Here is a 57,671-nt window from a genome sequence, read left to right on the forward strand (position 1 = left end):
ATCTCGGCGTCGTGCAGCTCTCGGCGAATCGTACATTCGTCGTCGCGGACCTTCCTGGAATCATCGAAGGCGCGCACGAAGGTCGCGGACTCGGCCTCCAGTTCCTCCGGCATATCGAGCGAACCCGCGCGTTGGCGTTTCTCATTCCGATCGACGCCATCGACTGGCAGACCGAATACGACCAACTCCGCGCAGAGATCGAAGCTTATTCGCCCGAACTCGGGCAGAAGCCGCACTGCGTGGTGTTCACCAAGATGGATCTGTTGGGTGACGACGACGCGCCACCGATCGAAGCTCCCGACGCGTTCGGTGTGTTCGCGATCAGTGCTGCTGGCCGCAGCGGGCTCGATCCGGTGTTGGCTGCGTGGTGGTCGCAACTGCTCGACATGAAGAAGGCGAGTGTCCGGACCGACGAGTCGATTCAGCTCCCCTGACGAGGCGCGCGCGATGCTCGCGCTCACCCTCGTCGCCGATGTCGGCAGCGTCACTCACTTACAACTCACCGAAACGTTTTGCTCCGCGGCGGAGGCGTTGGATACGGCATTCCCGCCGGAGATCGCACGCGCCGCCTACGCCGAAGCGGATATTCTGATGCGCCGCGGCAAGGCCGCGGGTTTGACTCTCGTCGCGCGGTCGAACGATCGATATCCGGAAGCACTGCGCGAATTGCGCGATCCGCCAGGCGCCCTCTGGTCCATTGGCGATTGGGACGTGCTGCAAGCGCCGATCGTCGCCATCGTCGGAACACGCCGGGCAACGAATTACGGTTTGCGCATGACGCGAGAGATCGCGATGGCACTCGCGCGCGCCGGAGCATGTGTGGTGAGCGGCATGGCACTCGGCATCGATGCGTGCGCGCATCGCGCGGCGCTTGATGCCGGTGGTCGTACCGTTGCCGTGCTGGGGACTGGGGCTGACGTCGCCTATCCGCGCGCGCATACCGCGCTGCATCGCGAAATCCAGCAGCGAGGACTGGTCCTCTCTGAGCTCGAGCCGGGCGCGCGTTCCGACAAAGGATCGTTCCCTCGCCGCAACCGAATCATTGCCGGCCTCGCTCGGCTGACGATCGTCATTGAGGCGCCCTTTCGAAGCGGCGCGCTCATCACGTCCAAAGATGCGACCGAGTTGGGTCGCGACGTGGCCGTCGTACCTGGGCCGATTGACTCGCCGCAGAGCCAGGGTTCCAACGAGCTGATTCGCGACGGAGCGCACCCGATCATGTCGGTTGCCGACGCGCTGTCGCTGGTCGGGCTCGCGCACGCTGGTCGATCGACTCCCGAGTTGCGCAACGATGACGAGACGCGAATCTGGAAGGCGCTCGCCGAACGCGCATCGTCGCTCGACGAACTGTGCGCTCGAACGGCACTGCCAGTCGCGCAGTGCCTCGTCGCGGTGACGTCGCTCGAACTGCGTGGCGCCGTCGAATGCGCCCTCACAGGAGAAATCCGGCGACGCTAAAGGGTGGCCACGCACGGGCCTATATTTCAAAGTGCTCCCGCGCCATGTGTACGTGCACGTTCCGTTCTGCGCCCGTCGGTGCGCGTACTGCGATTTCTCGATCGCCGTTCGACGCGTCGTGCCTCACGAGGAGTACAACGCGTCACTCGGCCGAGAGCTGGAGCTTCGGTTCGGCGGCGATGAAAAGTGGCCCGCAGACACGCTCTACTTCGGTGGTGGAACTCCGTCGCGGCTTGGCGCCGACGGCGTGTCGGAGATGCTATCGATGCTCCGGCGCAGAATCGATCTCGCACCCGACGCGGAAGTCACCCTCGAGGCGAATCCCGAAGACGTCACTCCAGACGCAGTCGCTGCATGGGTCGACGCAGGTGTCAATCGACTCTCGCTCGGCAGCCAGTCGTTCGACGATCGTGTGCTCACGTGGATGCATCGTTCGCACGACGCATCCGCCATTCCGCACGCCGTTGATGCTGCGCGCCGTGGAGGAATCGCAAATCTGTCGCTCGATCTGATCTTCGCCCTGCCCGAAGGCATCGATCGGGATTGGAAGACAGACGTGGCTCGAGCGCTCGAGCTCGAACCGTCGCACCTCTCGTTGTACGGCCTCACGATCGAACCGCACACCCCGATGAGTCGTTGGCAGGTGCGTGGCGAGCTCACCGAAGCTCCCGACGATCGATACGAATTCGAGTTCTTGCATGCTCACGACGCGCTGTCGGCAGCCGGGCTGGAGCACTACGAGGTCTCGAACTTTGGGCGCCCCGGTCAGCATTCGCGGCACAACTCGTCGTACTGGTCTGGCGCACCATACGCCGGGCTGGGCCCGTCGTCGCACGAGTTCGACGGTCGGCGGCGTCGCTGGAACGTTTCAGCGTACGTCGAATGGATGCACCGCCTGGCCGAGGGTCGAGATCCGATCGAGGAAAGCGAGGAACTGACGGCGGATAACCGCATTGCGGAGGAGGTGTACCTCTCGCTCCGCACTCTCGCTGGACTGACGGTGAACGGTCCAGAAATCGCTCGCGTCTCCGCGTGGGTCGATTCCGGGTGGGCTCGCTGGGTCGGCGACGGACGAGTGGTGTTGACTCCGCTGGGGTGGCTGCGTCTCGATGCGCTTGCCGCCGACTTGACACTCGTCCGAAGTCATTACTAGCTTTGAAGTTATGGCATCCGAGGAGCTCAGCAGGCGCGAACGCCGTGTTCTTGAAGCGGTGATTCGCAGCTACGTCGAAACTGCCGAGCCTGCCGGGTCGCGAACCCTGTCACGCCGGTTTGGGCTTGGCGTGTCGCCCGCGACCATCCGAAACACCATGAGCGATCTGGAAGAGAAGGGTTTTCTCTTTCATCCGCACACATCCGCTGGGCGCATCCCTACAAACAAAGCGTATCGGCTGTATGTCGACTCGCTGTTGAGCTTCGCGCCGATCAACGCGGCGGAAACGGATCGTCTGGCCGAGGAGCTGTCGCCTCGCAGTGCCGCGTCACCGATCGAGACCATTCTGCGCCGCGCTGCCCAGACACTCGGGGTTCTGACGCAGGAACTCGGCGTCGCCCTTGGACCTCGCCTGGACGTTTCGATCCTTCGTCGGCTCGAGCTCGTACGCGTGAGCAGCGACCGACTCCTCATGGTCCTGACGCTTGAAGGCGGCGTTATGCGCACGGTGTTCGTCGAAGTCCCTGGCGAAATTGCCGACTCGGCGCTGACGGTCGTCGCGAACGTCCTCAACGACCGCCTGGCAGGCCTGAGCCTCGCCGAGATTCGGCATTCGCTGGCCGCCCGTCTCCGCGATGCCACGGCCGACCGCAGTTCGTCTGAGCTCCTCAATATCTTTCTTCAGGAAGGGGAGCAGTTGTTCGACGCGGCACTGCCGCTAGCCGACGGCCAAGTCGTACTTGGCGCGGCCTCAGTGCTCGCCGAGCAACCCGAGTTTTCGGGCGCGGACCGAATGCGACGTTTGCTCGCCCTGACCGAGAAGCCCCAAGCGTTGGGGGAGGCGATTCGAAAGCGCGCCCACGCGCCGGGAATCTCGATTACGATTGGGGCAGAGCACGATGATCCCAATTTCGAGGATTTCACCGTAGTTACGGCGGAGTACCACGTCGGGTCATTGGCCGGAGTAATTGGCGTGATTGGCCCAACCCGAATGCCCTACGACAAAGTCATTTCGCTCGTGAGCCACACCTCACAGCTCCTGAGCGATCTGCTGGATTGATCTAACAACAATGGCGGATTTTTACGCAGTCCTCGGCGTGGCGCGCGGTGCGTCCGACGACGACATCAAGAAGGCATATCGCAAGCTTGCGATGACGAATCACCCTGACCGCAACAACGGCTCGAAGGAAGCCGAGGAGCGGTTCAAGGAGATCACCGAGGCGTACGACGTTCTGCGCGATCCACAGAAGCGCGCGGCGTTCGATCGCTATGGCGAGGCTGGTCTGCGCGGCGGCGGCAACGCCGGATTCCATCACGTCGACCTCTCCGAAGCACTCGGCATCTTCATGCGGGACATCGGCGGGTTCGGTGGCTTCGAGGAGATGTTCAGCGGCGGACGATCGGGCGGCGGCCCGAAGTCCGGCGAGGACATGAAGATCAGCGTGCCGCTGACCCTTCCCGAAGTCGCAACGGGCGTCGAGAAGAAGATCAACATCAAGGTGCTCGATCCGTGCGATCGTTGCGACGGCAGCGGCGCGGAGCCAGGCTCCAAGTCGAGCACGTGTCCCACGTGCTCTGGCTCGGGTGAAGTGCGACGTGCGCAGCGCTCGTTCTTTGGCCAATTCGTGACCGTCGCGCCATGCCCGACCTGTCACGGCGAAGGCCGCATCATCCAGTCGCCATGCAAGAAGTGTAAAGGCGAAGGACGTCTGCGCGGCGACAAGGAACTCGCCGTTCAGATTCCGGCTGGCGTTGCCACCGGTCAGTACATGACGTTGCGCGCCGTCGGCAACGCGGGCTCCAAGGGCGCGCCCCGCGGCGACGTTCACGTTCTCTTCGAAGTGGCGGACGACCCGCGCTTCGAGCGCGACGGCGAAGATCTGTATACCGAAGTGCTCGTTACATACTCTCAACTCGTGCTCGGTGCCGATCTGAGTGTGCCTGCGGTGTCTGGCCACACCGGCGTCGCGATGCCGCCGTCGACCCAGAGCGGACACGTGTTTCATTTGCGCGGACGCGGACTGCCCCGAGTGAACTCTGGCGGCAATGGCGATCTGCACGTCCGCGTGCAGCTTTGGACGCCGGAGCGCCTCACAGACGAAGAGCGCCAGCTGGTCTCTCGGCTTGGTGAAATCCAGCCCGGTGTCCCGGCCGACGGTCGCGGCAAGGGTTTCTGGGCGAAGATGAAAGAAGCGCTCGGCGCGTGACGAACTCCGACGACGCGGGCAACGGACAGTGGATCACCGTCAGAGTTTTCTCAAAGGACACTGCCGCAGTCAGTGCGGCTCTGTTCGATGCTGGAGCACAGGGCGTACAGGAAACCGCTGACGGCCTCGTAACGCATGTCCCCGATCAAACGACAGCCGATGCGCTGTTGTGCGCGGCGGTGGCAGCTGACCCACATGCTCGCGTGGAGACGGAGCCGCTTCCCGACATCGATTGGTCGGAGCAGTGGAAGCAGGGAATTCGTGCGCAGAGTGTTGGCCGGCTGACGATCGTGCCCCCATGGCTCGCCGACGGACGCGACGCTAATGTGACAATCGTCATCGAGCCGGGAATGGCGTTCGGAACCGGTGAGCACGCAACGACGCGTGGCGTCGTTCGATTGCTGCATGCAGTCATTCGCCCGGGTGATCGAGTAGCCGACCTTGGTGCAGGCAGTGCAGTGCTCGCGATTGCGGCCGCGAAGCTCGGTGCCGGTCAGGTTGCCGCCATCGAGATCGATCCAGACGCCATCGGCAACGCCGAAGAGAACGTCGCGCGAAATGGCGTGGGCGACCGCGTGAGCGTCATCGAAGGCGATGCAGCGCTGCTCCTACCGCTCGTCGCGCCTCTGCGTGTGATCACGGCGAACATCATCTCGTCCGTCTTGATCGGCCTCCTTCCGCAGTTCGCGGCGGCGCTATCCAAGAACGGTGAAGCAATTCTCAGTGGCATTCTTGCCGCCGAGCGCGAGCACATGCTTCGCTCGTTCGACGAAGGCGGTTGGGTCGTGCGTGCCGAAGACTTTGAGGACGCGTGGTGGAGCGCGACGATCGCCCGTCGGTAGCGACCTTCGTCGTCGAGTCCGCCCCGGTCGCCGGATCTATTTCGACTCTCGGTGAGGCCGCGGCGCATCACGCACGCGTGAAGCGACTCGAGCTCGGCGACAACGTTCGCGTTGTCGATGGTGCCGGACACGTGGGCCTGGGCGCGATCGCAGCGATTCGGCGCGGCGCCGTCGACATTTCGGTCGAGGATATCGAAGTGATTGCGCCTCCGTCGGCGATTCATCTTCGTGTGCCAATCGGCGATCGCGATCGCATGCTGTGGCTCGCGGAGAAGGCGACGGAGCTCGGCGTGACGACGTGGCAGGGCGTACGCTTTCGGCGCTCCGCGAGCGTGTCGCCGCGTGGCGAAGGGCCGGCGTTCGCCGAGAAGGTTCGTGCGCGGATGTTGAGTGCTCTCGAACAGTCGGGTGGCGCGTGGCTTCCGACCCTGCTGCCGGACGTTGCCGTTTCGGATGTGGCGCGAGCCGAAGGGCGGCTGAACATTCTGCTCGACGCCGCCGGCGAACCGCTCGCGTCATTGGCCGGACTGTCGACGAGCGCCGAACCGGTGATACTCTTTGGCCCAGAGGGTGGGTTGGAGGAAGGCGAGCGTGACGCGCTGATCGCTGCCGGTTGGCAGCCCGCTCGTCTCGCCGCAACGACGCTGCGTTTTGAAACGGCGGGAATCACCGCTGTCGCGGTCTGCCGCAACCTGCAAATGCTCGGGAGATCTGTCTAATGGCCGACGATTGTCTTTTTTGCCGCATCGTTCGACAGGAAATTCCGGTGCCGCACGTCTATTCGTCGACGGATTGTGTGGCCTTTCGCGATATCAATCCGCAAGCGCCAACGCATATTCTCGTCGTGCCGCGGGAGCATGTCGCGTCGCTCAACGAGGCGACGGACGCGGCGCTGATTGGCAAACTCTCGCTCGCGGCGGCGGAGATTGCCCGCTCGGAAGGCATCGCTGAATCAGGGTATCGAACGGTCATCAACACGAACCGCGATGCCGGGCAGACGGTGTTTCACATTCACCTACACCTGCTCGGTGGCCGGTCGATGGCGTGGCCGCCGGGTTGATCGCCGCTTTCTTACGCCCGTTCTAGCCGCCCGATAGGTTGGAGTGCTCGCTACACTTATCTGGCGCGGCAACGCCGAGCTCTTCCCGCCACTAGCCAGTCGGAATTCATCGCATGTCTCAACTCCTCGCGCGCCTGCAGGCCGACCTCAATACCGCGCGGAAGGCGCAGGATAAGGCTCGGGTGACGCTTCTCGGAACGATCATCTCGGATATCAAGAATCGCGAGATCGAGCTCAAGCGTGACGTCACCGACGAGGACGTGAACGACATCCTCCGCCGTGGTATCAAGCGACGCCGTGAGTCGATCGAGATGTTCGACAAGGGTGGTCGTGCCGATCTGGCGGCGACCGAGCGCTCGGAAGTCGAAGCGCTCAGTGCGTATCTTCCAGTGGGCGTGAGCGACGATGAAATCCGCGCAGCCGTCGTCGCGGCCATCGAGGGCGGCGCAGCGAATGTCGGTGCGGTGATGGGGAAGGTGATGTCCCAGTTCAAGGGACGCGCTGAGGGCGGAACGATCAACGCCATCGTCCGCGAAGAGTTGGCGGCGCGCACGTCGCGCCCGTCCTGAGGAGTTCGGCGACGACGCTATTGGAGCGGGAGGCTGAAGGATGAATTCGCACGCGCTGTCCGTTCTCGAGTTTCCGCGCGTGCTCGAGGTGGTCGCCGGGTTTGCCACGTCTGATCTCGGTGCTGTGCGCGTTCGCGCGTACGCGCCCACGACGGATGCTTCGTTCCTCGACCGCGAGCACACGCGCGTTGCCGCCGTTCGCGAAACGCTCGCCGGCGACGAACCGTGGCGTCCAGAACCCACGCCCGATCTCACGGCAGCTTTGGCGCGCCTGCGTGTGATCGGAAGCATTTGGAGTGGGCTGGAACTCGCTGCTGCGGCAACGCTGCTTCGCACGTCGCGCCGAACGCAGACATCGCTGCGCGATCCAAAACGCCCGGCGATCGTGCGCGCCGTGCTCGCTCCCTTGCTCGATGCGTTGATTTCCGCACAGACGCTCGAGACGCGCATCGAGAAGTCGATTCTCGAGGACGGAACGGTCAAGGACGACGCGTCGGCCGCGCTTCGACGCATTCGACGAGAGCTGCGGTCGTCTCAGGACGAGCTCATTCGCATTCTCGAACGCGAAATGGGAAAGCTCGAGGCGCACCACCGCGTGTCCGACATGTCCGTGACAATGCGCAACGGTCGATTCGTGATCCCCGTGCGGCGTGAAGCACGTGTCATTGCCGGGGGAATCGTCCACGACACATCGGCGTCGGGCGCTACGCTGTTCGTCGAACCACCTGCCGCAGTGGAATTCGGCAATCGCATGCGGGAGCTCGAGTCCCAGGAATTCGAGGAAGTCGAACGAATTCTTCTAGAGTTGACCGACGAGTTGCGCCCGCGTCGCGACGAGATCATCGCGACGCTCGATGCGCTCGTTGAACTCGACACCCTGCATGCGCGTGCACGCTTCGCCGTTCGATTCGCCTGCGCTCCGGCGACGCTCGTGCCGGCGCGCGAGGGTTTCGAGATCAGAAATGGCCGGCATCCGTTGTTGCTCGCGAAGGGCGGTGACGTCGTGCCCTTCGATCTGGCCATGCTGCCGTCAGAGCGCACGTTGCTCGTCTCTGGGCCAAACACCGGTGGAAAAACGGTGCTGCTCAAGGCGCTCGGCTTAATCTCCGCGCTCGCACAGTCGGGAATTCCCGCGCCGGTTGGAGCAGGCAGCCGCATTGCGATGTTCGACGACGCGTTCGCCGATGTCGGCGACGAACAGTCGATCGAAGCAAGCCTGTCGACGTTCAGTGCACACCTGAAGAATCTCGCCGAAATTCTTCGACTGGCCACGGGCGATTCACTCGTAGTGATCGACGAATTGGGCTCTGGCACCGATCCGATCGAGGGCGCGGCGCTCGGTTGGGCCATTCTCGAGAGTCTCACGTCGCGCGGCGCGATGACCGTCGCTACGACGCACCTCGGTACACTCAAGGAACTCGCGTCGCACGTTGGCGGGGTTGTGAACGCGTCACTTCAGTTCGACTCCGTGGCACTCGCGCCGACCTACCGTTTGATCAAAGGCATTCCCGGCCGATCGTACGGCATTGCGATCGCGCGTCGGCTACAGCTTCCGGAAGACGTTGTCGTCCGCGCCGAAGAACGCCTGCCGCAGCAGGAGCGCGACGTTGCCGCCTTGATTGAGCAACTCGAGAGCCGCGACGAACAACTCAACATTCGCGAGCGCGAAGCAACGGCGATCGCGGACGACGCGCGTCGACGGATTGCTGATGTCGCGAAGCGTGAACACAGCGTGCGTGAACGCGAGCGAACGGCCGAACGCGAAGCGCGTCAGGAAGCGCGACGTTATCTACTCGACGCCCGCGCCGAAATCGATCGGACGATCAAAGGTCTCAAATCGCAGGGCGCTGACGCCATCGATGCCGCCGGGCGTGAGGCACGGCATCGCGCGGAGCAACTTGCAGCGAAACAGAACGTGGAGCTCGAACGCCTCGAGCGCGAAGAGGCGAACGTTCAGCGTCGGACTGCGGCAGCGCCTGTTCGTCGCGACCAGCCGGTTGAAGTCGGCGATTCAGTTGCCGTCGCCACGCTCGGCGGGAAAGTCGGCCGGCTCATGGAGATTCGTGACGGCGATGCGGTTGTTGCCGTTGGCGCGATCAAGATGACGGTGCCGCGAAAGTCGCTGAGTCGCGTGGAACAGTCGGCGCAAGAGACGGTGAAGATCTGGACAGGCGATCTTCCCGACGAGTACGTGCCGACGGAGATCGATCTTCGCGGAATGCGCATCGACGAAGCTGAAGCCGTGATGCTTCACGCGATCGATGCCTCGGTCCGCGCCGATCTCCGACGTTTGCGGATCATTCACGGGAAGGGAACGGGCGCGCTTCGCGAGCGCGTCACTGAAATGTTGCAGAAGGACGTTCGCGTGAAGGAGTTCCGCCTCGGCGCGTGGAACGAGGGTGGTGCAGGTGTAACGTTGGTGGAGTTTGCGTGATTCCTGACGACGTCGTCGAGCGCGTACGGAACGAGGCGGATATCGTCTCGATCATTGGCGAGTTCGTCAAACTCAAACGCGTTGGCAACAGCTTTCGCGGACCGTGCCCCTTCCACCACGGCAAGAACGACAACTTTGCTGTGATGGCAGATGGCGGGTACAACTGCTTTCGCTGCGGCGAAAAAGGCGACGTCTTCACGTTCGCGCAGAAGCACCTCGGCCTCGATTTCGTTGAAGCTGTGAAGTGGGTCGGCGTTCGCGCAGGCGTCGAGGTGCATGAAGTCGCAAAGCGCTCGGAAGAGCGAGATACGCGCGAGCCGTTGTGGGAAGTCAACGCGTCGGTTCTCGAATTCTTTCGCCGACAGCTCTGGGATAGCCCGGGCGGCAAGATCGCACGCGACTATCTCGAGGCTCGCGGACTGTCCCGAGAGGACGCCGAACGCTTTTCGATTGGTTATGCGCCGCGCGATCTCAACGCCATGCGCGATGCGCTTGCCGCACTCGGATTCGACGAACAGCGTCAGCTCGCCGCCAAACTGCTCGTCACCCGCGAAGATCGCCCCGAGCCGCGTCCACGCTTTCGGGATCGGCTCATGTTCCCGATCTTCGATGTGAGCGGGCACCCTGTCGGCTTCGGTGGTCGTGTGCTCGGCGACGGCGAGCCGAAGTATCTCAACTCGGCCGAATCTGAGGTCTTCAACAAGGGAAGTCTGCTTTACGGGCTGAACTGGGCGAAGCAATCGATTCGAAAGGCCGACCGACTCATTGTCGTCGAGGGGTATTTCGACGCAATTCGCTTGGCGCTCGCCGGGATCACGGAAGTCGTCGCACCGCTCGGCACGGCACTCACCGAACCACAGGCGGCGCTAGTCGGGAAGTACACGAAGAATGTGTTTCTGCTCTACGACAGCGATCAGGCCGGGCTCAAGGCGACCTTTCGCTCCGGCGATATCCTTCTTGCGACGGGCATTTCCGTTCGCGTGATCTCGCTCCCCGACGGTGACGATCCGGACACGTTCGTCGCCAAGGCTGGCGCGGACGGATTCGAGAGAGCGGCCGCTGCATCTGTCGACGTATTCGACCGAAAGATTCAGATCCTCGAGCGCGGCGGTTGGTTTTCGGACCTTCGGCGAAAGCGCAAGGCGATCGACCACCTGTTGCCGACGATTCGAGCGACAGCGGACCGCGTGACCAAGGATCTGTACGTCTCACGCACGAGCGAGGTATCGGGTGTCTCCCGCGAGATGCTGACGGCCGAGCTCACTGCGGCGCCTCGGCAACGCCGCGGTGGGCCGCCTGAGCACCACGGTCCGCCGCCCGATGCCCCGGAATTCGACGAATCGGCGCCGGTTCGCACTGGCGAGCGACGTCGAAACTACACGACCAGCGGAACCCGAGCTGAACGCGAACTCGTCCGGATGCTGCTGCACCGCCGGCAATATGTCGAGCCCGTTGCCGAGCGCCTGGGGGCCGAGAGCTTTGGCGATTCGCCTTATCGTGCGATTTTCATTCAGCTGACAACGCACGATGCGGAGTCGATGCTCGACGAAATTGTCGCGCTGTTGGATGAAGAGGCGACGGCGGTGGTGCAGGATCTCATGAACGAAACCGGTGGTCTCGACCGGGCGCAAGAAACGGTCGACGCCAGCATCAACGCGTTGCTCGCGCGGGCGATCGCCGAACGCATGATGCAGATCGATCGAGAACTCCCCCTCGCGAGCGCGGACCAGAAGGACGACCTTATTCGGGAGAAGCAGCGCTTGCAATTGCAAATCCAGGGGCTTGGTCGTCCGCGTTGGAAGGGTTTCAGTTCCTAAATTGGGTCCTGAACGTTCAAATCTCTTTGGAGGGCTCGTGCACCCAGACGTCGCAGCGCTGTTGGCCGTGCAGGATGATGACGCGATCATCTACGATCTCGAGACTCGCCTTGCCGAACTGCGCCCACGGCTCGACGCCATGGTAGCGGAGCACGACAAGGCAGTCGCTGATCGGGATCAGGCGAAGAAAGCCGCCGACTCGGAGGAGAGGCGACGGCAGGAGGTCGCCGCCCGTGTCGCGCAGCATCGAGCATTGCAGGACAAGAATCAAACGGCCCTGAACAGCGTCACGTCGATGCGCGAAGCCACGGCCGCGACGGCACAGCTCGAGCAGGCGAAGCGGATGATCGACGAGGACGAGCGTGAACTGACGATGATCGGTCAGCGTTTGGTCGAGGCCAATCGCGTGGCGACTGAACGCGAGCGAATCGCGGCCGAGCTGGAAGTAGCGCAGGCTCAGGCTCGCGCATCGCTTTCGGCGGATCAGCAGCGAATCGAAGGAGAGTTGCGCGACGCTCATACGATTCGCGAGGACAAAGCGCGCAAGGTTCCGCGTTCGCTTCTGTCGCGATACGATCGAATTCGGTCGAAAAAGCGCGTGCACGCCATCTTTGCGCTGCGTGGCAATTCCTGCGGTAACTGCGACACGACGATTCCGATGCAGCGTCGGAGCATCATGAGCGCGAGCGGCGGAACTGAGATTTGCGAAGGTTGCGGCGTGATGCTGTACGCGACGGATTGATGGTTGTTGGTCGCTGAAGCGACCAATAGCTTTCCGGCGTGACCACAGCCGCGCCGCACGTTCGCCCAAAAGCCCGTTGGATTCTCCCAGCCGAACCCGATGGCGCGACAGTCGAGCGGCTGCAGCGTGAGCTTCAGCTGCCGTTCGCCATCTGTCGGTTACTAGCCATTCGAGGTTTCGGCGCGACGGACGACGCCAAGACCTTCCTGCGGCCGCGCCTCGACCATCTGCACGCTCCCGACAGCCTGCTCGATCTCGATCGAGCGGTTGCTCGTCTGGTACGCGCGCTGCGCGAGAATGAAACGATTCTCGTTCACGGCGACTACGATGTTGACGGCATCTGTTCGACCACGCTGATGGTGCGAACAATTCGGACGCTCGGCGGCAACGCGATTCCATTTATTCCGCGCCGGCTTCAAGACGGATATGACCTCACAGCGGCCGGAGTCAAAGCCGCAAAGGACGCAGGCGCCACGCTCGTTGTGACCTGTGACTGCGGAACGAGCGCACACGGGCCGATCGCCGACCTGCAGGCGCAGGGCATCGACGTCATTGTTAGCGACCACCACTTGCCGGGCGGCGCGCTTCCGCCCGCCTATGCGGTGCTCAATCCCAAGCGACCGGGGTGCCCGTCGCCGGACAAGGATCTCGCCGCCGTTGGCGTTGCGTTCAAGCTTGCGATGGCGCTGACGCAGGCTGTCGGCGGCAATGAGAACGCGATCTACTCGATGCTCGACCTCGTCGCGCTGGCAACGATCGCCGACGTCGCGCCGCTGCGTGGCGAGAATCGTGTGCTCGTGCGCTACGGCCTCAAACTGCTGAACGACACACAGCGTCCAGGCATTCGCGCCATGGTTCGCGCGGCGGGCCTGGAGCGAAAGGCGCTGACGGCTGGACGAATCGGGTTCATTCTCGCCCCGCGACTCAACGCCGCTGGCCGACTGGGCAGCGCGCTGCGTGGCGTAGAGCTGATGCTCGCCACGAGCGATCAGGAGGCTAATCCGATCGCGCGAGAGCTCGAAGAGCTGAATGCACGTCGCCAGGAGATCGATCGCGCTACGCTCGACCAGGCTCGCTCACTCGTGCTCGCGATGGATCTTCCGTCGACGTACGGTATCGTGTTGGCAGAACAGGGATGGCATGCGGGAGTCATCGGCATCGTCGCGTCGCGCATCGTCGAGGAGTTCGGGCGGCCAACGATGCTCATCGCGCTCGACGGAGCGGAGGGGAAGGGATCCGGCCGTTCGATCAGTGCGTTCGACCTGCACGGCGGTTTGTCGCAGTGCCGCGATCTACTCATCCGCTACGGTGGCCACCGCGCTGCAGCCGGCGTCACGATTTCCGCTGACCGCGTCGCCGAATTTGCCGCGCAGTTCAATGCCGTCGCTGCGTCCGCGCTGACCGAGGATGATCTCGTGCCGGAGCTCCGCGTCGACGTAGAACTGCCCATCGAGCATGCGGACGAAGCGCTCGAAGCGCTCATGCGACACATGGAGCCTTGTGGCATTGGCAATCCATCCCCGCTCTTCATGGCGCGCGGCGTCACGGTTGCCGCGCCGCCACGCGCAATCGGCAAGGACGGGCTCAAGCTCGTTCTCCACAGCAACGGACGTGAGCTCGTCGCGTTGGGCTGGGGAATGGGTCCGCGTGCCTCGGAGCTCGACGTCGGCGCCAAGATCGACGTCGCGTACCGACTCGAGCGTGACGAATGGAACGGCCAATCGCGACTCCAAGCACGACTCGCCGATTTTCATTCCTGATCGATGCGGATCGTCGCGGGAAAGTGGCGTGGGCGTCGTATCGACGCGCCGAAGGACGGGGTTCGTCCCACGGGCGATCGTGTTCGCGAAGCGTGGATGAGCATCGTGAATCCATGGCTCGCTGGGGCGCGCGTGCTCGACCTTTTCGCTGGGTCTGGTGCGCTGGGACTCGAAGCGCTCTCGCGTGGTGCCGAAGTGGTGGACTTCGTCGAGCAGTCGCCGCAGAGCCTCGTTGCACTTCGCGCAAACGCCACGCTGCTCGGTGCCGGTCCTGAAGCCGTCGTGCATCGCGCCGACGCAATGACGTTTGCGGCGGGTCTGCCGGCCCACGCGTACGACGTGGCCTTCGCCGATCCGCCGTACGACCTCGGTATCGCGACCAAGCTCGCCGAGCTCTGGATTGCCACGCCGTTCGCCGAGCTTCTGGGTATCGAGCATCGGGTGAACGAGCGACTTCCCGGTGACGGGGAGCGCAGAAAGTACGGCGGAACCGTCGTAACGATCTTTAGGGTCTAGGACGAGAACGTCAGGGTTCCCGCGCGCTGTTGGCGCGGACCCCGGTTTCCCTTACCCTTCAGCCTCACCTCTCACCCTGCTTTCTTTGCGAATCGCAATCTACGCGGGCAGTTTCGATCCAATCACGCGCGGCCACGAAGATCTGATCTCACGCAGCCTCGAGTTCGTCGACCGGCTCATCGTCGCCGTCGCGAACAACTCGGCGAAGTCGCCGATGTTCTCGGTGAGCGAGCGTGTCGAGCTGATCAGCGCCGCGGTGGAGAATGAGCCGCGCGTCGAGGTGAAGAGTTTCGAAGGATTGTTGGTCGATTTCGCGGCGCGCGAAGGGGCCAAGCTGTTGATTCGCGGGCTTCGGGCCGTGAGCGATTTCGAATACGAGTATCAGATGGCGCTCATGAACCGTCACCTGTCTCCGCGCCTCGAGACGGTGTACATGGTTCCGTCGCTCGAGACGACGTACATCAGCGCGAGCCTGGTCCGCGAGATTGCCCGTTACGGTGGCGATCTGACCAGCCTCGTACATCCAGCGGTGGCCAGCGCTCTGCGCGCGCGCGTCGCACAGAAATGAATTTTCTGGACGACGTGCGTCGGCGCGCCGCAGCGACGCGCCGACGGATCGTGTTTCCGGAAACCGCCGACGAGCGAACGAGGTCCGCAGCCGCAGCGCTCGCCGCAAACGGGATTGTCGATCCGATCCTCATCCTCGATCCGTCCGCGCCAGAGTCGCACGCGGCGACTCGCGCCCTCGGCCTCGAAGTTCGCGATCCGGCAACCGACGCATTTGCTGGTGTCGCGGCGGACAGGCTGGTCGATCGTCGCGGCGGGCGTCTCACAAAACAGCAGGCGATAGAGTTTCTCCACACGCCGTTGTTCTTCGCCGACGCCTTGGTCGCGGACGGGCAGGCGGACGGTTGCGTCGCCGGCGCGGTGCACACCACGGGCGATGTCCTTCGGGCTGCCCTGTGGCTCATAGGTCCGCAGGAAGGCGTGCGAACCGTTTCAAGCTCGTTCTACATGGTCGTTCCGCCGTTCCGCGGGGGCGATTCCGAGGTGCTCACGTTCACGGACTGCGCTGTCGTCCGTTACCCGACGGCGACCGAACTGGCCGACATCGCCATCGCTGCGGCCGGCGACCGGCGGCGAATCGTGGGCGACGAGCCGTTCGTGGCTTTTCTCTCGTTCAGCACGAAAGGCAGCGCGGCGGGGGCATCGGTCGATACTATTCGTGCGGCCATCGAGGACGTCCGCATGCGTGCGCCTCACCTCGCTGTGGACGGAGAATTGCAAGGAGACGCAGCACTCATCAGTTTGATTGGCGATCGAAAGGCGCCGGGTAGTCCGGTTGCCGGACGCGCAAATGTGTTAGTGTTCCCGTCGCTCGATGCTGGGAACATCGCGTACAAGCTGGTGCAACGGTTGGCTGGAGCGAGCGCTGTTGGTCCTGTCGTACAAGGACTTCGGCGTCCCTGCAATGATCTCTCGCGTGGCGCCGTTGTGGATGACATAATCAATGTGGCTGCCATTACCGCGCTTCAATCGGCGAACGTGGCAACGAACGAGTCCCGTTAGGAGAGAACGACATGAGCTTCTCGATCAAGAAGGAGGGGGAGGTTGTCGTGGTCGATGTCGAGGGCCAGCTGATCGTAGGGAACCGGCAGGAGTTGAAGCAAAAGGTTCTCGATGAGCTCGAGCGGGGCGAGAAGAGATTTCTAATCGACTTTTCCCAGACCGGTTACATCGACAGCTCCGGCCTCGGTGTCCTGGTGTCGCTGTCGAAGAAGATTCGCGAGCAGGGTGGTGAGCTTCGGCTTGCGAACCTGAACGACGATCTCAAGACGCTGTTCGAGCTCACCAAGCTCGATACGCTCTTTCAGATCGCCGACACGCGCGAGCGAGCACTCCAAAGCTTCTGATCTGCACATCGCTCGCGTCCTTCTGGACTTTCGCGGGCACTGGCGCGAAGTCGGTTTGGTCAAACCGCTTCTCGTCGGTGCCCGCCGTCTTATCATTCACCCATGCCAGCTGATCTAGCCGCGGAGAAGCCCGAAGACCGGGTCCGGGTGGTCGAGGTCGACATTCCGAGCGACGTTCGCCTCATCGAGCGCGTCGTCGAGCTGGTTCGTCGCGAATGCGAATTCATGGGATTCGCCAAGCGACAGATCTCGCTGAACGTTCCCGTCGCCCTCACCGAAGCGGTTTCGAACGCCATCCTGCGTGGCAATCGCGACGATCCGGCCAAGCACGTGCGCGTGCGCGCGCGGGTCGACGCCGACTGTCTCATTGTCGAAGTCCGCGACGAAGGTTCGGGCTTCGACATCGATGCATCGCTCGTTGATCCCACGATGCCCGACAATCTGGATCGCGAGGATGGGCGCGGACTGTTCCTCATGCGCAAGCTGATGGATTCCGTCGAACGCATCGAAGTGCCCACTGGCAGTATGGTGCGGATGACGCTGCATCGCACATGAACGACCTCGCACGCGTTCTCATCGCATTCGCTGAAGCAACCGGCTGCGAAGCCGCTGTCTGGACGCAATTCAGCAGCGCGGCGCCGGCACCCGACGCCTCCACGTCTCTGGCGCCGCCGCTCGCCGTCTATCCCACCATCGCGGAAGGCAAGCGCACGCTCAAGAGCGACGCCGGTGAAATTCTCGTGTCAGCAGTTCCGGGACCGCGCCACGCGTGGCTTGCCCTCGGACCTTGCCGCGCGCCAGGCGTTGGGCTCGACGGGTATATGAGTTTCCTCTTGCCCGTCGTCACGCAGTACTTGCAGTCTGCGCTGGAAGTCGAGCATGCGGCCAATGAGCTTGCCGAACGCTATGAGGAGATCAATCTCCTCTACACGATCAGCGAGATTCTCGGGCGCACCGTCGCACTCGACGAGGCCGCGCGAACAATCCTCATCGAGGTGTCCGAGACGGTCGGCGCTCGGCGCGCCTCGGTGCTGGTCTTCGACCGTGCAACCGACACCCTCCGCGCCGTCGCCGCACTCGGCGCCGATCTGGCATCGGTTCCTCCGATCAGCATCAACGACGAGTGCAGCGTCAGCGCACACGTCTTCCGCACGCAGCATCCGATGCTCGCCGAAGTCGATCAGATGGTCTGCCCGCAGGAAGCAGGATATCGCCGCGGTGCCATGCTGTCCGTTCCGATCATGTGGACCGCCCCGGCGCCACGCGGCGCCGAGCCGCTTGGTGTCGTGAATCTTTCCGATCGGCGGTCGGGATTGCCGTTCACCGCGGGCGACCAGAAGCTCATTGCCGCGATCGCCACGCAAATCGGAACGGCCATTCAAAATACGCGGCTGGTTCGATCGTCGGTGCAGCAGCAGCGACTCGCGCACGAAATGCAGCTCGCTCACGATCTGCAGATGAAGCTCCTGCCGAACAATGGCGTCGTTGCGCCCGAAGCAATCGTCGCCGCGCGAGTCGTTCCCGCCGAGAGCGTGGGTGGTGACTTTTACAACTTGTTTCGGCTCGGATCAGGCAAGACCGGCGTGATGATCGGCGATGTCTCGGGGCACGGCTATCAAGCCGCTCTGATCATGGCGCTGACGATGAGCGCCGCGGCGATTCATTCGCAAACCATCATCGACCCCGGCGAGATGCTCCACGCGCTGATGTCGACGCTGCGCGAAGAGCTCACGATGACGGAGATGTTCATCTCCGCGTTCTATGCCGTGATCGATCCATGGTCTGGCGAGCTCCACTACTCCAACACTGGTCACCCGCACGCATTCCTCCTCGCCGAGGGCAAGGATTTCGAACGCCTTGCCGCCGCGGATCCGCCGCTCGGAATGGACGAGCGGCAGCCAGCCACGGGGCAGCGCACGTGGAATGCTGGGCGCGACTTGCTCGTGCTCTTCACCGACGGGGTGAGCGACGCGCGCAATCGCGGCGGCGAACGGCTGGGTGAAGAGCGCGTGCTCGACATCATCCGGTCGCACCGGAACGACGAGCCGCACGCGATCCTCGAGCGTCTGGTCACCCTCCTTGAAACACATACCGAGGGCGCCTCACGCCGCGACGATCTCACGATCGTTTTGGCTCGTAGCTAGCCGCCGTATGCCGCGCGGTTTGCCGCCAGTCCGAAAAAACCTCGGTCAGCACTTTCTTACCGATCGTCGAATTCTCGAGCGTATTGCCAACGCGCTCGAGCTGACCGGGAACGAAACCGTTATCGAAATCGGGCCGGGGCGGGGAAGTCTCACGGAGGCGCTGGTGCCGCGCGCAAAGCGACTCGTCCTGATCGAGTACGATCGCGCACTCGCCGCCATTCTTCGCGAACGCTACGCCGCCAATCCTGCCGTCGAAGTCGTCGAAGCCGATGTTCTGACGGTCAACTTCGGCGACCTGGCGCGCGGGCCGTATCAGTTGATCGGCAACGTGCCGTACTACATCACGACACCGATTCTCTTTCACGCGCTCGAAGCGCCGCGGCCGGATCGCGCGGTCTACCTCGTTCAGCGAGAAGTGGCCGAGAGAATCGCAGCTACTCCGGGAACCAAGGAGTACGGCGCGCTGTCAGTTAATGTCCAGGCAGTCGCGAAGGCGGCGATGCTCTTTCGTGTCGCCCCCGGATCCTTCCAGCCGCCGCCGAAGGTCGAGAGCGCAGCCATCCGAATCGAGCCGCGTCCGGATCCGGTCATCGCCGTCGGCGAGGAAGCCGAATTCCGCCGTTTCGTGCTCGATTCGTTCGGAATGCGTCGCAAGCAGATGCGCCGCGTGCTGCGTTCGCTGTGGAGTGTCCCGGCCGAGGCGGCTGAAGCCGCCCTATCGGCATGTGCACTGGATCCGAGCGCGCGTCCCGAGACGCTGTCGCCTCAGGACTTTGCCAACCTCGTTCGCGCGCGCCCGGGACGCTCGGCGAAGAACTAGTCGCGGTTCGTCAGGGCGAAACTGAGGCCCTCGAGCTCCATGGCCATGTTGACCGTTTTCACGGTGACGTCGGCCGGGGCTTGGAGCTGCGTTGGGGCAAAATTCAGAATCGCCTTCACGCCCGCTTTGACCACCCGATCTAGGACGACCTGCGCCTCCTCACCCGGAACGGTGAGGACGACGATGTCGGGGTGCTCGCGCTGGATGTCGCGCTCGAGGTGCCCGATGTCCCGAACGGGAATCCCTTCCAGCGTTCGCCCGATCTTGTCCGGGTTGTTGTCGTAGGCAGCGAGGATACTGAAGCCCCGCTGGCGAAAGCCCCGGTACTGGGCGAGTGCGGCTCCGATCTTACCGGCGCCCACGATGACGACCCGCCATTCGTGGCCAAGTCCCAGGATTTCGCGGAGACGGCCGGCGAGTTCCGGCACGGAATACCCGAGACCGCGTTTTCCGAAGGATCCGAAGAAGGACAGGTCTTTTCGAACCTGTGCCGATGTCGTTCCGCCGCGTTTCGCCAGCTCGTCGCTCGATATCGTCAGCAGTCCGCGATGCTCGAAGTCCTCCAGAAAGCGGAGGTAGGCCGAGAGGCGCCGGACGGTAGAGTCTGCAATTCGTTTCACGGAAAGCAAGGCTTGTGAATTCATTCACAAGTTAAGGGAGCCTCTCTGGCTGCACCAGCGGTTAAGGCAGCGTTAGCTTTGCCGCATGCCTGCCCATGTGTCGTCGGAAATCGGTCGTTTGCGCGGTGTCGTCGTGCACTCACCGGGCCCCGAGCTCCTCGCGGTGACGCCAACGAACCGCGCCGATTATCTGTACGACGACATCATCGAGGCCGAGTCGGCGCAACGCGAGCATCGTCGTTTTATCGCCATTCTGGAGCGATTTACGACCGTCTACGAGGTCCGGACGCTTCTGGCGGAGATCCTCGCCAACGCGGACTCGCGCGAGCTTCTGATTCGGGAAACGATGGACATCGTCCCGTCGGAACCGCTCGCCCGCGACATCAGCGCGCTCGATGCGCAGGCGCTCGTCCGCATGCTCATCGAAGGCCGCGACGAGCCGCCTGGACTCCTGGCCAAGGCGCTCAACGAGTACGGCTACGTGCTGCCCGCGCTGCCGAACATGTTCTTCACGCGCGACAGCTGCGTCGTGGCCGGAGAGCATGTGTTGATCGGTTCCATGCGCTACGCAATCCGGTGGACGGAAGCGATCATCATGAAGGCGCTGTTCACGCACCATCCGGCGCTCGCCAACGCGGGAATTCTGTACGACGGCGCGTCGGAGCGGCGTGTGAACTACACCCTCGAGGGCGGCGACATTCATCCGCTCCGTCGCGATCTCGTCGTGATCGGCTTTAGCGAGCGGTCGAGTCCCGCCGCGATCGATCAGATTGCCACGAGCCTATTCGAGAAGACTGAAGTACGCGATGTGATCGTGGTGGTGATGCCGAAGGAAAACACGGCGATCCACCTCGACATGATCTTCACGCAAGTCGATCGCGAGCTGTGCACGATCTTCCCACCGCATTTCGTTGGTCCCGAGCGTTTGCCTGTTCTCCACTGGAAAAAGGGCGACGCGACGATCCACGAGCGGCCGAACATCTTCGCCGCTCTCGCCGCGTGCGACATGTCGATCGAGCCCATCTTCTGCGGCGGCAGCAAACGCACGGTGCAGGAACGCGAACAGTGGGCGTCGGGATGCAACTTCGTCGCGATGCGTCCGGGCGTGATCCTGTCGTATCAGCGCAACGAGGCAACGCTGCACGAGCTGCAGCGCATGGGCTTTCGTGTCGTCTCGGGCACGTCCTTTCTCACCGGGCAGGAGCGCCTCGTCGAAGGCCAGCGTGCAGTGATCACCTTCGAGGGTGCTGAGCTCGTCCGAGCTGGCGGCGGACCCCGCTGCATGACGTTGCCCGTGTCGCGCGACGATCCCTGGGCCTAGGCATGGCCTCCGGTCTCACGCTCGGCGGCGCGGATACGACGCTCACGGCGCGAGCGGCTGAGTTTCTGGCGACGGGACCCGCGGATGCGCAGTCGCTCGTGTCGTATGTGTGTCAGCTCCCAGGGGCGCCGCTGAATATTGCAGAGCATATGGCCACTGCGCTGTTCGCTGGGCACCAGCGCTTTGCGCGCGACAACGACGGCCGATGGCGACTGCGAGACGCAGCATCGACGGTAGGTTGGTCGCCGATCGCGACGGACGATCTCGATCAGCAATCGTTCATCGTCGTCGACGTCGAGACAACGGGGGCGGTCGCATACGGTGGCGACCGCATCACCGAGGTCGCGGCGGTTCTCGTTCGCAATGGCACAGTGACGACCGTCGTCGATACGCTGGTGAATCCCGAGCGACAGATTCCGCCGGCGATCACCGCGGTTACGAATATCACGTCGGCCATGGTCCGACGCGCGCCGCGTTTCGCCGAGGTGTGCGATCAGATACTCGGCGCGATCGAGGGACACGTGTTCGTCGCGCACAACTCGCGTTTCGACTGGCGCTTTTTGTCGATGGAGGTGGAACGCGTCACGCGTCGTCCACTCATTGGCCCGTCGCTGTGCACGGTACGCATGACGCGAAAGCTCGTTCCGCGGCTCCGGCGCAGGAATCTCGACGCGGTCGCAGCGTATTACGGCATCGAAAACCATGCACGACATCGCGCCGGCGGAGATGCCGTTGCGACGGCGCACGTACTTCTGCGTTTGCTCGACGCCGCGCGCGATCGCGGCTGCACAACGCTGGATGATGTTCATCAAATTCTCGCCGCCGGCACATCGGGAGGTAAGCGTCGCAAGCGCCGGCGGAGCGCACTTCCACACTCAGTGTCGGACGACTCTACCGCATGATTCCGCAACCGCTCGTCGAATCTCGCCAGCTCGGACGTCTTCGCATTCACGCCATTCAAGCCGGCGGTCAGCGCTTGGATGGAGGCGCGATGTTCGGCGTCGTCCCCAAGCCGCTTTGGGAAAAGCGCATCCCGGCAGACGAGCGCAATCGTATTCAGCTCGGCATGCGCTGCCTGCTCATCGAGCACGATATCGGTCCGATCCTCATCGACACGGGAGCGGGGAACAAGGAAGACCCGAAGTTCTACGACATCTACGGCATCGAGAATCACGGTGAAACTGGCCCGACGCGCTTGGAGGATGGGGTTCGCGAGGCCGGCTTTGAGCCTGAGCAGATCGTGATGGTGATCAACAGCCATCTGCATTTTGATCATGCCGGTGGCAACACGATCAAGGATTCGTCAGGTACGCGGCCGGCGTTTCCGAACGCGCGGTATGTCATGCAGCGTGGCGAGTACGAGTACGCGACGCATACGAACGAGCGCACGGCTGCGAGCTACTTTCGGCACAACTTCGTGCCGCTCGCCGAAGCGGGGATGGTCGATTTCATCGACGGCGAGCGCGAAATCGTGAGTGGCATCCGGTCGATTCCAACGCCTGGCCATACGCCTCATCATCAGGGTCTGCTCATCGAGTCTGGTGGCGAACAGGCGTTCTATATCGCCGACCTGACGCCGACGGTGGCGCATCTGCCGCTTGCCTGGATCATGGGCTACGACGTCGAGCCGCTGGTCACGTTGGAGACAAAGCGGCACATCCTCGCGCGTGCGGTGGCAGAGGATTGGCTCGTGATCTTCGAACACGACCCGAATTGGGCATGGGCGAAAATCGAGAACGACGGGAAGGCATACAAGCCGAAGGCATAAATGCCGAACGGCGCCAAATGCCAGACGGCGCGAACTGCCAGACGGCGCCAAATGCCAAGCGGCGCGAAATGCCGAACGGCGCGAGATGCCGAACGGCGCGAGATGCCGAATGGCGCCAAATGCCGAACGGCGCCGAAACGGCGGCCTGGACCTCGTAGTTAGGCGCCGTCTGGCATTTCGCGCTGTCTGGCATTTCGCGCTGTCTGGCATTTCGCGCCCTCTGGCATCTGGCGCCGTCTGGCATTTCGCGCCCTTTCGCCGTGCGCCTTCAGGGTTTCCCTCTTGACTAACTATCTTGGTCGCCTAGCTTTAGCGTACAACTCGTAAAGTGGACCGGAGCTTCGGTCCCACCCTCTGGCCCTCGACTCGTTCGAGGCGTGCTACAGGAGTCCAACTGCAGGCCGTTCAAGCCCATCGTGGGCCGAGGACGGTCATACGCGGACTTCTCCAGAGGTCCGCGTTTTTGTTTTCTCTCTGAAGAGGATCTCGATATTCAGGACACAACCAAGCGTGTACGGGTCAACCGACAGATTCGCATCAGCCCGGTCCGTGTGATCGGCGCCGACGGATCACAGTTGGGCATTCTCGAAGTCGATGCCGCGCTCCGGATGGCGGAAGACCTCGGTCTGGATCTGGTTGAAGTTGCTGCAACTGCTCGCCCGCCTGTGGTCCGCATCATGGACTACGGGAAGTACAAGTTCGAGATGGCTAAGCAGGCTCGACAGGCGAAGAAGAAGCAGCACGTCATCGAACTCAAGGAAGTGAAGTATCGCCCTGGGATCGACGACCACGACTTCGACACCAAGACGCGACACGCGCGGCGGTTTCTCGAAGAGAAGAACAAGGTAAAGGTCACCATGATGTTCCGCGGCCGTCAGGTCGCGCACCCCGAGCTCGGTCAAGCCGTACTCGAACGGGTGGCAACAGCACTCGCGGACATTGGAAAAATCGAAAGCGCGGGTCGGCTTGAGGGTAAGTCGATGACCATGATCCTCGCGCCGAAATAGACGAACGTAGGTCTCAGGTCGCAGATCTGAGGTTAAGACGTACTCACACCTCAGATCGCAGATCTGACCCCTCCTAAAGGATTTTCAGATGCCGAAAATGAAAAGCCACAAGGGCGCCAAAAAGCGCTTCAAGGTGACTGGCTCCGGAAAGGTCCGCCGCTACAAGGCGTTCAAGAGCCACATCCTTACCAAGAAGACCTCGAAGCGTAAGCGCCGCCTCCGCCAGGCCGGCATCGTCGCGACGACCGGTGATACCAAGCGGGTCAAGCGCCTGCTGCTGGCCTAAAGGGAGACTACTATGCCTCGTGCCGTATCGAACGTTCCGCGCCTAAAGCGGAAAAAGCAGATCATGAAGGCTGCGCGCGGTGCCTTCGGCGCCCGCAGCAAGCTGTGGCGTCCGGCGAAGGAAACCGTCGAGCGTGGCTGGAAATACGCGTACCGCGATCGCAAGAACAAGAAGCGCGACTTCCGTCGCCTCTGGATCATGCGTATCAACGCTGGCGCGCATCAGCACGACCTGACCTACAGCACGTTCATGAACGGGCTCAAGCTCGCCGGCATCGAAGTCAATCGAAAGATCCTCGCTGACCTCGCGGTGCACGATCCCGCGGCGTTTACGGCGCTGGCCGACAAGGCGCGCACCGCGCTGAGCGCAGCGTAAGCGGGAGGAGGGAAGCGGGACGAGGGAGGCCACGGCATCCCGAACCACTGCAACCCCAGTGACGTTGAAGCTCGAGCGGCGGCAGCGCGACAACTAGTCGTTCTGCCGCCGTCTCGTATCTACCGGCATGGGTAATGGGTACCATGAATCTGAATGAGTATTTGATCGAAGCCGAAACGATCGAGCGTGACGGCGGCGCTGCCCTGCAAAACGCCGCGGACGCCGACGCGCTCGAAGCGGCGCGCATTGCGTTTCTTGGCGATCGTCAGGGGCGCGTCAAAGCGCTTCAAGAAGCGCTGAAGGGCATCTCGAAAGAGGACAAGCCCGCGGCCGGAAAGCGCTTCAATGAGGCGCGTACTCGCCTTGAAGCACTCCATGCGGAGCGCAAAACGTCGCTCGAGCGAGCGAGTCACGTTGGCACGCGCGACGACCTGTCATTGACGGCGCGACGCCAATGGCGCGGCGCCAAGCATCCAGTCACGCTCGTCATCGAAGAGATCGAGGGCATCTTCCGCGAGCTCGGCTTTTCGATCGCACAGGGACCCGAGGCCGAGACGGAGTGGTACAACTTCGGCGCGCTGAACTTTCCGGCGAATCATCCGGCGCTCGACGCCCACGATACGCTGTATCTCGAGGGCCAGGGCTTGCTGCGCACGCACACGTCGCCCGTGCAGGTGCGCACGCTACAAAAGTACGAGCCGCCCATTCGCGTGCTCATTCCCGGCAACGTGTACCGCCGCGACTTCTTTGACGCGTCGCACGCGCCCGCATTCGCGCAGATCGAAGGACTGTGCGTCGACGAAGGCATCAGCTTCGTCGACCTCAAGTCGACGCTGAACCAATTCGCCGAACGCTTCTTCGGTGCATCACGTACGCGCTTTCGTCCCTCATTCTTTCCGTTCACGGAACCGTCGGCCGAGATGGACGTGCAGTGCGGCATCTGCGGCGGCAGTGGGTGCGCTGCCTGTAAGGGTACCGGCTGGATCGAGATTCTTGGCTCTGGCATGGTGCATCCCAACGTCCTCGAGGCGGCGGGCATCGACAGCGAGCGATATACGGGCTGGGCGTTCGGCATGGGCCCGGCGCGCATTGCGATCAGCCGTTATGGAATTCCTGATATCAGAATCCTCTACGATTCAGACGTGAGATTCTTGGAGCAAATCGCGGAATGAACGTCTCATACGATTGGTTGCGGGCGTTTGTCCCGTTCGACGAGTCTGCGCCGCAGTTGCGCGATCTCATTACCTCGCACATTGCGACGGTCGACGAGCTCGTTGCGTTGCGCGCCGATCTGGCGGACATCGTCGTGGCACGCGTCGTCGAGGAGGCCCCGCATCCGGACTCGGACCACCTGCATGTCACGAAGGTGGACGCTGGTACCGGTACGCTGCTCGACGTCGTGTGCGGCGCGCCGAATGTCACCGCTGGCAAGCTCTATCCCTTCGCGAAATCGGGCGTCGTTTTGCCCGGGGGGCTCAAGCTCCAAAAGCGAAAGATTCGCGGTGCCGTTTCCGACGGCATGCTCTGCTCGGCGCGCGAGCTTGCTCTCGGCAACGAGCAAGACGGGATCATGGAGCTAAATCTCGATGTCGCTCCAGGTACGCCGCTGCTCAGCGCTCTGCCGCTCGGCGACGTGCGTATCGTGATCGACGTCGGCGCTAACCGACCTGATCTCCTCTCACACCTCGGCGTAGCGCGCGAAGTTGCCGCGGTCACCAAGAAGCCCTTCGCGCTTCCGTCAATCGAAGGACTGGAGTCGCTCAGTCCGACCGTCGCCACCGACTCGGACTCCGCGGAAGTTCCGGGGCTCACGGTGCGAGTCGCAGAGCCAGATCTCGTGCGCCGCTTCATGGGCATCGTGATTCGCGGCGTGAAGGTCGGGCCGAGTCCGGAGTGGCTCGTCCGTCGACTCGAGTCCGTGGGTTCGCGCTCGATCAACAACGTCGTGGACGCGAGCAACTACGTGCTGCACGAGCTCGGGCAGCCGACGCATGCGTTCGACCTCGCGAAGCTGGCTGGTCCCGCAATTGTCGTTCGGCGCGCGGCGCCTGGCGAAAAGATCACGACGCTCGACGGAAATGAGCGCGAGCTGCGCGACGACATGATCGTCATCGCCGACGCCAATCGCCCGCAGGCGATCGCCGGCGTGATGGGCGGACGCGACAGCGAGGTCACCGATGCAACAACTGACGTGTTTCTCGAGGTCGCGAACTTCAATCCGCGACGGGTTCGCGGCGCGCGACGCGCGCTCGGATTGTCGACAGACGCAAGCTACCGATTCGAGCGCGGCGTCGACATCGCCATCGCGCCGCGAGCGCTCGAACGCGTCGCCAGCTTGATCGTGCTGCTCGCCGGCGGACGCGTCGAAGGACCGGCCATCGATTTGGCGTACGAGCCGGCGTCGCCCGAACGAATCAAGCTCCGCACATCACGGGTCGCTCGCTTGCTCGGCGAAACGCTGGCGACGGACGAAATCGAGTCGTACCTCCGCAGCGTGGGGTTCGACGCCGATCGTGTCGACGATGATTTCCGCGTCGCGCCCCCCAGCTGGCGGGGTGACGTGTCCAGCGAGGCAGACCTGATCGAAGAGGTCGCGCGGTTGCGCGGCTATGACAGCTTCCCGATCGAGATTCGGCCCTTCCGTCCGGGCACCGTCGGCGACGATCCGCAGTGGATCACATCGAAGCGTGTTCGCGAGGCGCTCGTCGGAGCCGGACTCCTCGAGACGCGGCCGATGCCGTTCGTGATCGGCGGCGAGGGCTTCGTGCGTCTGACCAATCCACTGTCCGAGGCCGAGGCGTACCTACGTCGCGAAATCCTCGACACGCTGGCGCGGCGCGCCGAATACAACCTGGCGCGGATGCAGGGCGACGTGCGGCTGTTCGAGATCGGATCGGTGTTCACACCGGCCGAGGGTGCATTGCCCACCGAGGAGCTGCGCGTGGGCGTGCTGGTGATGGGTCGTCGAACACCGCGCCATTTCACCGATCCAAAGTCGCCGGAGTTCGACGCGTCCGCATCATACGATCAGTGGGATGCGAAAGCGCTGTCCGAAGCGCTGGCGCGCGCGGTGAGCCCCGGATCGGTCCCGGTACTCCGCGATAGTGCCGACGAGTCGGCGCTGTGGGATGTGGTGATCGATGATCGATCGATCGGCACCGTTCGGCAGGTCGTGCTCGACGCGCCGGTCTGGGCGTCGAACGCGTACGGCATCGAACTGTCGCTGGGTGTCATCGATTCGGCGCAGGTCGCGCCGCCGGGTGAGTCGGCCCATCGGCCGCCGGTTCGAATGCCGCCGACGGTCACGCGGTATCAGCCGCTGCCAACGACGCCGGCGGCAGAGTTCGACCTGGCTCTCCTGGTTCCCGAGAACGTTCGGGGCGAACAGGTGGAAAGTGTGATCAAGCGCGTCTCGGGAAAACTGCTCGAGCGCGTCGAACTGTTCGATCGCTATGTTGGTCAGGGCGTGGAACCTGGACACCGTAGCCTCGCGTGGAGGTTGACGTTCCGACACGCCGAGCGCACTCTACGTGATCGCGAGCTGGAAGCGCGCCGTTCAGACATCCTTCGAGCCCTTGCCGACGAGCTCAATGTCCGACAACGCACAGGTTGACCTTCGCCCAATGCAGGAGCTCGAGACGCTCGTTCGCCATTTGGCGGACGAGCTCGCGGGCTTCCGCCGGCGAGCGCTTCTCGCCGAGGCCAGGCTCAAGGAGGTCGAAGGGCAGGAGGGCGGAGCCCTCAATCTCGACCTGGCCAACCGGTTGAGCATCCTGGAACGCGAGAACGAAAAGCTGCAGGCCAAACTCGACACAGCCGGAACGAGAGCGAAGGCGATGCTCGATCGCGTCCGGTTTCTGAGACAACAGGCGCAGGGAGGAGGTGGGGATCGATGACGACCAAGAAGCACACGCTCAAGGTTTCGATCCTCAACGAGGAGTACTCGATCCGCAGCGACACGCCGCCGGAGCACGCGCGGGCGGTCGCCCAATATCTCGACAAGGCCATTCGGGCCGTCATGTCGAGCGGTGGAGTGGTGGAGACCAACCGGGCCGTCGTTCTGGCAGCGCTCCAGATCACGGGAGAGCTGTTCGAGGCCAAGGCAACGATCAGCTCGGCCAATCAGTCGATCGAACGCATAAGCGAATACGTTCGACCGCTGCTCCCGCCATCCAAGAGAACTCCTATTTCCGTATCGACGGTACCTCAGTCGCGGTAGCGGGCCGGAGTGGGTTGGTTGCCTTTTGCTGTTTGCGCGCGTACCTTAGCGCCGTAGCCAAGCTCACCCGTAGGTTGAAGCGCGCTTTGTAGTTAGCGGTCCCACATCACGCCCTTCGTCGGCGTGTTGGCGGACCCCCGACTCGAGGATGCGCTGCGGGTGGCAGTGGTTCTCCCTGTCCTGCGGCGTACGCCGCGGTGGAGCATAGATTCCATATGGACGCAAACGTCATCATTGCCGTGCTCGGCGTAGTCATTGTGGCCGCCTGCCCGGCTTTTTTCATTGTAGGACGCAAGAACGGCGGTAAAGCGGAGCTCGATCGGCAGGTCGCGGCGAAGGCGACGGCTGAGGAAACCTCCAAGCGAATCGTCGGTGAAGCAGAGCGAGAGGCCGAGAACCTCCGGAAGAGTGCAGTTGTTTCCGGCAAGGAAGAGCTGATCAAACTTCGCGAGAACTTCGAGAGCGAAGTACGCGGACGTCGCGAAGAGGTCGAACGCGACGAGCGCCGTTTGATCGAGCGCGAGAATCAACTGGATCGAAAGTTCGAGCTACTCGACCAACGAGAAAAAGATCTCGGTCGTCGGGCGAGCGAGTTTGGCCGCCGCGAAAAGACGGTTGCCGACCGCGAGCAAGAGCTCGAGAAGATGATCGCCGACGAGCGTCGCCGCCTCGAACAAATGGCAGGCATGTCGGCTCAGGAAGCGAAGAACGAGCTCATCCGTAGGATGGAGGAGGAAGCTCAAGCCGACGCTGCCAACAAGATCCGCGAGATACGCGATTCAGCCAAACGGAACGCGGAGCGCGAGGCCAAGAAGATCGTGGCGCTCGCCATTCAGCGCATCGCCGCCGACCATACGGCCGAAAGCACGGTCGCTGCGGTTTCGCTGCCGAATGATGAAATGAAGGGCCGCATCATCGGTCGCGAAGGCAGAAACATCCGTGCATTCGAGTTGGCGACGGGTGTCGACGTCATCATCGACGACACGCCAGATACGGTCGTCGTGTCCTGCTTCGATCCGATTCGCCGAGAAGTGGCGCGACTCGCGCTCGAAAAGCTGGTCTCTGACGGTCGCATTCATCCGGGCCGAATCGAAGAGGTCGTCAACAAGTCGCGCAAGGAAGTCGAGACGCAGATCATCGAGACCGGCGAACAGGCCGCGTACGATGCCGGCGTCCACGGTTTGCACCCCGAGCTCGTCAAGCTCGTCGGCCGCATGCGTTGGCGCACGAGTTACGGCCAGAACATCCTGCAGCACTCCAAGGAAGTCGCGTGGCTGGCAGCCATTATGGCCACGGAGCTCGGACTGGACGTCGCCATGGCACGACGTGGCGCACTGCTGCACGACGTCGGTAAGGTGCTGACGCACGAGCACGAAGGCACGCACGTGCAGCTCGGTGTGGAAATGGCGACCAAGTACGGCGAGAACCCGTTGGTTGTGAACTGTATTGCCGCGCACCACGACGACGTTCCGCATGAGAGCGAAGTGTCGGTGCTCGTGCAGGCGGCCGACGCCATCTCTGGTTCGCGCCCTGGTGCGCGTCGTGAAGCGTTCGAGACATACGTCAAACGCCTCGAGGGCCTCGAGAAGATTGCGTCGAGCTATCGTGGCGTCGAAAAAGTGTTCGCGATTCAGGCCGGCCGCGAAGTGCGCGTCATCGTCGTTCCAGATGACGTGGACGACGTGCGTATGACCACGATGTCCGAGGAAATCGCGCGGCGCATCGAGGCCGAATTGCAGTATCCGGGACAGATCAAGGTCGTACTGATCCGCGAAACTCGCGCGGTGGATTTTGCTCGCTGAGGTAGGTGTGTCGAGCGACAAGTTGATCGATGGCGCGCAGCTCGCCGCGCGCGTTCAAGCAGAGGTTGCCACGCAGGCCAAGGCGCTCGTCGCCCGCGGCATCACGCCCGGTCTGTCGGTCGTGCTCGTTGGCGAGGATCCGGCGAGCGCGGTGTACGTCGGCGCGAAAGAGCGGACGTGCATCGAGCTTGGCATGCGCGGTGAGACGATTCGTCGTCCGGCAACGATCACGCAGGACGAACTGCTGTCCATCGTCGATCGGTTGAACGCCGATCCGGCGGTGCATGGGATTCTCGTTCAGATGCCGCTGCCGAAACACATTGATTCGGAAGCGGTCGTGCGTCGTATTCGTCCCGACAAAGACGTCGACGGCTTTCATCCGATCAACGTCGGCAAGCTGCTGATCGGTGAGAAGGATGGATTCGCACCGTGCACGCCCGCGGGTGTGTTGTACATGCTTCAGGCAAGCAGAATCCCGACGTCGGGCGCGCGGTGTGTGATCGTTGGTCGCAGCAACATCGTGGGCAAGCCGATGGCGTCGCTGATGATTCAGCCGGGGGTCGATGCGACGGTCACTGTCTGCCACAGTCGCACGCACGACCTCGGCGAAGAGACCCGTCGCGCGGACATCCTGATCGTTGCTGCTGGTCGCGCTGAGATGATCACCGGTGACATGGTGAAGCCCGGCGCCGTCGTCATCGACGTCGGCATGAATCGCATTCCCGATGCGACGAAGAAGAGCGGCACGCGCCTGGTCGGCGACGTCGCGTTCAACGAAGTGCGTGAAGTGGCATCGCGCATCACGCCCGTGCCTGGCGGAGTAGGGAAGATGACGATCGCCATGTTGATGGCGAACACCGTTCGCGCCGCCGAGCAGCTTTCGCAGTGACCGGCCGCCGCGCGTCTGGCCGCGCGAAGAGTGCGGATCTCGATCTTTTCCAGGAGTCGGCGCCGCCGGTCGAATCCTCGCCGCCGCCTGAAGTCGTGAACGAATACGTCGTCGACGACAACGCCTATCCGGGCGAATCGCCGAGTTCGCCCGTCACGGTGTCGGTACTCACACAGACGGCACGCGACGTCATCGAAGGCGCGTTCATTCCGCTCTGGGTGCGTGGCGAGATCACCGATTTCAAAGCACATCGCAACGGGCACTGGTACTTCTGCCTGCGTGATCGCGCCGCGCAGATCAAATGCGTCGTGTGGAATCGCGATCAACGCGGCATTCCCGCTGCCCCGGACGACGGGATGCAGGTCGTCGCGCTCGGTCGGCTCACGGTGTACCCTGCGCGCGGCGAGATGCAGTTCTCGATCACGCGCATCGAGGCTGAAGGCGATGGGTTACGACGCAAGGCACTCGAAGCAACGCGCAAGCGACTCGAAGCGGACGGACTACTCGCCCTCGATCGGAAGCGCGAGCTGCCGCGCTTTCCGCGTGTCATCGCGGTGATCACGAGTCCCGACGGCGCGGCGCTCCACGACATCGTTGCGGTTACCAAGCAGCGCTCGGCCAACGTACAGTTGGTCCTCGTGCCGGCAAAAGTGCAGGGCGAAGGTGCGCCAGGTGAACTGCGGCGCGCCCTCGATCGCGTGAATCGCTGGGGAGAAGCGGATCTCGTCATCATCGGTCGCGGCGGCGGGGCGCGCGAGGATCTTTGGGCGTTCAACGACGAACGCGTCGCACGCGCAGTCGCCGCCTGCAGTGTTCCGACGATTTCCGCCGTCGGGCACGAAGTCGACATCACGATCTGCGATCTCGTTGCCGACTATCGCGCGCCCACACCGTCGGCTGCGGCAGAGGCCGCGACGCGGTCGCGCGCCGAACTGGCGGCGGAATTGAGAAAACTATCATTACGCATGTCTGGGTCGACGCGCGCGCAACTGCGCCATCGTGCCGACGCACTGCGTCATCTGGGCCGCGACATCGTCGACGCGAGCTCCGAGGTGACGGCACGACGGCGCGCGGCGATGCAGGAAGTCGCCGGCCGACTGCACGCACTCAGTCCCGTTGCGACGCTCGCGCGCGGCTATGCTGTTGCGCGCGATGCGAAGGGCGGAACGCTGAGCACTGCCGCTTCGTTCGTTCCGGGCATGGCGTTCGATCTCATCGTGCAAGACGGACTCGTGCCGGCGCAGGTGCGCCCGATAGACGGAGGCGCCCAATGACGTTCGAAGAACGAATCGCGCGACTCGAGCAGATCGCCGCGGAACTCGAAGGACGCGACCTCGAGTTGGCCGGCGCGCTCGCACTCTTCGAAGAGGGGGTGGAGCAGTTGCGCGCGGCCGCCGCGGAACTGGCGCGTGCCGAAACGCGCTTGGGCAAGTTGATCGAGCGCGTCGATGGAACCTTCGATGTCACCGACAGCCGTGAGTAGCGCGGTCGCGGTCGACTGGGCCGCTGATCGCGTCGCGATCGATCGAGCACTTGGACTGCTGTGCGACACACTCCCTGCGCAGATGAGCGGACGCGTTGCCGATGCGATTCGCTATAGCCTCCTCGGCGGTGGCAAGCGGCTTCGAGGCCTCCTCTTTCTCGCAGCGTATCGTACGGCTGGCGGACGATCGGATGCGAGCGAACTTGCGGCGGCGATCGAGGTCGTGCACGCCTACTCGCTGGTCCATGACGACCTGCCGTGCATGGACGACGACGACATGCGTCGGGGTCGTGCGACCGTGCACCGCGTGTTCGGCGTGGAGCTGGCGACGGCGGCGGGTGTGACGATGGTGCCGCTGGCTGCCGGCGCCGCATTCAGCGGGTCGCGATCACTCGGGCTCGCGCGTGAGGCATGCGGCGCTGTCGTCGCGGAGTTGATGCGAGCATCGGGCGCGGGCGGAATGATCGGCGGACAGCTGCTCGATCTCGAGGGCGAGGGCCGGCCGCTCGAGCTGGCCGATCTCGAGCGGATTCATCGCGCCAAGACTGGTGCGCTCATTCGGGCGTCGGTCGTTCTCGGCGGCATCTCGGCCCATGCCAACGAGCGCGAGCTCGACGCACTCGGCCAGTTTGGCGACGCGATCGGTCTCGCCTTCCAGATTGCCGACGACGTTCTGGACGTCACGGCGACGACCGACCGCCTGGGAAAGCCGGCGGGCCGGGATCTTGACCTTCACAAGAGCACGTACCCCGCGCTCCTGGGCATCGACGGGGCAACAGAGCGCGCTCAGGCGCTCGTTGGCGAGGGGTGCTCCGCGCTGCGTTCTGCGGGCCTTCTATCCACGGAACTCGATGTGCTGGCGCGCTTTGTCATCGAGCGAGAGTCGTAACTTGTCGCTAAGTTTTGTAGGCGGATCATCCTGTTGAGCATGTCAATTCTCGATCGAGTCCAAGTACCAGCCGATTTGCGCGGCATGACCCCGGACGAGCTTCGCACGCTCGCGAACGACGTGCGCGCCCGTCTCATTGACGTTTGCGCGCGTACCGGCGGCCACATCGGCGCGGGACTTGGCGTCGTCGAGCTGACGATCGCCCTGCATTACGCGTTCGAAACCCCCACCGACCAGCTCGTGTGGGACGTCGGCCACCAGGGCTACCCGCATAAGCTGCTGACCGGTCGCAACGCCGATTTCGAAACGCTCCGTCAGGAAAACGGAATTTCCGGTTTCCTCAAGCGAACCGAGAGCGAATACGATGCGTTCGGGGCCGGGCATGCTGCAACCTCGATCTCGGCCGCGCTGGGTATCGCGGCGGGACGCGACATCAAGGGCGAGGACTACAAGGTCGTCGCCATTCTTGGCGACGGTGCGCTCACGTCGGGGCTCGCGTACGAAGGTCTGAACAACGCCGGGCATTCTGACCGCGACGTCATCGTCGTGCTGAACGACAACGAGATGTCGATTGCGCCAAATGTTGGCGCCATGTCCAAGTATCTCACGTCGATTCAGCGCAACTCGCTCTACAATCGCGTGCGGTCGGCGATCGGCGAGCTGGTCGATCACGCGCCCGGACCGTTGTCGTCGATGGGCAACCTGGTTCGGAAGTGGGAAGAGAGCGTGAAGACCTTCCTCACGCCCGGCGTGTTGTTCGAGGAACTCGGCTTCCGGTATTTCGGTCCGATCGACGGACACGATATCGCCGGAATGATCGAGACCTTCGCGGCTGTTCGCGCGATGAAGGGTCCGCGTCTCGTGCACGTGATCACGCAGAAAGGCAAAGGATTCCCTGCCGGCGAGCGCAGCGGCGAGAAGTGGCACGCGCTTCCGCCAGGCCACGATCCCGCGACCGGCGCGCAGCTCAAGACGTCGACCGCAAACCCAGGGTACACGAAGGTCTTTGGCGCCGGACTCGCGGAGCTCGCACGTGAATCGCGCGACGTCGTTGCGATCACGGCGGCGATGCCAAGCGGCACGGGGCTCGACATCTTCGCGAAAGAGCACCCGAAGCGGTTCTTCGACGTAGGTATCGCCGAAGGACACGCCGTGACCTTCGCTGCCGGAATGGCGACGCGAGGCATCCGTCCGTTCGTCACGATCTACTCGACGTTCCTGCAGCGCGGATACGACAACATCATTCACGACGTGGCGATTCAAGGACTGCCAGTCGTGTTCTGCATGGATCGCGCGGGGCTCGTTGGCGAGGACGGCGAAACGCACATGGGGTTGTACGACATCGCTTATCTGCTCGCCGTGCCGGACATGACGGTGACCGCGCCAAAGGATGGGACCGAGATGTTGGCGCTGCTCCGTTCTGGATTGGTGCACGAGGGCGGACCGTTCTCCATTCGGTACCCGCGCGACGCGTCGCCCGACAAGCCGGGGCCGATTTCCGAGATCGAGGCGGTTCCGCATGCGACGTGGGAGGTCCTACGCCACGGCCAGGACGTCGCCATCTTTGCGGTGGGCACGATGGTTCTGCCATCGTTGGCCGCGGCGAACACGCTCGCGTCGGAAGGACTGAACGTCACGGTCGTGAACTGCCGCTATCTCAAACCGTACGACGAAGTGACCCTCGCAGCTGTTCTCGCACACCATAAGCATATTCTCGTGGTCGAAGAGGGAACCGTCGTCAACGGCTTCGGCGCGTTCATGTCGTCGGTGATCGGGCGGTACGACTCGTCGGTGCGCGTGTCCGCGCTCGGCGTGCCGGATCGTGTGATTCACGCTGCGTCGCGCACGCGTCAGCTTGCCGCGTGCGGCCTCGACTCGACCGGAATTGCGACGCGCGTTCGCGCGCTACTCGAGAGCGAGGCATTGGCGGGGTGATACGACTCGGCGTCGTTGGGCACCGCGGTTATGAAGAGCTTCCGTCGGTGCTGCGGACGCTGAGTGAGCTCGCGCCAACGCTTGGGCTCGAGTTGTACTTCGAACACAAATTGTTCGAGGTTGCTCAAGGTGGTCATCTGCTAGAGCATCCCGAGTCGCTCGACGCGCTGCTGACGCTCGGCGGCGATGGAACACTGCTCCGCGGCGCACGCGTCATCTCGCCGCATCCCGTGCCGATTCTCGGCATCAATCTTGGACATCTCGGCTTTCTCACTTGCTGCAACGCCGACCAGCTCAGTGGCGCGCTTCGCCGCTTCGCGAGCGGCGACTATCTAGCCGAGTCGCGCATGGCCCTCCAGGCGCGCGTGTTCGATGTGCGCGGTGTGGAGCGTCAACAATGGATCGCGCTCAACGACGTCGTGTTGCACAAAGGCGGCTTCGCTCGCGTCGTCGGACTGCGAGTGGCGGCCAACGGGGAACCGATCGCGACGTACGCGGCCGACGGCATCGTGCTCTCCACGCCCACAGGGTCGACCGCGTACAGCCTTTCGGCTGGCGGGCCAGTGGTGTTCCCGACACTCGAAACAATCGTCGTCACGCCTGTGTCCGCGCATACGCTAGCGATTCGCCCGGTGATTCTTCCGTCGAGCGTAGACGTCACGCTGCATGCGGATGATGCGTCTGAGGAGCTTTTGGTGACGGTCGACGGGCAGGTTGGAACGACCTTCGCCCAGGGAGAGATGCTGAGCGTGCGTCGCGCGGCAGGCGGCGTGATGATCATTCGCTTTCCCGGTACGAACTTCTTCACGACGCTCCGTCAGAAGCTCGGCTGGGGAGGCCTCGCGGACCGCGATAAGCAGGCGTAGATGCTGACTGAGCTGCGCATCAAGAATTTTGCGATCATCGAGTCGTTGACCCTCCCGTTGGCCAAGGGCTTCAACGTCCTGTCGGGCGAAACGGGCGCGGGAAAATCGATCATCGTCGGGGCGCTCGGCCTGCTGATCGGCGATCGCGCGAACACCGACGTCATTCGTACCGGCACAGACCGCGCGACCGTCGAAGGCGTGTTCGACATCAGCGATCGCCCCGAGATTCAATCGGCGCTCGACGATCGCGGCATCGAAGTCGAGAATGCGCTCGTTGTCCTCAAGCGCGAAGTCGCACCGGGCCGTGCACGCGCGTGGATCAATGGCACCGTCGTGAACGCGAGTGTCCTCGCCGATATCGGGCGGCTGCTCGTGAACGTGCACGGTCAGCACGACGCGCAGACGCTGCTCGATCCCGAAGCACAGCGCAGAATTCTCGACGCGTTTGCTGGCGCGACCGAACAGGCGGTCCAGGTCCGCGACGCGCATGAGACACTCGCAACGGTGATTCGTGAGATCGCCGACCTCGCCAAGCGTCGCGCCGACGCCCAGAAGCGCGCGGATTACCTTCATCATGTCGTCAAGGAAATTGGCGATGCCAAGCTACAGGAAGGCGAAGACGCTCGCCTCGAAGGCGAAGCGCGGCGTTTAGAAAACGCTGAAGAGCTGCGCAGCCTGTCCAGTGGAATTGCCGGCGGCCTCGATGGCGACGATGACACCGTGCTTCGGAAGCTCGGCGAGATCGCGCGTCATCTCACCGCGATTCAGCGCATCGATCCAACGCTCGTGCGATTGCAGGAGTCGTACGACACGGCGTACTACGCGATCGAGGCGCTGGCGCGTGAGCTCGAGGAGTACGAAGCATCCATCGATCTCGATCCGTCGCGCCTCGACGACGTGCGCCGTCGGCGCGATTTACTCTTCCGTCTGACGAAAAAGTACGGCGCCACACTGAGCGACGTGATTCGGACGGGCGAAGAGTCGCGTGCGGAGCTCGAGCTGGTCGATTCGGCCGGATTGGACATTCAGCAGCTTGAGAAGCGCGAGCGCGCGGCGCGCACAGCACTCATCGATAGCGCGTCCAAGCTCACGACGCTCCGAGAGAAGGGCGCCAAGAAACTTGCGCGTGCCGTGGATGCGATTCTGCCGGACCTCGGCATGCCGGATGGGCATATTCACGTCGGACTGCACCCTCTGCGCGAAATCGGATCGCATGGGGCAGAGGACGTGGAGTTTGGCGTTGCGCTCAACGTGGGACACGAGCCGCGGCCGCTTGCGCGCGTCGCCTCAGGCGGTGAATTGTCGCGCGTGATGCTCGCGCTCAAAACCATTCTGGCGCGGCTCGATCGCGTTCCCACGCTCGTTTTCGACGAGGTCGATGCGGGAATCGGCGGTCGTGTCGGCCTTCAGGTTGGCGAGACGATGCGACAGGTGGCGAGCTACCATCAGGTGTTCGCAATCACGCACCTCCCGCAGATCGCCGCGCGTGGACATCACCACATTCTCGTGAGCAAGGGCGCGCGCGGCGGCGTCACGACGGCCGACGTCGATGTGTTGGCTGCCGACCTTCGCGTGACCGAGATCGCACGAATGCTCGGTGGCGATCCAGAGAGCGACGTCAGTCGCGCACACGCGAAAGAGCTCCTCGAATCCGCAGGCGCTCAGAGCGCCGCGGCAGCGCGATAGTCTACCGCCGACGTCCGGTCGGCAAGTACACCTTCAGCTCTACGCGATCGCGGAAGGTCTTGTACACGGGACCACCGCTTCCGGCGAGCGTTTCGAGGTGATTGTATGAGACCTCGAATGGAATCGCGCCGGGCGCACGATCGGGTCCAACGATCGTCGAATACGTGAATCCAAATCCGATCTGCTGCGCCGTCGATGACGCGTAGCCGAAGGGAGTCGTCGGTGGCACCGCGGTAGCATCTGGCGACGGGCCGATGGTGTACTTGTCAGCCTCGGCGCGGACGAGAGCATACTGTCCGGTGAGCGCCAAGTATCCGGCGAGCCGAACCCGCGGAATGATCGCGAGCTGCGTGACGTTACCCGCCGAGTAAGTGCCGCTGAACGGCAGGCTGAGCGGATAAATCGCGTTGCCCGCGCCGGGCACGCGCGCGACGTCGATGGTGCCAAGCTGTGCGGTGTACGATCCGATGGCGCTTCCAGAAAGCCGATCGCCGAATCGGAGGTCGATGGCGCCGCCGGCTTCGATGCCGTTTTGTCCATAACCGCTCGCGACGTCGAACGCCCGATTTGTATTCGCCGGTTCGCCCGTGCCGAGTCGGAATGTCCCGTTCACGGACACGCGATACTGTGGATGGAAGAACGAGGTGCCGGTCGTATCACCAAAGCTGTTGAGCAAGTTGAGCGTCGCGCCGAATGAGATATCACCGATCGACGATCGGTCAGTGCCTTGATCGGTCGCCTTCAGTGTGTCACGGCCGACTCCCGCAAACAGCTTGTTCAAGTCGTGCAAAGCCGCGAGTCCCTGTGCGCCGAAGATCGTCTCTTGCGCCAATGGCTTGCCGAGGAATCCGCCCAATTGCGTTGCGATATTTACAATTTGCTGCTGGACGGCTTTTCCAACGACCGTGTTCACCAGCGGGACGTACGGCTGTCCGGGGTGCTCTGGCGTTCCGGTGCCGTAGAGATTGGTGAGGACCGCAGCAAGCGCGTTGCTATTCTGGATCAGCGACTGAACCGAGCCCTGCTGGCCGAGGATCGCGGAGCATCCCGTTCCACTCGGCGATCCGATACAGGCCTTCAGAACGGAATCGAGCTGGCCTGATGCGACGGTAAGCGTGTTGATGGCTCTCGTATTCGCGCCGGCGGCGGTCCCATTGCCGAGGAACGCGGGGTTCGGTCCCACGTTGGCGTCGCTGCCCGCAACGATTCCCTGATTGAGGCGTGCGACGAGCGTTGTGCGCGTTTCGACGAGCGGAATGACGACCCCAAGCGTGATGCGGCTGGTCAGACCGTACTCGATCACGAGCGGCGCGGTGACGATCCGCGAATTCGCCGGAGAAATGATGTTGCCGGCAGTCAGTCGAAAGTTCGAAATTCCCGACGCGGCGCGGATGCCTGCTTCGGCAGCTGCGAACGCCGGGACCTGAGCAACGCCCAATGAATCGACCGCGAGCGTTGCGCCGATGTTTCGCCGTCCACCGTCGCCGAGCAGCTCATCGTAGCGAGTCCAGGCAGTCAGCACACGAAAGCGCACGCCGCGCGACGGCAAAACCGAGGCGTCGGGCAGCAGACTCGTCGTCGATTGCGCGACCGAGCGATGTGGCATGAGGCAGATGAGCAGCAGCGCGCTCGATCGAATCAGATATCGGACCGGCAATCGAAGAATCGCCTCGTACAGTGTGTGAGACCGCGGAGGTGGGTTATCATTCCCCCAGCTCGCCACCAAAGATAATCCCAGCCCTGTGACGCTGCTTCCGCCGCCACGCATTCCGTGGCAGATCACCGGCAACCACTGGGTTGCCCTGCCATGCATCCATCCGGCAGATGCGTCGATCCACGCCCTCGGCATGCTCCATCGTGGCGCGCGTTCGGCGATCGAATTTGCCGGCGCCCCCGATTTCACCGACGGTGTAGGTCCGGCACTCGCACGGCCGCGGCTGGACATCGCGGGAATACGCCATGAGCTGTCCGATGTTCCCATCGCCTGGGAACGTGCGCTCGGCTGGATTCCGACGTTCACGTGCACGGTGGGCGAATTGGTGTTGCGGGGAACGATCTTCGCGCCATATGGACGCGACGCGGACGTGTCAGGCGCGGTGTACGCGCTCTCGATCGAGAATCGGGGGGCAAACGAGGTGGCGGTCGACGTCACGCTCGACGGCGTGCTCGGACATCGTCAGCTGCGCGCCCGAACGCCGCGCGCATTCGAGGATGCGAATCGCGTATCTCTCGGCGCGTCCGGTGCGGTGCTGCTCGAAGGCGCGTCACTTCCAGGGCTCGTCGCGGTCGCGCTGGTCGCGGACGGCGACGCGAGTGCGATGGTCGACGGCGACACGTTCTCATTGAAGCGTAGCGTGAACGTTGCGCCGGGCGGGCGCGAGCAGGTCGCGTTTTACTTCGCTGTAGGTCCGGAGCGCGATGGCGCCGAGGCAACGGCGAGCGTGCTGCGGCGGCGCGGATGGCGAGACTTGTTGTCGTCCACGCGCGACGCCCTGCAGAGCCTGGAGCAGAGCAGTGGACACGAGGCGCTCGATCGGCTGATCAATCGCAACTTGTTGTTCGCGTATTTCTATGCCGTTGGTCGCGCCCTCGACGACGCGCAGTACTACCTGATCCGCACACGCGCGCCGTGGAACGGTCACGGCGTGACAGTGCGTGATTGGGAAGCGCTCACGTGGACGATTCCTGCCGTGCAACTGGCCGATCCATCGCTCGCTCGGGAGTTGTTGCTGCGCATGTGCGAACTGCACGGCTACGCACCAGGACGCGGCGTCCATTATCTCGACGGCACATTGTTCGAACCGGGCTTTGCGCTCGAAGGCGTTGCGAGCTACTCGATCGCCACCGACCGATACATTCGGGACACGGGCGACGATCGAGTCGTTGATGAGCCGGCGCTGGCGGACACACTCTATCTGACCGCGGAAGATCTCGACAGTCGGCGTGATAAACGCATTCCGCTCTATTCCACCGAAGTGAGTCCGTCGGGAGCGCCGGCGGCGTTTCCGTTCACGGTTCACGCCAACGCAGCGGCCGCACAGGCGCTCGACGTGTTGCGGCGGACGCTTGATGAAGAAACTGCGCGCGGCCTGCAGGATCCCGACGCGGTTCGCGCGGCGATCAATCGGCACTTCGTCATAGAGTCCAACGGTCAGTCGACGTTCGCGTCGGCGATCGATCTCGCCGGTTCTACCTCCGCGGTCGATGATCCGTCGGCGTCGGTGTTCTGGCTCCCGATGTTCGACGCGGTTGCTCGGCAGAATTCGACGTATCGTCGGTCGGTCAAACGAATCGACGTTACGCCGAACTCGCTCGTCCAGCAGTGCGCGCGCCTGGTTGGTCCCGATGCCACGGCAATCCTGCAGTGGCTGCGTCGCGCTCCGCTGGATGGTGGAATCGCGGCCGAGGTTGTCGACGAAGAGGGTCGGGCGGTGGGGAATGGTGGCGACGCTGCGCTGTCGGGCCTTTTGGCCTGGGCTGCGTGGTACGCGGCGAATGCGTTTGGGGAACGGCCTTAAAAGGCAGGGTTTAGGGGCCAATTCGGACTCCCTTGATTGCCGGGTGTTTGATATATTTCGCGGTCTGCGGGAATAGCTCAGTTGGTAGAGCACAACCTTGCCAAGGTTGGGGTCGCGGGTTCGAGTCCCGTTTCCCGCTTTGTACGAACAGGGTTGACGGCGCCATGCGCCGCAACCCTGTTTGCGTTTGTCCCGCCGGGATGGCGAAACGGGTAGACGCGAGGGACTTAAAATCCCTTTCCCGCAAGGGAGTCCGGGTTCGAGTCCCGGTCCTGGCATGTTGTGCCGAGAGATCGTTGCGCCAATCACAATCGTGATATAATCGAATCTTCATCGATGGCACGATTGACATAGTCAGCGCTGGGTTCGAGTGTAGGCGCGCATGCAGAAATTCATCGCTTGGCGTGCCGCTCGCATCCTCCCGCTGCTCGCGCTCGCACCCGCTGCGTTCGCTCAGGAGATCCGGGGAACGGTGCGGGACAGCCTAACACGCGCTCCCGTTCCGGGCGCGGTCGTGATGGTGCTCGACGCCGCGGACGCCGTGCTGGGGCGGAACCTTACGAACCAGCGCGGCGAATACCGAATAGCAGCGACGATTGGGGGGACACGCCTGCGCGTCGTTCGCCTTGGGTTTCGCCCGAACGTGCTTCCACTGTCGCTTCTCCCGGGCGGCGACACACAGCTGGACGTGACGATCACGCCCATCCCGGTCACACTGGAATCGGTGCCGACCCTCGCGTCGTCGAGCTGCCCGCGGCGATCGGATGCGTCGGCGGCGTTCGCGTTGCTCGAGCAGGCGCGAAGCGGGTTGCTCACGACGATCGTGTCGCGGGCCGTGAAGCCGACGCGAATGAAGCGGCTTCTCTTCGACCGTCGGTCGGACGCCAGCGGAGATCATCTCGCCCAGCAGCGTGTCCGCATCGACTCGGTTGTGACGGCAACCTCATTCGGTGCGGTACGCAGCGGATCAGACTTCGTGAAGCAGGGTTTCATGCTGGACAGCGCGGGAAGCCGCACGTTCTTCGCGCCAGATGCTGAGACGCTGCTCGACGACGGCTTCGCCGCCGGATACTGCTTCCGCATCATGGACGGCGAGCGGTCGCGGCCGCACCAGATCGGTTTGGGCTTTCGGGCGGCCGACGGTCGTCGCAACCGTATCGACGTCGACGGCGCGCTCTGGGTCGACACGCTGGCTCGCGCACTGGTCGACGTGGAGTTCCGGTTCGTCGGCTTGGACCGCGAGTACGAGCCGTACCGTCCTGGCGGCCGCGTCTCGTTTCAATCGATGCCGAACGGCGCCGTCCTCGTCGACCGTTGGGTGTTGCGGCTCGTCGACCTGCGGGAGGACACAGCGAAGGCAACGCTCAGTCGTCTAAAGCGTCGCGACGCGGTCACGCGCTGCCCGACGTACATGTGCTTCGCCGATCGCGCGCCGCCGAGTTATGAGATCCATGAAGCCGGCGGCGAGCTCGCGCGTGCCGTATGGGATGACGGCAGCTCCTGGAAGGGCGCTCTCGGCGGACTTGTCGTTCACGCTGTACGAGACGAGACAACGCCGGCCACTCGCACGGTGATGAAGCTGGCGAACACGGACTATCAGGTCGTGAGCGACGCGAATGGCAGCCTCGCGTTCGAGGACCTGCTCCCAGGACCGTACGACCTCGTCGTCGTCGACTCGGCACTCTCTCCGCTCGGCATTACACTGGCGACCGGAACGTCATTCGCCGCTGTACGCGATTCGACGCTTTCCATTCGCACCAGGGTGGCTACCGCAGCGGATTACGCGGGGACGGTGTGCAACGCGGACAACGGTCCATCAGGCAGCGCATGGATCCTGGGCCGCGTCACGACCGCCGAAGGCAGACCCGTGCAAGCGGCAAAGTGGGCAGTCCAGCGCTCTGTCGATGGCGGAGCCTGGGTAGACGTCGCGCCGGGCGGGTTAACAGGCCCTGACGGGACGTTCCACTACTGCAAGCTCGACCGCGGCATGATGGTGCGCGTGACGGCACAGTATCCGGGGGCAGTCGACGCGAGCCAAACAGAGGAACTCACGAAACAGTTTACCATCGTCGCCCTGCGAATGAAGCCGCAGTGACCGGTCCCGGGTTTATGGCGCGCCGACACTCTACTCCAGTTCGCGGGCCAGCCACGCCTGCGCAAAGCGCAAGTCGCGCATGACGGTAGGTGCCGACGTCGAGAGTACATCGGCCGCTTCCTCCAGCGTCAATCCGCCGAAGTACCGGAGCTCCACCGCGCGCGCCTGCCGGGGATGCACCTCTTCGAGCTTCCGCATCGCGGCGTCGAGCGCGAGCAAGGCTTCGGGGTCGACGTTGGCTGCGCTCCCGTCATGACTGAATTGGTCGAGGTCGATTTCGACGCGCACATTGTCGCCGCCGCGTTTTTGGGCGTGCCGATGCTTGGCGTAGTCGATGAGCACACGGCGCATGGCGGTGGACGCCACGGCGAAGAAATGCGCACGGTCCTGCCAATCCGTTCCGGCGCCTTCGGCCACCCGAAGATACGCCTCGTGCACCAAAGCCCCAGTGTCGAGCGTATGATCCGATCGCTCGGCACGAAGCCGCGCACGCGCCATGCGCCGAAGCTGGTCGTAAACGCGCGGTAGGAGTGCGTCCATCGCGTCGCGATCGCCGTCGTGCCAGCGTCGGAGGAGCTCGGTCAGATCAGACGTATCGGGTGTGATGGACATCCTCTCGTTGATGCGTGTGCTGGCGAGCGATGAAAATCTGACGGCGAGTTGTCGCCTAAGTAAGCATGAAAACGGGCCATGGGATATTCGACGCCGACGCCGACGCCGGACGTTATTACGTGTTCATCGACGAGATGCTTCACCGAGGCGCAACCGGTGTCGCGAGCGAATTCCTGACGCCTGATTTCGTCGAACACGGAATTGGAGGCGACCGGCTCGGCGACGCGTTCGTCGCACATCTCGTGGCGAGGCGCGCACGTTTTCCCGATGCCCTGTGGACGATCGAGCTCCTCGTGGGAGTGGCGGGCTTGGTCGTTTGTCATACGACCATGGTGATGCCGGATTCCTCGGGGCCAACCGGGCGAATGTGGGAGACCGTCGTCCTCAGGTTCGTTGCAGGCCGGATCGCCGAATGTTGGCGGGTATGCGACGAGCGCCTACTGGCCGCCGAAATGCGCGACATTACGTAGCTGTTCGAGCGCGAAGACGATCGCGCCGTCGAGGTCGAGTGCAACGCCTGGCACCCTCGCCGCGTCTTCTCTCGCTACGAACGTGGCACCGAATGCGTCGGCATCAACACCACGACTCGGCGCGCGATTGATCTTCAAGGCGTTCCGCGCTCGATTGGCCGCCGCGCTCAGTCTCACGGCTGGCTCGGTGAATCCAAGGTCACGCTCCAGCGCAGCAGTCGCCTCGAGACAATCGATGACGATTGGCACAGCGCCATAGTCGCGGGCGCCGACGAGTGCGCGATGAACCAGGTTCGCCGCTGACACAAAGTCGCGCTGCTTGTGAGAGATGGCGGCAAGCAACAGCAGCGCCTCTCCCACGCCCTGAACGCCGCCGGTCCGTCGCCGCACATCGAGCGCCTCCTCCAGCGCGGCACGTGCGCGATGGAGTTCACCATGTTCCAACAGCATCGCGCCCAACTCGGTGAGCGCATACGCGATGGGCCAGAATCGGCCCGCCTCGCGCAGGGCGGGGAGGTACTCGTGCTCGAGCGTGGCGATGTAGTCGCCCGGTACGCCGTGCTGGTGTCGAACCACGGCGAGACGTACGAGGCACAGGATTTCGTAGCCACGATCGGCAACGGCGCTCACGATCTCGATCGCCTCTTCATGGAGCGCAATCGCGCGAACGAGATCTCCGCGCCTGGCAACGAGGAGCCCGAGCCAACTCATGGCGAATCCGGCCGCTCGTTGGTCGCCCAACCGGCGATGCAACGCAATCACTTCGTCGAAGCGGCGCTCGGCGATGTCGAAGTCGCCACGCTCCATCGCGATCCAGGCGAGGTTGTTCAGCGACAGAGCGACTCCCAGCTCGTTGCCGAGCGACCGGTGCATTCCCATCGCTTCGTTGGACATCTGCTCGCCGGCCACTGCGTCGCCCACGTTCCAGACCTGCCACGCAAGGTTATTGAGAGTTGTGGCAATTCCTGGACGGTCATCGACGGCGCGAGACAGCGTCAGGCTGCGCGCGAAGAGATCACGAGCCTCGGTGAAAATGCTGCGCGTACCCGCGAGGTGCGCGGCGCTACTGAACAGGCGCGCGCGCAATCGCGCGTCGAGCTCCGGCGCATGCGCACGATCGGCAGCCGCGACGATGCGCCGCAGGTATTCGACGCCCTCCATTAGCGGCCCACGCGTGAGCCAGAGGCGGTGTAGCGCCACCGCAAGTCGCGCCGCGTCTACGAGTCCGGAGTCCGAAGCCGCTGGTGTGACTGCGAGCGCATCCTCGATAGCGACACGAAAGTTCGGGTATTCGCGCTCCAGCCGATCTACCCAGGTCGCCTGACTCGGCCCTCGCAGCTGAGCCGCGGCCGTTTCACCAAGCGCGAGATAGTACGCGCGATGTGCGCGGCGTGCCGCCTCATCGCTACCAGAAGCGCTGAGTCGCTCGAGGCCGAACTCGCGCATCGTCTCGAGCATCACGAAGCGCGGTTCTCCGTTCGGCTCTTCTTCTTGTCGCAGCAGGTTCTTGTTGCAGAGCGAGCCGAGCACGTCGAGCACGGCGAGCGGCCCGCTCGCCTCACCAACGGGGCGAGCGGCGACCGCCTCCGCAGCCTCGAGCGAGATGCCGCCGGCGAAGATGGAGAGTCGGTCGAACAGCGCGCGCTCCACATCGGTCAGCAGTACGTAGCTCCAATCGATCACCTCGCGCATCGTGCGATGCCTCGCGGGGCGATCGATTGAATCAGCGCGCAGCAGCTCGAAGCGATGGCCCAGGCGCGCGAGCATCGCGCGGGGCGAGAGCAGCTTTGCGCGCGCCGCTGCGAGTTCGAGTGCCAATGGCAGGCCGTCGAGTCGTCGGCAGATCTCCGCGACCGCCGCGAGCGACTCGTCGTCGAGTTCGAAGTTCGGACGCACCGACCGCGCGCGCTGCACAAAAAGGCGAACGGCTTCGCTCTCCGCGGCACGCGCATCGCCATGCGTGGGTGTGGTGAGCGGCGGAACGGGGAACTCTTGCTCGACTTGCACAGCGAGCGCAGCGCGACTCGTCGCGAGCACGGATACGCCCGGGCAGGTGGCGAGAAGGCCAGCCACGAATGGTCCGGCGCCGAGCACGTGCTCGAAGTTGTCCAATACGAGGAGTAAGTGCTTTGCCCGCAGCGCCGCAACGACGCGGTCGCTCATCAGAGTTCCGCCGAGATGTCGAACGCCAAGTGCGTGCGCGACAGCGGACGGCACCAAATCGGCGTCAGAGATTTCGGCGAGCGGGACGAAGCACACGCCGTCGGCGTAGGACTCGCGCACGCTGGCGGCGATTTGCAATGCGAGACGCGTCTTTCCGGTTCCTCCCGGTCCAGTGAGAGTCAGAAGCCGCGTTGTCGTGAGCAGCGCGCGCGCGGCGCCGAGTTCGCGCTCGCGTCCGACGAAGCTCGTGAGTTCGGCGGGAAGCCCGCCGACACTGCTTCCGACTCGGATCGGCGTAACGTCATCGCCGGCAGTCAGCGCCTCGAGCGCACGGCGGACAGCAGCGGCACTGCCGGGCCGTTGTGCAGGGTTCTCGGAGAGGAGCGATGCAATTAGCGCATGAATTCCATCGCGGACTTCCGACGCATCTGTCGAAAACGAGATCGCGTCGATTCCGACCCCGGCGCTCGGCCGCCGCCCAGCGAGCATCTCGTACAACACCATGCCCAACGCCCAAAGATCGCTGCGCGCGTCCACCACGGCGCCGCGCGCCTGCTCGGGTGACATGTATGCCAACGTTCCAACTGCCGTGCCGGGGCTCGTCGCATCGCGATCCGCGAGCTTCGCGACGCCGAAGTCGGCCAACTTTGCGACGCCGTCGGCGTCGAAGAGCACGTTGGCAGGTTTTACGTCGCGGTGAATGATTCCCGACGCGTGCGCTGCAGCTAGAGCGCTCGCCAGTTGCGTGGCGATACGAAGCGCATCGACGGTGTGTATCGGACCGCGATCGATGCGGGCGCGAAGCGTCTCGCCGGGATAGTACGCCATGCTGATGAACAGGTGACGCTGTTCGGTCTCGCCGATGTCGAAGACCGTGGCCACATGCGGATGGTCCAGCCGCGCGGCTGCTCGCGCCTCTGAATGAAAGCGCTCCAGCGCCGAGGGATCGGCGTCCAGTGACACGCGGAAGAACTTGAGCGCGACCGGACGCTCGAGCTGTTGATCCCAGGCGAGGTACACGTCGCCCATAGCACCGCGCCCGAGAAAACGATCGATGCGATAGCGATCTGCGACGATGCCGTCAGGCTCGTTTGCCAAGGTCGCGTTGCCAGGCGACGACAGAACGCCAAGGAAGTCGCCCGCGCGGTCCGCGGCAGCCAGCAGCGATTCCACCTCGCGCACAACGGGCGAATCAGACGCCAGCCCCTCCAACAGCCGCGCGCGCGCCGCAGAGTCGAGCGCAATTAGCTCGTCGAAGAGGCTCTGTACATCAGAATTCTGCTCGTTTAGCACACTCACATCATACCGTCGCGGCGCGCTCGACGACAACCAAATACGCGATTTTCGATCGCGATGAAATGCGCGAGGGGTGTTCGTCGCTTAAAGGGCATCGGCAGCACGACAGAATCATGCCCGCACTTGGGCACCCACCGGAGTTACCCCATGAACGCGACCAAGCTCATTGGCATCGCCGCCTCACTCACCGTCGTCACCCTTGGCATTGCCAGTGCCTGCTCGAGTACCTCAGGACCTGACTCCAAGGCAACCACTTTCCTTGGGCCATCGCTCAGTCTGGGGCAGGGCACTGCGCGCGCGTGGCTCGACGTCGACGCGAATGGCACGCCGACGGCTCTCGGGATCACCGTCTCTGAACTCGCACTCAGCGGACTCCCAGCGACCGCGGTTGCGCCGAATCCCACAGCGGCAATGGTCAGCCTCGCGCTCCCCGAACAGGCAAAGATCACCGGCTTCGATCACGCCGAAGTCGGATGGAACCCGCAGGGACACGAGCCACCGCAACTGTACGGCGCGCCGCACTTCGACTTGCACTTCTACCTCGTGAGCAACGCCACGCAGATGGCGATTCTGCCCACCGACCCACAGTACGCTACCAAGGCGGCGAATCTTCCCGCCGGCGGATTTGTCCCGACGGGCTACGTTCCGCCGCCGGCACCCATCGCGGCGAATGCTGTCCCGCAAATGGGTTTGCACTGGACGAGCACAAGTGCGCCCGAACTGAACGGCCAACCGTTTAGCAGCACGTTCATCTACGGGTCGTGGGACGGAAAATTCATCTTCCTCGAGCCGATGGTTACCAAGGCCTTCCTCGAGTCGCACCCGAACGTGACGTCGCCCATTCCGCAGCCGACCAGTTGGGCCTCTGCAGGCTATTACCCAACGACGTACACGGTGAAGTATGATCCGACCGCCAAAGAGTATCGCTTCGTGCTTGGAGGTCTGACGAAGCGCAATTGACCGGCGAATTGGCATGAGCATACTATGACAGCGGCCGCCGATCACTCGGCGGCCGCTGCATTTCTCCCGACTCTCGAACGCTACGTCGCGAGTTCGATTTCCGACGGGAGCCGGTCCGACTCCCCCTCGGCGGCGATCTGTTCGCGCACCCGCATGTCGAAGTACACGTACACCGTCACGAGCGCGACGAAAGGCATTGCTGCGGCGTAGACGACACCGGAGATCAGGTTGAGCCACGCGAGCGGCGCTCGGGTCGCAAAGATCAGTACGGCGCTGAGTAACGGACCAACCACGACCGCGAGCGCTGCGCCTGCAACGGCCAGCGAGCCGATCTTCAGCCAGCCGTGCCGCACGAGCTTCCCACTACGCGCGAGTGCAGGCAGTGCGGAGCAGTTCTCCAATTCGATTGCCGGAACGATCAGCGACCATCGGATCGCCAGCCAGATGGCGACGGGAACCAGCACCAGGGTCGTCAGAAACAGCGATACAACGATCGACGCGATCGCGAGCGCGCCCAAGAGTGGTGCGAGCGAATCGAGCGACAGTCGGTAAGCGCGAAGCGCCGAAATGCGGCGGCCGGCATCGATCTCGACGAGCGCGCGTGCTGTTGCCGCCATCACAAAACCCAGCCCGAGCAGCGTAACCGCAGTTGCGATTGCGACAACGAGAATGACCAGGAGTCCTCCGCGCTCTCCCTCGGTCTCGACGCCGAACACGCTCGACGCACGGAGCAGTCCTGCTTGGAGCAGCGTCACCGCGATCGAAACGGGCAACGCCAGAAAGCCGATGCCGACGAACACTCGAGCATGCTCGGCGTACATCCGCGCCGAGCCAGCGAAGATCTGTCCCCACGCGCGCCGACGAGCAAGCCTCAACGGCGCCGCCGGTCGCCACGTCGTCCGCGAGAGAGCGAAGCCGGCGAGCGCAACGAGTATCGTCAATACGACGACGGTTGGCATCGGTTGGTCGAGCGTCGCGCGAAGGCCGTTCGATCCGGTTGCCACGGCGCGACAAAAGAAGTCGGTCGCACCGGTGCCGAGTGCGCCGCCGCCAGGTACCGCGATGCTGCGATCGCGCCAGTCATTCTGCGACCACGTGATGGGCTCGTGCCACTGCGGCTTGAGATTCGGACCCGTTGGCCCATTGAAGAATGCTCGTTGCCGCTCGCCCCACTGTCCGGCGAATTCGATCCAGGGGAATGCAAGGAGCGCAACTGTCGGGTCGCTCGGAATCGTCTGAACGGCCGGACGCACATCGGTTGTCGGCCCACGAGTGTCATCGCAGCCAACACCCTCGGATCCCGATGCGCCGAGATAGAGCGCTTCATCGAAGAAGTTGGCGTGCGAGCCTTTGGCCGGATGAACCACGGGATGCGTTCCGTCCACCCAGTGCAGCTTCTCATCGCCCCACTCCGCACGCTCGGCGCCTTCGTGCTGGCTGTAACCAACTTGCGTCGGTCGTCGTGACAGTGCTTCGGATGCGCTCGACGCATTGAAGTCGAGCTGGATCATTTCCCAGTCGCCCTCGTGGGTATTGTTCCAATCGTTGAATGCGTAGAAAAGCCAGTACTGTAGTGCGAGCTTGCCCGGATGCTTCGCCTCGGTGGCGACGTGGGCGTATACGGTCGGCACTGTTCCTCGGGTGACACGCGCGACCCATTTCTCGTAGCCGCAACCCGGCTGCAACGGATTTCCCGGAAAGTCGAGCTGATAGTCGAACAGCGCCGCCGTGAGATCCTTCGCCGACGGGGCAATTTTGACGAGATCCTGCCCCCAAGGACCGCGTAGCGCGACGGTCGCTTGGTCGAACAACGCGTTGACGTCCATCGGGCGGAACGGCGGACTGAATCCACACCGATGGTCGCGCGTGACGAGCCGAACGACTGGTGCGTAGCGCTGCGCGAGCGCGATCTCATCACGAAGTCCAGAACTCGCCACGGGAGTTTGGGCAAACGCGGCCGCGACGAACAGCGGGAGTGACTGTCGGTATCTCACTGTCGCGCGGGGTCGCAATCGCTGCGCCCACCGCCCATTTTCGCACTCGCCAGGAGCGGCTAGCTTTGCCTGCATGACTGACGTCGTCGCGCTCGCCGCCGAACTCCTTACGATCGACTCATCTACTGGTGCCGAAAGCGGTGCCGTGGACTTCGTTTCTCGATGGCTCGTAGCGCGAGGCTGGAATGTCTCGCTGCAGGAGGTGAGCCGAGGTCGCGCGAATGTGTGGGCATCGCGTTCCGGTCGCGGTGTGACTCTGTCGACGCACCTCGATACCGTGCCGCCGTACATCGCACCGCGACTTGTCGGTGACAAACTGTTCGGTCGCGGCGCGTGCGACGCAAAGGGAATTGCCGCCGCAATGCTCGTTGCCGCGGACAACCTTGCCAAGCAGGGTGAAGAGCGCGTCGACCTGCTCTTCGTCGTTGGTGAAGAAAAGGGCTCCGATGGCGCGCGCGCAGCGAACCGGCTCGCAGCAACCAGTCGCTTTCTCGTGAACGGCGAGCCAAGCGAGAGCAAGCTCGCCAGCGGCGCCAAGGGCTCGCTTCGCGTCATGGTCCGCACGCGCGGCAAGGCCGCCCATTCGGCGTACGCGCATCTCGGGCAATCGGCCATCACGCCCATGCTCGAGCTGCTGCCAGCGCTCTCCACGCTCTCGCTTCCCACCGATGATGTGCTCGGCGCAACCACGCTGAACATTGGAACACTGCGGGCTGGAACCGAGGCGAACATCGTTCCGGCATTCGCCGAGGCCGAGCTCATGTTTCGGCTGGTGGGCGACCCGGAGCCCGTGCGCGAGCAGATCGATCAGTGGGCGAACGGTCGCGCCGAACTGGAGTACGGGTCGTACATCCCGGCCCAACACTTTCATACCATACCTGGGTTCGACGTCGCGGCGGTCGCGTACACGTCGGACATACCACTCCTGGGAAAATGGGGGACGCCGTTGCTGTTCGGTCCGGGATCGATCCACGTGGCGCACACGCCCGACGAGTTCATCGACGTGCACGAACTGCGTGCATCCGTCGACGCCTATGAACGCATCGTGCGGAGTCTGTTGAATTCATGAGTGATCGACCATCACCGCCCAAGCGCCGCGTACGTGTCGCGGTCCTCGGTGCGACCGGCGCCGTAGGGCAATCGTTCATTCGCCTGCTCGCGAACCATCCGTGGTTCGAGCTCAGCGAGTTGGTCGCGTCGGAGCGTTCGGCCGGAAAACCGTACCGCGAGGCGGCGCGCTGGATCGGCGCAGACACACTGCCGGAGCACATCGCCGGGATGACCGTACTCCCGCTCACGCCCGACAATGTCACGGCGGACGTCGTGTTCTCCGCGCTCGACTCTGGCGTTGCTGGTGACGCCGAACCCGCCTTCGCCCGTGCCGGAAAGACGGTACTGACCAACGCGAAGAACTACCGGATGGACCCAGACGTCCCGCTGGTGATCGCCGAGGTCAATCCGTCGCACCTCGACATCCTCGCCGCACAGCGAAAGAATCGTGGATGGTCCGGTGCAATCGTAGCGAACGGAAACTGCGCATCGATCATCGCCGCGCTGCCGCTCGCGCCAATTCATGAGACATTTGGCATTAGCAAAGTATTTGCGATGACGATGCAGGCCGTCTCCGGCGCCGGTTATCCGGGCGTTCCGTCGCTCGACATCCTCGGCAACGTCGTCCCGTACATCAAGGACGAAGAAGCCAAGATCGAAGAGGAAATCCAGAAGTTCCTCGGCAGTGCCGACGGTTCAGTCGTGACGAGCGCCAACTTCCCGGTGAGCGCGCACGCCAACCGCGTGCCCGTCGAACACGGACACACCGTCTGCATGTCCATCGAGTTGAAGTCGAAGGCGAGCGCGGCGGACGTCGAGCGAGCAATCGCCGATTGGCGCGGCGCCGACATCGCGCGAAAACTGCCGAGCGCTCCTGAGCGCGCACTCGTTGTTTCCAGTGAGCCCGATCGCCCGCAACCGCGACGCCAGGTCGATACTGGCGGCGGAATGACCGTGGTCGTCGGCCGCGTTCGCCCAGACCCAATCTTCGACGTGAAGCTCGTCGCCATGGGCCACAACGTTGTCCGCGGTGCCGCGGGTGCGTCGGTGCTGAACGCGGAGTTGATGTTGCAGTGCGGACTGCTCGGCGACTCGTGATCGTTCTCAAGTTCGGCGGCACATCGGTTGGAGACGCCGAGGCGATCTCCCGAACTGGACGAATCGTCGCCTCGCGCGCGAAGAAGGGCGCGATTGTCGTGGTGTCCGCGCTCGCCGGAGTAACAAACGCTCTGATCGCGCTGGCCGAGCAGGCCGCGAAGGGACATTTGATCGGCGCCATTCGAGCGCTCGAGGGACTGCGCGAGCGTCATCTGCGCGAAGCCGAGGTGCTGCTTGGCAGCGGCGACGAGTGCGCCGAGACGTGCGCCGAGTTGAGCGCGATGATCGACGAACTGGCACACCTTGCCGAAGCGCTGGCGACGCTCGGCGATCTGACGCCAAGAAGCCTCGATGCGATTTCGTCCTACGGCGAAAAGATGTCGTCGCTGCTCTGCGTCGCGGCGTTCGCGCGTCAGGGAGTTCCCGCCGTGCACGTCGACGCGTGCACCGTTATGATCACCGACGCGACGTTCAGTCATGCCGAGCCGCAGGCGGATGAGATCGCCGAAGCGTGCCGCGCCTCGATCATTCCGCTCGTGAAGAAGGGCAAGGTACCGGTGATGGGCGGATTCATCGGATCGGCAAAGGGAACCGGAATCACGACGACGCTGGGCCGTGGCGGAAGCGACTATAGCGCGTCGCTTTTCGGCGCGGCCGTTCGCGCGACCGCAATCGAGATCTGGACCGATGTCGACGGAATGCTGACCGCCGATCCGCGCGTGGTGCCGAACGCCCAGTTGATCGAGCAGATCGCGTTCGACGAGGCATCCGAGCTCGCGTCGTTCGGTGCGAAGGTGTTGCATCCGAACACGATCGCTCCCGCGGTGCGACTCGGAATTCCAGTGTACGTGTTGAACTCGCGCCGGCCTGAAGGCACAGGCACGAAGATCACCTTCGAGGCGCCCAAGCGTGCGGTGAGCGCGATCGCCGGCAAGAACAAGGTGTCGCTGGTGAAGGTCGGGTCGCCGCGGATGCTGCTGACCGAAGGGTTTCTCCGGTCGCTATTCGAGATCTTTGAACGGCATCGTACCTCGGTCGACGTCGTCGCGACGTCCGAAGTCTCCGTCTCACTCACGGTGGACGATCCGTCGCGACTCGACGCGATCGTCGGCGATCTCCGTGCGCTCGGCGACGTGTCGGTCGAACGCAATCGCGGAATCGTCGCGGTCGTTGGCGGCTCGATTGCCGATGGCGGTGAAGCCATGGCGCGCGCACTCGATGCGCTCGGTGACGTTCGCGTCCATATGCTCTCACTGAGCGCAACGGGCATCAATCTTACCATGGTGGTAGATGACGAGCAGGTGAAACCCGCCATGCAGCGTTTGCACGCTGCGTTCTTCGGAGGCGCCGCATGACACACCGAATCGCCATCGTTGGCATGGGGAAGATGGGTCGCGCGATTGCCGAGCTCGCGCCGTCGCGTGGCTGGGAGGTCGTTGCGCGTTTGGACGAGCCGGAGACGAAGCAGGGCATCACTAAGGCCATGCTCGCAGGGGCAGATGTCGCGGTAGAGTTCACCACGCCCGATGCGGCACCGACGAATATTCGCGCAATCGCGGCGACGGGAACGCCAGTCGTTGTTGGAACGACGGGATGGTACGAGGAGATGTCCGGCGTCGTCGCGGAGATCGAGAAGCGCGGGGGCGCGATGCTTCCTGCCACGAACTTCTCCCTCGGCGTGAACATCTTCGAGCAGATCGTGGCACACGCGGCGAAGTTGCTCTCGAACGCGCCGGGCTTCGAGGCCCATCTGACGGAAACGCACCACTCCGCGAAGAAGGACGCGCCGTCGGGAACGGCCGTGACGCTCGGCCGCGCAGCATCGAAAGAGTACGGGCGTGAAATTCCGACGACGAGCATTCGCGTGGGCTCGGTGCCCGGAACGCATGAGTTTGTCTTCGACGCGCCGTTCGAACAGATCCATCTCGAGCACATCGCGCGCGATCGACGCGTGTTTGCCGAGGGCGCGCTCGTTGCCGCCGCGTGGTTGATCGGCAAACGCGGCGTGTTCACCATGCGAGATGTCTTGACCACACCTGCGACCGGGGCACGATCATGACGGCAAAACGACTCGCTGGCGCCGGGACTGCGCTGGTCACCCCGTTCGACGCGCGCGGCGCAATCGACGAAGCGGCGCTTCGCGCCCTGGTCGACTGGCAGATCGAGGAGGGGATTCACTTCCTCGTGCCGTGTGGCAGCACCGGCGAAGCGGCGACGATGACGATAGAGGAACACTGTCGCGCGGTCGCCGTAGTCGTGGACCAAGCAAAGGGGCGCGTTCCGATCGTCGCGGGGGCGGGAAGCAACGACACTCAAAAGGCCATCGCACTATCGCGGGCAATGCGTGATGCCGGTGCGACGCATCTCCTGCACACCTCGCCGATGTACAACAAGCCGCCACAGCGCGGAATCGTTGCGCACTACCGTGCAATCGCCGAGGCGGTGGATCTCCCCATCGTGGTGTACAACGTGCCCGGACGAACAGGCAGCAACATCGAAGCGAAGACGACGCTCGAGATGTCGAAGATCCCGGGGATTGCCGCGGTGAAAGAAGCGTCGGGCGTGTTGTCGCAGATCGCCGATATCGTTCGCGGACGCGCGCCGGAATTTTCGGTCCTCTCGGGAGATGACGAGATCACTCTTCCCGTGATGGCACTCGGTGGCGACGGTATCATTTCCGTGATCTCGAACGTCACGCCCAAGCTGATGTCCCAACTGTGCGAGAGTATGCTCGCGGGCGACGTCACCAAGGCGCGCGAGATTCACTACACCCTCCTGCCGTTCATGCGCGCGGCATTCGTGGAATCGAACCCAATGCCCGTGAAGGCCGCGCTTGCAATGATGGGCCGCATTCAGAACGTCGTTCGTCTGCCGCTCGTGCCCATGGCCGAAACGCACAACGCCACGCTTCGCTCCGCGCTCGTCTCGGCGGGAGCAATGCAGTGAGACATTCCCTGACAGAACTGGAAAGTCGCGTCGAGGCCATCGCGTCGACGCCACAGGGCGAACCGCTGTCGGCCGACGTGCGCGACGTCATCGATTCGCTGCTCGATGCGCTCGAGGCCGGTGAGATCCGGGCGGCTGAGCGCACGAGCGACGGCGATTGGCGCGTGAATGCCTGGGTGAAGCGCGGAATTCTGCTCGGCTTCCGTGCTGGGCGTCTCGCGCGGTCTGGTGGCAGTGACACGCTGGCGTTCGTCGACAAAGACACCTATCCGATTCGTCGGTTCGACATCGAAGCGAACGTACGTGTCGTGCCTGGCGGTTCGTCCATTCGACGAGGCGCATTCCTGGCGCCCGGCGTGGTCTGCATGCCGCCGATGTACGTGAATGTCGGCGCGTACATCGACGCGGCGACCATGATCGATTCGCACGCGCTGGTTGGATCGTGCGCGCAGATCGGCAAGCGGGTGCACGTAAGCGCCGCCGCTCAGATCGGCGGAGTGCTCGAGCCGATCAACGCAACGCCGGTGATCATCGAAGACGATGTGCTCGTTGGCGGCAATTGCGGCGTCTATGAGGGAACGATCGTGCGGTCGCGAGCAGTGCTCGCGGCCGGCGTGATTCTCACGCGCGGCACTCCGGTGTTCGATCTCGTGAACCAGCGAGTCTATCGCGCGTCTGCGGATCATCCCTTGGAGATTCCCGAGGCGGCGGTCGTCGTACCGGGCGCCCGAGCCGTGAAGGATGGTTGGGGCGCGGAACAGCACCTGTCGCTTCAGGCGCCGATCATCGTGAAGTATCGCGATGAGAAGACTGATCTCGCCACCGCGCTGGAGTCCTGGCTGCGATGAGAGTTTTTGGATCGTTGCGGGTGCCCGGCGACAAGTCGAT

54 protein-coding genes and 2 tRNA genes (2 of these 56 running past the window's edge) are annotated in these 57,671 nt (G+C 63.6%); 51 read left to right on the forward strand and 5 right to left on the reverse strand.

Annotated elements, in window-relative coordinates; genetic code table 11:
- The 20 genes from obgE to rsmA form a co-directional block, all read left to right on the forward strand.
- Positions 1-434 carry the 3' end of a GTPase ObgE gene (gene obgE / locus AC6H4Z_RS12180; RefSeq protein ID WP_497547036.1) on the forward strand. 589 nt of this gene lie to the left of the window's left edge, so the window shows 434 of its 1,023 coding nt (coding positions 590-1,023); its start codon lies off the left edge, out of view; its stop codon occupies positions 432-434.
- 13 nt (positions 435-447) lie between these two features.
- The gene (dprA, locus tag AC6H4Z_RS12185) at positions 448-1,458 is read left to right on the forward strand and encodes a DNA-processing protein DprA (protein WP_497542239.1); all 1,011 of its coding nucleotides are present in this window, start codon (positions 448-450) and stop codon (positions 1,456-1,458) included.
- 31 nt (positions 1,459-1,489) lie between these two features.
- Positions 1,490-2,611, forward strand: a complete 1,122-nt coding sequence (hemW, locus tag AC6H4Z_RS12190; protein ID WP_497542240.1) for a radical SAM family heme chaperone HemW — start codon at positions 1,490-1,492, stop codon at positions 2,609-2,611.
- 10 nt (positions 2,612-2,621) lie between these two features.
- Entirely contained in the window at positions 2,622-3,671 is a 1,050-nt protein-coding gene (hrcA, locus tag AC6H4Z_RS12195; RefSeq protein WP_497542241.1) for a heat-inducible transcriptional repressor HrcA, read from the forward strand.
- A 10-nt stretch (positions 3,672-3,681) separates the two neighbouring features.
- Entirely contained in the window at positions 3,682-4,818 is a 1,137-nt protein-coding gene (gene dnaJ, locus AC6H4Z_RS12200; RefSeq protein WP_497542242.1) for a molecular chaperone DnaJ, read from the forward strand.
- Positions 4,815-5,660 carry a 50S ribosomal protein L11 methyltransferase gene (locus AC6H4Z_RS12205; RefSeq protein WP_497542243.1) on the forward strand — a complete coding sequence of 282 codons (846 nt, stop codon included), beginning with the start codon at positions 4,815-4,817 and terminating at the stop codon, positions 5,658-5,660. The genes dnaJ and AC6H4Z_RS12205 overlap by 4 nt, the downstream gene beginning before the upstream one ends.
- Entirely contained in the window at positions 5,633-6,379 is a 747-nt protein-coding gene (locus AC6H4Z_RS12210) for an RsmE family RNA methyltransferase (RefSeq protein WP_497542244.1), read from the forward strand. Before AC6H4Z_RS12205 ends, AC6H4Z_RS12210 begins: the two co-directional genes overlap by 28 nt.
- Entirely contained in the window at positions 6,379-6,720 is a 342-nt protein-coding gene (locus tag AC6H4Z_RS12215) for a histidine triad nucleotide-binding protein (protein WP_497542245.1), read from the forward strand. Before AC6H4Z_RS12210 ends, AC6H4Z_RS12215 begins: the two co-directional genes overlap by 1 nt.
- A gap of 113 nt (positions 6,721-6,833) precedes the next feature.
- Positions 6,834-7,289, forward strand: a complete 456-nt coding sequence (locus AC6H4Z_RS12220; protein ID WP_497542246.1) for a GatB/YqeY domain-containing protein — start codon at positions 6,834-6,836, stop codon at positions 7,287-7,289.
- 40 nt (positions 7,290-7,329) lie between these two features.
- Positions 7,330-9,723 (forward strand): endonuclease MutS2, encoded by a 2,394-nt coding sequence (locus tag AC6H4Z_RS12225; protein ID WP_497542247.1) that lies wholly within the window; start codon positions 7,330-7,332, stop codon positions 9,721-9,723.
- Positions 9,720-11,540 carry a DNA primase gene (gene dnaG / locus AC6H4Z_RS12230; protein WP_497542248.1) on the forward strand — a complete coding sequence of 607 codons (1,821 nt, stop codon included), beginning with the start codon at positions 9,720-9,722 and terminating at the stop codon, positions 11,538-11,540. The genes AC6H4Z_RS12225 and dnaG overlap by 4 nt, the downstream gene beginning before the upstream one ends.
- A 37-nt stretch (positions 11,541-11,577) precedes the next feature.
- Positions 11,578-12,282: a zinc ribbon domain-containing protein gene (locus AC6H4Z_RS12235; RefSeq protein ID WP_497542249.1), complete on the forward strand. Its 705-nt coding sequence runs from the start codon at positions 11,578-11,580 to the stop codon at positions 12,280-12,282.
- Between the two features lie 38 nt (positions 12,283-12,320).
- Positions 12,321-14,042, forward strand: a complete 1,722-nt coding sequence (gene recJ / locus AC6H4Z_RS12240) for a single-stranded-DNA-specific exonuclease RecJ (protein WP_497542250.1) — start codon at positions 12,321-12,323, stop codon at positions 14,040-14,042.
- Positions 14,043-14,045: 3 nt separating this feature from the next.
- A complete protein-coding gene (locus tag AC6H4Z_RS12245; RefSeq protein WP_497542251.1) occupies positions 14,046-14,558 on the forward strand; it encodes an RsmD family RNA methyltransferase in 513 nt (170 codons plus the stop codon).
- A gap of 85 nt (positions 14,559-14,643) precedes the next feature.
- A complete protein-coding gene (gene coaD / locus AC6H4Z_RS12250; RefSeq protein ID WP_497542252.1) occupies positions 14,644-15,126 on the forward strand; it encodes a pantetheine-phosphate adenylyltransferase in 483 nt (160 codons plus the stop codon).
- The gene (locus AC6H4Z_RS12255; RefSeq protein ID WP_497542253.1) at positions 15,123-16,127 is read left to right on the forward strand and encodes a phosphate acyltransferase; all 1,005 of its coding nucleotides are present in this window, start codon (positions 15,123-15,125) and stop codon (positions 16,125-16,127) included. The genes coaD and AC6H4Z_RS12255 overlap by 4 nt, the downstream gene beginning before the upstream one ends.
- 11 nt (positions 16,128-16,138) lie before the next feature.
- Positions 16,139-16,471 carry an STAS domain-containing protein gene (locus AC6H4Z_RS12260; RefSeq protein WP_497542254.1) on the forward strand — a complete coding sequence of 111 codons (333 nt, stop codon included), beginning with the start codon at positions 16,139-16,141 and terminating at the stop codon, positions 16,469-16,471.
- Between the two features lie 102 nt (positions 16,472-16,573).
- Positions 16,574-17,026: an ATP-binding protein gene (locus AC6H4Z_RS12265; protein ID WP_497542255.1), complete on the forward strand. Its 453-nt coding sequence runs from the start codon at positions 16,574-16,576 to the stop codon at positions 17,024-17,026.
- Positions 17,023-18,615, forward strand: coding sequence for a PP2C family protein-serine/threonine phosphatase (locus tag AC6H4Z_RS12270; protein WP_497542256.1), 1,593 nt, complete (start codon positions 17,023-17,025; stop codon positions 18,613-18,615). The genes AC6H4Z_RS12265 and AC6H4Z_RS12270 overlap by 4 nt, the downstream gene beginning before the upstream one ends.
- A gap of 7 nt (positions 18,616-18,622) precedes the next feature.
- Positions 18,623-19,435 carry a 16S rRNA (adenine(1518)-N(6)/adenine(1519)-N(6))-dimethyltransferase RsmA gene (gene rsmA / locus AC6H4Z_RS12275; protein WP_497542257.1) on the forward strand — a complete coding sequence of 271 codons (813 nt, stop codon included), beginning with the start codon at positions 18,623-18,625 and terminating at the stop codon, positions 19,433-19,435.
- Here rsmA and AC6H4Z_RS12280 read toward each other — a convergent pair.
- Positions 19,432-20,055, reverse strand: coding sequence for a redox-sensing transcriptional repressor Rex (locus AC6H4Z_RS12280; RefSeq protein WP_497542258.1), 624 nt, complete (start codon positions 20,053-20,055; stop codon positions 19,432-19,434). The genes rsmA and AC6H4Z_RS12280 overlap by 4 nt on opposite strands.
- A gap of 85 nt (positions 20,056-20,140) precedes the next feature.
- On the opposite strand from AC6H4Z_RS12280, the gene AC6H4Z_RS12285 reads away from it, so the two are divergent.
- The 18 genes from AC6H4Z_RS12285 (at position 20,141) to recN (ending at position 38,581) form a co-directional block, all read left to right on the forward strand.
- Positions 20,141-21,376: an arginine deiminase gene (locus AC6H4Z_RS12285; protein ID WP_497542259.1), complete on the forward strand. Its 1,236-nt coding sequence runs from the start codon at positions 20,141-20,143 to the stop codon at positions 21,374-21,376.
- 2 nt (positions 21,377-21,378) lie between these two features.
- Positions 21,379-22,278, forward strand: a complete 900-nt coding sequence (locus AC6H4Z_RS12290; RefSeq protein ID WP_497542260.1) for a 3'-5' exonuclease — start codon at positions 21,379-21,381, stop codon at positions 22,276-22,278.
- Complete coding sequence (locus AC6H4Z_RS12295) at positions 22,275-23,144, forward strand: MBL fold metallo-hydrolase (RefSeq protein ID WP_497542261.1); 870 nt, start codon at positions 22,275-22,277, stop codon at positions 23,142-23,144. Before AC6H4Z_RS12290 ends, AC6H4Z_RS12295 begins: the two co-directional genes overlap by 4 nt.
- A gap of 491 nt (positions 23,145-23,635) precedes the next feature.
- Positions 23,636-24,151: a translation initiation factor IF-3 gene (gene infC / locus AC6H4Z_RS12300; RefSeq protein WP_497547037.1), complete on the forward strand. Its 516-nt coding sequence runs from the start codon at positions 23,636-23,638 to the stop codon at positions 24,149-24,151.
- Between the two features lie 88 nt (positions 24,152-24,239).
- Positions 24,240-24,437, forward strand: a complete 198-nt coding sequence (gene rpmI, locus AC6H4Z_RS12305; protein ID WP_497542262.1) for a 50S ribosomal protein L35 — start codon at positions 24,240-24,242, stop codon at positions 24,435-24,437.
- Positions 24,438-24,449: 12 nt separating this feature from the next.
- Complete coding sequence (gene rplT, locus AC6H4Z_RS12310) at positions 24,450-24,812, forward strand: 50S ribosomal protein L20 (RefSeq protein WP_497542263.1); 363 nt, start codon at positions 24,450-24,452, stop codon at positions 24,810-24,812.
- A gap of 143 nt (positions 24,813-24,955) precedes the next feature.
- Positions 24,956-25,984 carry a phenylalanine--tRNA ligase subunit alpha gene (pheS, locus tag AC6H4Z_RS12315; protein WP_497542264.1) on the forward strand — a complete coding sequence of 343 codons (1,029 nt, stop codon included), beginning with the start codon at positions 24,956-24,958 and terminating at the stop codon, positions 25,982-25,984.
- Positions 25,981-28,425, forward strand: coding sequence for a phenylalanine--tRNA ligase subunit beta (pheT, locus tag AC6H4Z_RS12320; RefSeq protein ID WP_497542265.1), 2,445 nt, complete (start codon positions 25,981-25,983; stop codon positions 28,423-28,425). The genes pheS and pheT overlap by 4 nt, the downstream gene beginning before the upstream one ends.
- The gene (locus tag AC6H4Z_RS12325) at positions 28,403-28,708 is read left to right on the forward strand and encodes a hypothetical protein (RefSeq protein WP_497542266.1); all 306 of its coding nucleotides are present in this window, start codon (positions 28,403-28,405) and stop codon (positions 28,706-28,708) included. The genes pheT and AC6H4Z_RS12325 overlap by 23 nt, the downstream gene beginning before the upstream one ends.
- The gene (locus tag AC6H4Z_RS12330) at positions 28,705-29,031 is read left to right on the forward strand and encodes a cell division protein ZapA (protein ID WP_497542267.1); all 327 of its coding nucleotides are present in this window, start codon (positions 28,705-28,707) and stop codon (positions 29,029-29,031) included. Before AC6H4Z_RS12325 ends, AC6H4Z_RS12330 begins: the two co-directional genes overlap by 4 nt.
- A gap of 215 nt (positions 29,032-29,246) precedes the next feature.
- Positions 29,247-30,833 (forward strand): ribonuclease Y, encoded by a 1,587-nt coding sequence (rny, locus tag AC6H4Z_RS12335; protein ID WP_497542268.1) that lies wholly within the window; start codon positions 29,247-29,249, stop codon positions 30,831-30,833.
- Positions 30,834-30,840: 7 nt separating this feature from the next.
- Positions 30,841-31,722 carry a bifunctional methylenetetrahydrofolate dehydrogenase/methenyltetrahydrofolate cyclohydrolase FolD gene (gene folD / locus AC6H4Z_RS12340; protein ID WP_497542269.1) on the forward strand — a complete coding sequence of 294 codons (882 nt, stop codon included), beginning with the start codon at positions 30,841-30,843 and terminating at the stop codon, positions 31,720-31,722.
- Positions 31,719-32,996 carry an exodeoxyribonuclease VII large subunit gene (gene xseA / locus AC6H4Z_RS12345; RefSeq protein ID WP_497542270.1) on the forward strand — a complete coding sequence of 426 codons (1,278 nt, stop codon included), beginning with the start codon at positions 31,719-31,721 and terminating at the stop codon, positions 32,994-32,996. The genes folD and xseA overlap by 4 nt, the downstream gene beginning before the upstream one ends.
- Entirely contained in the window at positions 32,993-33,205 is a 213-nt protein-coding gene (gene xseB / locus AC6H4Z_RS12350; protein ID WP_497542271.1) for an exodeoxyribonuclease VII small subunit, read from the forward strand. Before xseA ends, xseB begins: the two co-directional genes overlap by 4 nt.
- Entirely contained in the window at positions 33,183-34,094 is a 912-nt protein-coding gene (locus AC6H4Z_RS12355) for a polyprenyl synthetase family protein (RefSeq protein WP_497542272.1), read from the forward strand. Before xseB ends, AC6H4Z_RS12355 begins: the two co-directional genes overlap by 23 nt.
- Positions 34,095-34,133: 39 nt before the next feature.
- A complete protein-coding gene (dxs, locus tag AC6H4Z_RS12360) occupies positions 34,134-36,029 on the forward strand; it encodes a 1-deoxy-D-xylulose-5-phosphate synthase (protein WP_497542273.1) in 1,896 nt (631 codons plus the stop codon).
- Positions 36,026-36,895: an NAD(+)/NADH kinase gene (locus tag AC6H4Z_RS12365; RefSeq protein ID WP_497542274.1), complete on the forward strand. Its 870-nt coding sequence runs from the start codon at positions 36,026-36,028 to the stop codon at positions 36,893-36,895. Before dxs ends, AC6H4Z_RS12365 begins: the two co-directional genes overlap by 4 nt.
- Positions 36,896-38,581, forward strand: a complete 1,686-nt coding sequence (recN, locus tag AC6H4Z_RS12370; protein WP_497542275.1) for a DNA repair protein RecN — start codon at positions 36,896-36,898, stop codon at positions 38,579-38,581.
- 1 nt (position 38,582) lies between these two features.
- Here recN and AC6H4Z_RS12375 read toward each other — a convergent pair whose 3' ends face one another.
- Entirely contained in the window at positions 38,583-40,238 is a 1,656-nt protein-coding gene (locus AC6H4Z_RS12375) for a hypothetical protein (protein WP_497542276.1), read from the reverse strand.
- Between the two features lie 85 nt (positions 40,239-40,323).
- On the opposite strand from AC6H4Z_RS12375, the gene AC6H4Z_RS12380 reads away from it, so the two are divergent.
- The 4 genes from AC6H4Z_RS12380 (at position 40,324) to AC6H4Z_RS12395 (ending at position 44,194) form a co-directional block, all read left to right on the forward strand.
- A complete protein-coding gene (locus AC6H4Z_RS12380) occupies positions 40,324-42,099 on the forward strand; it encodes a glycoside hydrolase family 125 protein (RefSeq protein ID WP_497542277.1) in 1,776 nt (591 codons plus the stop codon).
- A gap of 66 nt (positions 42,100-42,165) precedes the next feature.
- Positions 42,166-42,238, forward strand: a tRNA-Gly gene (locus tag AC6H4Z_RS12385).
- A 55-nt stretch (positions 42,239-42,293) separates the two neighbouring features.
- Positions 42,294-42,377, forward strand: a tRNA-Leu gene (locus tag AC6H4Z_RS12390).
- Positions 42,378-42,481: 104 nt separating this feature from the next.
- Positions 42,482-44,194, forward strand: a complete 1,713-nt coding sequence (locus AC6H4Z_RS12395; RefSeq protein ID WP_497542278.1) for a carboxypeptidase-like regulatory domain-containing protein — start codon at positions 42,482-42,484, stop codon at positions 44,192-44,194.
- Positions 44,195-44,224: 30 nt separating this feature from the next.
- On the opposite strand, the gene AC6H4Z_RS12400 is transcribed toward AC6H4Z_RS12395, so the two are convergent.
- A complete protein-coding gene (locus AC6H4Z_RS12400; protein WP_497542279.1) occupies positions 44,225-44,806 on the reverse strand; it encodes an ECF-type sigma factor in 582 nt (193 codons plus the stop codon).
- Between the two features lie 65 nt (positions 44,807-44,871).
- Here AC6H4Z_RS12400 and AC6H4Z_RS12405 point away from each other — a divergent pair, with 65 nt between their 5' ends.
- The gene (locus AC6H4Z_RS12405; RefSeq protein WP_497542280.1) at positions 44,872-45,276 is read left to right on the forward strand and encodes an ester cyclase; all 405 of its coding nucleotides are present in this window, start codon (positions 44,872-44,874) and stop codon (positions 45,274-45,276) included.
- Here AC6H4Z_RS12405 and AC6H4Z_RS12410 read toward each other — a convergent pair.
- Entirely contained in the window at positions 45,244-48,738 is a 3,495-nt protein-coding gene (locus AC6H4Z_RS12410; RefSeq protein WP_497542281.1) for a protein kinase domain-containing protein, read from the reverse strand. The genes AC6H4Z_RS12405 and AC6H4Z_RS12410 overlap by 33 nt on opposite strands.
- Before the next feature lie 144 nt (positions 48,739-48,882).
- On the opposite strand from AC6H4Z_RS12410, the gene AC6H4Z_RS12415 reads away from it, so the two are divergent.
- A complete protein-coding gene (locus AC6H4Z_RS12415) occupies positions 48,883-49,695 on the forward strand; it encodes a DUF5602 domain-containing protein (protein WP_497542282.1) in 813 nt (270 codons plus the stop codon).
- A gap of 80 nt (positions 49,696-49,775) precedes the next feature.
- Here the strand turns inward: AC6H4Z_RS12415 and AC6H4Z_RS12420 are convergent, their stop codons facing one another.
- Positions 49,776-51,689, reverse strand: coding sequence for a hypothetical protein (locus AC6H4Z_RS12420; protein ID WP_497542283.1), 1,914 nt, complete (start codon positions 51,687-51,689; stop codon positions 49,776-49,778).
- A gap of 73 nt (positions 51,690-51,762) precedes the next feature.
- Between AC6H4Z_RS12420 and AC6H4Z_RS12425 the strand changes: the two genes are divergently transcribed.
- The 7 genes in view from AC6H4Z_RS12425 to aroA are tightly spaced (each overlapping or abutting the next) and all read left to right on the forward strand, a layout consistent with a single transcriptional unit that may run on beyond the window.
- On the forward strand, positions 51,763-52,758 hold the full coding sequence (locus AC6H4Z_RS12425) for a M20/M25/M40 family metallo-hydrolase (RefSeq protein ID WP_497542284.1): 996 nt from the start codon (positions 51,763-51,765) through the stop codon (positions 52,756-52,758).
- Positions 52,755-53,837: an aspartate-semialdehyde dehydrogenase gene (gene asd / locus AC6H4Z_RS12430; protein ID WP_497542285.1), complete on the forward strand. Its 1,083-nt coding sequence runs from the start codon at positions 52,755-52,757 to the stop codon at positions 53,835-53,837. The genes AC6H4Z_RS12425 and asd overlap by 4 nt, the downstream gene beginning before the upstream one ends.
- Entirely contained in the window at positions 53,834-55,192 is a 1,359-nt protein-coding gene (lysC, locus tag AC6H4Z_RS12435) for a lysine-sensitive aspartokinase 3 (RefSeq protein ID WP_497542286.1), read from the forward strand. Before asd ends, lysC begins: the two co-directional genes overlap by 4 nt.
- Complete coding sequence (locus AC6H4Z_RS12440) at positions 55,189-55,896, forward strand: 4-hydroxy-tetrahydrodipicolinate reductase (protein ID WP_497542287.1); 708 nt, start codon at positions 55,189-55,191, stop codon at positions 55,894-55,896. The genes lysC and AC6H4Z_RS12440 overlap by 4 nt, the downstream gene beginning before the upstream one ends.
- Entirely contained in the window at positions 55,893-56,783 is an 891-nt protein-coding gene (gene dapA, locus AC6H4Z_RS12445) for a 4-hydroxy-tetrahydrodipicolinate synthase (RefSeq protein WP_497542288.1), read from the forward strand. The genes AC6H4Z_RS12440 and dapA overlap by 4 nt, the downstream gene beginning before the upstream one ends.
- A complete protein-coding gene (locus tag AC6H4Z_RS12450; protein ID WP_497542289.1) occupies positions 56,780-57,631 on the forward strand; it encodes a 2,3,4,5-tetrahydropyridine-2,6-dicarboxylate N-succinyltransferase in 852 nt (283 codons plus the stop codon). Before dapA ends, AC6H4Z_RS12450 begins: the two co-directional genes overlap by 4 nt.
- A protein-coding gene (gene aroA / locus AC6H4Z_RS12455) for a 3-phosphoshikimate 1-carboxyvinyltransferase (protein WP_497542290.1) crosses the window boundary here: on the forward strand, positions 57,628-57,671 show its start. The gene runs 1,222 nt beyond the window's last position; the window shows 44 of its 1,266 coding nt (coding positions 1-44); it begins with the start codon at positions 57,628-57,630; its stop codon lies off the right edge, out of view. The genes AC6H4Z_RS12450 and aroA overlap by 4 nt, the downstream gene beginning before the upstream one ends.

This window comes from Leucogemmata humicola (assembly GCF_055379415.1).

Bases quoted from the DNA above. Each gene is read 5' to 3' on its own strand.
- rny (WP_497542268.1), top strand. From the start codon at position 29,247: ATGGACGCAAACGTCATCATTGCCGTGCTCGGCGTAGTCATTGTGGCC.
- AC6H4Z_RS12270 (WP_497542256.1), top strand. From the start codon at position 17,023: ATGAACGACCTCGCACGCGTTCTCATCGCATTCGCTGAAGCAACCGGC.
- dxs (WP_497542273.1), top strand. From the start codon at position 34,134: ATGTCAATTCTCGATCGAGTCCAAGTACCAGCCGATTTGCGCGGCATG.
- rplT (WP_497542263.1), top strand. From the start codon at position 24,450: ATGCCTCGTGCCGTATCGAACGTTCCGCGCCTAAAGCGGAAAAAGCAG.
- AC6H4Z_RS12245 (WP_497542251.1), top strand. From the start codon at position 14,046: ATGCGGATCGTCGCGGGAAAGTGGCGTGGGCGTCGTATCGACGCGCCG.
- pheS (WP_497542264.1), top strand. From the start codon at position 24,956: ATGAATCTGAATGAGTATTTGATCGAAGCCGAAACGATCGAGCGTGAC.
- dapA (WP_497542288.1), top strand. From the start codon at position 55,893: ATGACGGCAAAACGACTCGCTGGCGCCGGGACTGCGCTGGTCACCCCG.
- xseB (WP_497542271.1), top strand. From the start codon at position 32,993: ATGACGTTCGAAGAACGAATCGCGCGACTCGAGCAGATCGCCGCGGAA.
- asd (WP_497542285.1), top strand. From the start codon at position 52,755: ATGAGTGATCGACCATCACCGCCCAAGCGCCGCGTACGTGTCGCGGTC.
- AC6H4Z_RS12225 (WP_497542247.1), top strand. From the start codon at position 7,330: ATGAATTCGCACGCGCTGTCCGTTCTCGAGTTTCCGCGCGTGCTCGAG.
- dnaJ (WP_497542242.1), top strand. From the start codon at position 3,682: ATGGCGGATTTTTACGCAGTCCTCGGCGTGGCGCGCGGTGCGTCCGAC.
- AC6H4Z_RS12425 (WP_497542284.1), top strand. From the start codon at position 51,763: ATGACTGACGTCGTCGCGCTCGCCGCCGAACTCCTTACGATCGACTCA.
- AC6H4Z_RS12325 (WP_497542266.1), top strand. From the start codon at position 28,403: ATGTCCGACAACGCACAGGTTGACCTTCGCCCAATGCAGGAGCTCGAG.
- AC6H4Z_RS12215 (WP_497542245.1), top strand. From the start codon at position 6,379: ATGGCCGACGATTGTCTTTTTTGCCGCATCGTTCGACAGGAAATTCCG.
- rsmA (WP_497542257.1), top strand. From the start codon at position 18,623: ATGCCGCGCGGTTTGCCGCCAGTCCGAAAAAACCTCGGTCAGCACTTT.
- AC6H4Z_RS12260 (WP_497542254.1), top strand. From the start codon at position 16,139: ATGAGCTTCTCGATCAAGAAGGAGGGGGAGGTTGTCGTGGTCGATGTC.
- AC6H4Z_RS12265 (WP_497542255.1), top strand. From the start codon at position 16,574: ATGCCAGCTGATCTAGCCGCGGAGAAGCCCGAAGACCGGGTCCGGGTG.
- AC6H4Z_RS12415 (WP_497542282.1), top strand. From the start codon at position 48,883: ATGAACGCGACCAAGCTCATTGGCATCGCCGCCTCACTCACCGTCGTC.
- AC6H4Z_RS12355 (WP_497542272.1), top strand. From the start codon at position 33,183: ATGTCACCGACAGCCGTGAGTAGCGCGGTCGCGGTCGACTGGGCCGCT.
- AC6H4Z_RS12440 (WP_497542287.1), top strand. From the start codon at position 55,189: ATGACACACCGAATCGCCATCGTTGGCATGGGGAAGATGGGTCGCGCG.
- dprA (WP_497542239.1), top strand. From the start codon at position 448: ATGCTCGCGCTCACCCTCGTCGCCGATGTCGGCAGCGTCACTCACTTA.
- AC6H4Z_RS12220 (WP_497542246.1), top strand. From the start codon at position 6,834: ATGTCTCAACTCCTCGCGCGCCTGCAGGCCGACCTCAATACCGCGCGG.
- recN (WP_497542275.1), top strand. From the start codon at position 36,896: ATGCTGACTGAGCTGCGCATCAAGAATTTTGCGATCATCGAGTCGTTG.
- rpmI (WP_497542262.1), top strand. From the start codon at position 24,240: ATGCCGAAAATGAAAAGCCACAAGGGCGCCAAAAAGCGCTTCAAGGTG.
- AC6H4Z_RS12255 (WP_497542253.1), top strand. From the start codon at position 15,123: ATGAATTTTCTGGACGACGTGCGTCGGCGCGCCGCAGCGACGCGCCGA.
- AC6H4Z_RS12290 (WP_497542260.1), top strand. From the start codon at position 21,379: ATGGCCTCCGGTCTCACGCTCGGCGGCGCGGATACGACGCTCACGGCG.
- AC6H4Z_RS12400 (WP_497542279.1), bottom strand. From the start codon at position 44,806: ATGTCCATCACACCCGATACGTCTGATCTGACCGAGCTCCTCCGACGC.
- AC6H4Z_RS12330 (WP_497542267.1), top strand. From the start codon at position 28,705: ATGACGACCAAGAAGCACACGCTCAAGGTTTCGATCCTCAACGAGGAG.
- pheT (WP_497542265.1), top strand. From the start codon at position 25,981: ATGAACGTCTCATACGATTGGTTGCGGGCGTTTGTCCCGTTCGACGAG.
- AC6H4Z_RS12285 (WP_497542259.1), top strand. From the start codon at position 20,141: ATGCCTGCCCATGTGTCGTCGGAAATCGGTCGTTTGCGCGGTGTCGTC.
- hrcA (WP_497542241.1), top strand. From the start codon at position 2,622: ATGGCATCCGAGGAGCTCAGCAGGCGCGAACGCCGTGTTCTTGAAGCG.
- AC6H4Z_RS12295 (WP_497542261.1), top strand. From the start codon at position 22,275: ATGATTCCGCAACCGCTCGTCGAATCTCGCCAGCTCGGACGTCTTCGC.
- AC6H4Z_RS12405 (WP_497542280.1), top strand. From the start codon at position 44,872: ATGAAAACGGGCCATGGGATATTCGACGCCGACGCCGACGCCGGACGT.
- AC6H4Z_RS12395 (WP_497542278.1), top strand. From the start codon at position 42,482: ATGCAGAAATTCATCGCTTGGCGTGCCGCTCGCATCCTCCCGCTGCTC.